Source organism: Sphingomonas sp. ERG5 (assembly GCF_000803065.1).
Lineage (GTDB): Bacteria > Pseudomonadota > Alphaproteobacteria > Sphingomonadales > Sphingomonadaceae > Sphingomonas.
In genome coordinates this window covers 57,672-115,342 of sequence record NZ_JSXI01000012.1, presented here as the reverse complement: position 1 = coordinate 115,342, position 57,671 = coordinate 57,672, and the positions used below count along the sequence as shown (strand labels likewise).

Annotated in this window: 45 protein-coding genes and 1 tRNA gene (2 of these 46 cut by a window edge); 19 read left to right on the top strand and 27 right to left on the bottom strand. The window is 63.3% G+C overall.

What is annotated here, in order from left to right:
- The 4 genes from OO12_RS02980 to OO12_RS02965 all read left to right on the top strand — a co-directional run.
- Window positions 1–923, top strand: the 3' portion of a protein-coding gene (locus tag OO12_RS02980) for a potassium channel family protein (protein ID WP_034157133.1). Its footprint begins 136 nt before the window's first position; 923 of the gene's 1,059 nt are visible here — the last part of the coding sequence; its start codon lies off the left edge, out of view; it ends in the stop codon at window positions 921–923.
- Window positions 924–1,013: 90 nt separating this feature from the next.
- Window positions 1,014–1,742: a 4-hydroxy-tetrahydrodipicolinate reductase gene (gene dapB / locus OO12_RS02975; protein WP_034157132.1), complete on the top strand. Its 729-nt coding sequence runs from the start codon at window positions 1,014–1,016 to the stop codon at window positions 1,740–1,742.
- Window positions 1,739–2,404 carry an endonuclease III gene (gene nth, locus OO12_RS02970; protein ID WP_034157131.1) on the top strand — a complete coding sequence of 222 codons (666 nt, stop codon included), beginning with the start codon at window positions 1,739–1,741 and terminating at the stop codon, window positions 2,402–2,404. Before dapB ends, nth begins: the two co-directional genes overlap by 4 nt.
- A gap of 25 nt (window positions 2,405–2,429) precedes the next feature.
- On the top strand, window positions 2,430–2,825 hold the full coding sequence (locus OO12_RS02965) for a hypothetical protein (RefSeq protein WP_034157130.1): 396 nt from the start codon (window positions 2,430–2,432) through the stop codon (window positions 2,823–2,825).
- Between the two features lie 285 nt (window positions 2,826–3,110).
- Here the strand turns inward: OO12_RS02965 and OO12_RS02960 are convergent, their stop codons facing one another.
- Genes OO12_RS02960 through OO12_RS02935 form a run of 6 tightly spaced genes read right to left on the bottom strand, consistent with a single transcriptional unit; the run spans window position 3,111 to window position 13,365 of the window.
- Entirely contained in the window at window positions 3,111–3,938 is an 828-nt protein-coding gene (locus tag OO12_RS02960; RefSeq protein ID WP_034157129.1) for a rhamnogalacturonan acetylesterase, read from the bottom strand.
- The gene (locus OO12_RS02955; protein WP_034157128.1) at window positions 3,935–4,687 is read right to left on the bottom strand and encodes an SDR family NAD(P)-dependent oxidoreductase; all 753 of its coding nucleotides are present in this window, start codon (window positions 4,685–4,687) and stop codon (window positions 3,935–3,937) included. The genes OO12_RS02960 and OO12_RS02955 overlap by 4 nt, the downstream gene beginning before the upstream one ends.
- Window positions 4,684–5,961: an MFS transporter gene (locus OO12_RS02950; RefSeq protein ID WP_034157127.1), complete on the bottom strand. Its 1,278-nt coding sequence runs from the start codon at window positions 5,959–5,961 to the stop codon at window positions 4,684–4,686. Before OO12_RS02950 ends, OO12_RS02955 begins: the two co-directional genes overlap by 4 nt.
- The gene (locus OO12_RS02945; RefSeq protein WP_034157126.1) at window positions 5,958–8,147 is read right to left on the bottom strand and encodes an alginate lyase family protein; all 2,190 of its coding nucleotides are present in this window, start codon (window positions 8,145–8,147) and stop codon (window positions 5,958–5,960) included. Before OO12_RS02945 ends, OO12_RS02950 begins: the two co-directional genes overlap by 4 nt.
- Window positions 8,147–10,342, bottom strand: a complete 2,196-nt coding sequence (locus tag OO12_RS02940) for a polysaccharide lyase 6 family protein (RefSeq protein WP_034157125.1) — start codon at window positions 10,340–10,342, stop codon at window positions 8,147–8,149. Before OO12_RS02940 ends, OO12_RS02945 begins: the two co-directional genes overlap by 1 nt.
- A gap of 53 nt (window positions 10,343–10,395) precedes the next feature.
- Entirely contained in the window at window positions 10,396–13,365 is a 2,970-nt protein-coding gene (locus tag OO12_RS02935; protein WP_160296725.1) for a TonB-dependent receptor, read from the bottom strand.
- 279 nt (window positions 13,366–13,644) lie between these two features.
- On the opposite strand from OO12_RS02935, the gene OO12_RS02930 reads away from it, so the two are divergent.
- Complete coding sequence (locus OO12_RS02930; RefSeq protein WP_034157124.1) at window positions 13,645–14,397, top strand: FadR/GntR family transcriptional regulator; 753 nt, start codon at window positions 13,645–13,647, stop codon at window positions 14,395–14,397.
- Between the two features lie 5 nt (window positions 14,398–14,402).
- Here OO12_RS02930 and pdxR read toward each other — a convergent pair whose 3' ends face one another.
- From pdxR to OO12_RS02900, 6 genes are all read right to left on the bottom strand, one after another.
- Window positions 14,403–15,881, bottom strand: a complete 1,479-nt coding sequence (gene pdxR / locus OO12_RS02925; RefSeq protein ID WP_034157123.1) for a MocR-like pyridoxine biosynthesis transcription factor PdxR — start codon at window positions 15,879–15,881, stop codon at window positions 14,403–14,405.
- A 70-nt stretch (window positions 15,882–15,951) separates the two neighbouring features.
- Window positions 15,952–16,878 carry an alpha/beta hydrolase gene (locus tag OO12_RS02920; protein WP_034157122.1) on the bottom strand — a complete coding sequence of 309 codons (927 nt, stop codon included), beginning with the start codon at window positions 16,876–16,878 and terminating at the stop codon, window positions 15,952–15,954.
- Window positions 16,875–17,471, bottom strand: coding sequence for an FMN-binding negative transcriptional regulator (locus OO12_RS26670; RefSeq protein WP_235364665.1), 597 nt, complete (start codon window positions 17,469–17,471; stop codon window positions 16,875–16,877). The genes OO12_RS02920 and OO12_RS26670 overlap by 4 nt, the downstream gene beginning before the upstream one ends.
- Window positions 17,468–19,654 (bottom strand): prolyl oligopeptidase family serine peptidase, encoded by a 2,187-nt coding sequence (locus tag OO12_RS02910; protein ID WP_052215487.1) that lies wholly within the window; start codon window positions 19,652–19,654, stop codon window positions 17,468–17,470. Before OO12_RS02910 ends, OO12_RS26670 begins: the two co-directional genes overlap by 4 nt.
- Before the next feature lie 56 nt (window positions 19,655–19,710).
- Window positions 19,711–21,903 carry a TonB-dependent receptor gene (locus OO12_RS02905; protein WP_034157121.1) on the bottom strand — a complete coding sequence of 731 codons (2,193 nt, stop codon included), beginning with the start codon at window positions 21,901–21,903 and terminating at the stop codon, window positions 19,711–19,713.
- Between the two features lie 77 nt (window positions 21,904–21,980).
- Complete coding sequence (locus OO12_RS02900; protein WP_034157120.1) at window positions 21,981–23,648, bottom strand: amidohydrolase; 1,668 nt, start codon at window positions 23,646–23,648, stop codon at window positions 21,981–21,983.
- Between the two features lie 370 nt (window positions 23,649–24,018).
- Between OO12_RS02900 and OO12_RS02895 the strand changes: the two genes are divergently transcribed.
- The 10 genes from OO12_RS02895 (at window position 24,019) to OO12_RS02845 (ending at window position 35,879) form a co-directional block, all read left to right on the top strand.
- Complete coding sequence (locus OO12_RS02895; protein WP_082006310.1) at window positions 24,019–24,507, top strand: RNA polymerase sigma factor; 489 nt, start codon at window positions 24,019–24,021, stop codon at window positions 24,505–24,507.
- Window positions 24,504–25,532, top strand: coding sequence for a FecR family protein (locus OO12_RS02890; protein ID WP_052215485.1), 1,029 nt, complete (start codon window positions 24,504–24,506; stop codon window positions 25,530–25,532). Before OO12_RS02895 ends, OO12_RS02890 begins: the two co-directional genes overlap by 4 nt.
- A 303-nt stretch (window positions 25,533–25,835) precedes the next feature.
- The gene (locus OO12_RS02885) at window positions 25,836–29,084 is read left to right on the top strand and encodes a TonB-dependent receptor domain-containing protein (RefSeq protein WP_235364664.1); all 3,249 of its coding nucleotides are present in this window, start codon (window positions 25,836–25,838) and stop codon (window positions 29,082–29,084) included.
- Window positions 29,085–29,351: 267 nt separating this feature from the next.
- On the top strand, window positions 29,352–29,855 hold the full coding sequence (locus OO12_RS02880; protein ID WP_152616242.1) for a hypothetical protein: 504 nt from the start codon (window positions 29,352–29,354) through the stop codon (window positions 29,853–29,855).
- Window positions 29,856–30,192: 337 nt separating this feature from the next.
- Complete coding sequence (locus tag OO12_RS27855; RefSeq protein ID WP_152616241.1) at window positions 30,193–30,639, top strand: hypothetical protein; 447 nt, start codon at window positions 30,193–30,195, stop codon at window positions 30,637–30,639.
- Between the two features lie 224 nt (window positions 30,640–30,863).
- The gene (locus OO12_RS02865; protein ID WP_034157116.1) at window positions 30,864–31,556 is read left to right on the top strand and encodes an ABC transporter ATP-binding protein; all 693 of its coding nucleotides are present in this window, start codon (window positions 30,864–30,866) and stop codon (window positions 31,554–31,556) included.
- On the top strand, window positions 31,553–32,755 hold the full coding sequence (locus OO12_RS02860) for an ABC transporter permease (protein WP_052215484.1): 1,203 nt from the start codon (window positions 31,553–31,555) through the stop codon (window positions 32,753–32,755). Before OO12_RS02865 ends, OO12_RS02860 begins: the two co-directional genes overlap by 4 nt.
- 220 nt (window positions 32,756–32,975) lie before the next feature.
- Window positions 32,976–34,418: a TolC family protein gene (locus OO12_RS02855; protein ID WP_034157155.1), complete on the top strand. Its 1,443-nt coding sequence runs from the start codon at window positions 32,976–32,978 to the stop codon at window positions 34,416–34,418.
- Window positions 34,394–35,716 carry an efflux RND transporter periplasmic adaptor subunit gene (locus OO12_RS02850; RefSeq protein WP_082006305.1) on the top strand — a complete coding sequence of 441 codons (1,323 nt, stop codon included), beginning with the start codon at window positions 34,394–34,396 and terminating at the stop codon, window positions 35,714–35,716. Before OO12_RS02855 ends, OO12_RS02850 begins: the two co-directional genes overlap by 25 nt.
- An 86-nt stretch (window positions 35,717–35,802) precedes the next feature.
- Window positions 35,803–35,879 (top strand) — tRNA-Arg (locus OO12_RS02845).
- Between the two features lie 291 nt (window positions 35,880–36,170).
- Here OO12_RS02845 and OO12_RS29395 read toward each other — a convergent pair.
- The 3 genes from OO12_RS29395 to OO12_RS02830 form a co-directional block, all read right to left on the bottom strand.
- Complete coding sequence (locus OO12_RS29395) at window positions 36,171–36,302, bottom strand: hypothetical protein (RefSeq protein WP_160296724.1); 132 nt, start codon at window positions 36,300–36,302, stop codon at window positions 36,171–36,173.
- Window positions 36,303–36,316: 14 nt separating this feature from the next.
- On the bottom strand, window positions 36,317–36,619 hold the full coding sequence (locus OO12_RS29260; protein WP_034157114.1) for a hypothetical protein: 303 nt from the start codon (window positions 36,617–36,619) through the stop codon (window positions 36,317–36,319).
- Between the two features lie 90 nt (window positions 36,620–36,709).
- Window positions 36,710–38,053, bottom strand: a complete 1,344-nt coding sequence (locus OO12_RS02830) for an acyltransferase family protein (RefSeq protein WP_152616240.1) — start codon at window positions 38,051–38,053, stop codon at window positions 36,710–36,712.
- A gap of 315 nt (window positions 38,054–38,368) precedes the next feature.
- Between OO12_RS02830 and OO12_RS02825 the strand changes: the two genes are divergently transcribed.
- On the top strand, window positions 38,369–39,658 hold the full coding sequence (locus OO12_RS02825; RefSeq protein WP_152616239.1) for a hypothetical protein: 1,290 nt from the start codon (window positions 38,369–38,371) through the stop codon (window positions 39,656–39,658).
- Window positions 39,659–40,014: 356 nt separating this feature from the next.
- Here OO12_RS02825 and OO12_RS26665 read toward each other — a convergent pair whose 3' ends face one another.
- Window positions 40,015–40,656 carry a hypothetical protein gene (locus OO12_RS26665; protein ID WP_052215482.1) on the bottom strand — a complete coding sequence of 214 codons (642 nt, stop codon included), beginning with the start codon at window positions 40,654–40,656 and terminating at the stop codon, window positions 40,015–40,017.
- 347 nt (window positions 40,657–41,003) lie between these two features.
- Between OO12_RS26665 and OO12_RS02815 the strand changes: the two genes are divergently transcribed.
- Window positions 41,004–41,366 (top strand): hypothetical protein, encoded by a 363-nt coding sequence (locus tag OO12_RS02815; RefSeq protein WP_052215481.1) that lies wholly within the window; start codon window positions 41,004–41,006, stop codon window positions 41,364–41,366.
- Window positions 41,367–41,485: 119 nt separating this feature from the next.
- On the opposite strand, the gene OO12_RS02810 is transcribed toward OO12_RS02815, so the two are convergent.
- From OO12_RS02810 to OO12_RS02775, 8 genes are all read right to left on the bottom strand, one after another.
- The gene (locus OO12_RS02810) at window positions 41,486–44,338 is read right to left on the bottom strand and encodes a TonB-dependent receptor domain-containing protein (RefSeq protein WP_052215479.1); all 2,853 of its coding nucleotides are present in this window, start codon (window positions 44,336–44,338) and stop codon (window positions 41,486–41,488) included.
- A gap of 936 nt (window positions 44,339–45,274) precedes the next feature.
- A complete protein-coding gene (locus OO12_RS26660) occupies window positions 45,275–47,458 on the bottom strand; it encodes a cadherin repeat domain-containing protein (protein ID WP_152616238.1) in 2,184 nt (727 codons plus the stop codon).
- Window positions 47,459–47,858: 400 nt separating this feature from the next.
- Window positions 47,859–48,656 carry a MetQ/NlpA family ABC transporter substrate-binding protein gene (locus OO12_RS02800; RefSeq protein WP_034157112.1) on the bottom strand — a complete coding sequence of 266 codons (798 nt, stop codon included), beginning with the start codon at window positions 48,654–48,656 and terminating at the stop codon, window positions 47,859–47,861.
- A 15-nt stretch (window positions 48,657–48,671) separates the two neighbouring features.
- Complete coding sequence (locus tag OO12_RS02795; RefSeq protein WP_034157111.1) at window positions 48,672–49,337, bottom strand: methionine ABC transporter permease; 666 nt, start codon at window positions 49,335–49,337, stop codon at window positions 48,672–48,674.
- Entirely contained in the window at window positions 49,334–50,068 is a 735-nt protein-coding gene (locus tag OO12_RS02790; RefSeq protein ID WP_082006304.1) for a methionine ABC transporter ATP-binding protein, read from the bottom strand. The genes OO12_RS02795 and OO12_RS02790 overlap by 4 nt, the downstream gene beginning before the upstream one ends.
- Window positions 50,065–51,081: an LLM class flavin-dependent oxidoreductase gene (locus tag OO12_RS02785; protein ID WP_034157110.1), complete on the bottom strand. Its 1,017-nt coding sequence runs from the start codon at window positions 51,079–51,081 to the stop codon at window positions 50,065–50,067. Before OO12_RS02785 ends, OO12_RS02790 begins: the two co-directional genes overlap by 4 nt.
- Complete coding sequence (locus OO12_RS02780) at window positions 51,081–51,989, bottom strand: ATP-grasp domain-containing protein (RefSeq protein WP_034157109.1); 909 nt, start codon at window positions 51,987–51,989, stop codon at window positions 51,081–51,083. The genes OO12_RS02785 and OO12_RS02780 overlap by 1 nt, the downstream gene beginning before the upstream one ends.
- A 206-nt stretch (window positions 51,990–52,195) precedes the next feature.
- A complete protein-coding gene (locus OO12_RS02775) occupies window positions 52,196–52,657 on the bottom strand; it encodes a DinB family protein (RefSeq protein ID WP_160296723.1) in 462 nt (153 codons plus the stop codon).
- 128 nt (window positions 52,658–52,785) lie between these two features.
- On the opposite strand from OO12_RS02775, the gene OO12_RS02770 reads away from it, so the two are divergent.
- Both OO12_RS02770 and OO12_RS27370 read left to right on the top strand, forming a co-directional pair.
- Window positions 52,786–53,412 carry a TetR/AcrR family transcriptional regulator gene (locus OO12_RS02770; RefSeq protein ID WP_034157107.1) on the top strand — a complete coding sequence of 209 codons (627 nt, stop codon included), beginning with the start codon at window positions 52,786–52,788 and terminating at the stop codon, window positions 53,410–53,412.
- Window positions 53,413–53,542: 130 nt separating this feature from the next.
- Window positions 53,543–54,214 (top strand): hypothetical protein, encoded by a 672-nt coding sequence (locus OO12_RS27370; RefSeq protein ID WP_082006302.1) that lies wholly within the window; start codon window positions 53,543–53,545, stop codon window positions 54,212–54,214.
- 43 nt (window positions 54,215–54,257) lie between these two features.
- Here the strand turns inward: OO12_RS27370 and OO12_RS02765 are convergent, their stop codons facing one another.
- From OO12_RS02765 to prpB, 3 genes are all read right to left on the bottom strand, one after another.
- Complete coding sequence (locus tag OO12_RS02765; protein WP_034157106.1) at window positions 54,258–56,066, bottom strand: DUF885 domain-containing protein; 1,809 nt, start codon at window positions 56,064–56,066, stop codon at window positions 54,258–54,260.
- A gap of 264 nt (window positions 56,067–56,330) precedes the next feature.
- Window positions 56,331–56,990, bottom strand: coding sequence for an epoxyqueuosine reductase QueH (locus OO12_RS02760; protein WP_034157105.1), 660 nt, complete (start codon window positions 56,988–56,990; stop codon window positions 56,331–56,333).
- 3 nt (window positions 56,991–56,993) lie between these two features.
- A protein-coding gene (gene prpB, locus OO12_RS02755; RefSeq protein ID WP_034157104.1) for a methylisocitrate lyase crosses the window boundary here: on the bottom strand, window positions 56,994–57,671 show its 3' portion. It continues 243 nt past the right edge of the window; 678 of the gene's 921 nt are visible here — the last part of the coding sequence; its start codon lies off the right edge, out of view — the gene reads right to left on this strand; its stop codon occupies window positions 56,994–56,996.

Genomic DNA, 57,671 nt, shown 5'->3' with positions numbered 1-57,671 from the left:
GGTTCGACCGTGACGGCCTGCGCGACAATGCCGACGGGTCGATCAGCTTCACTGACGTGCTCTATTTCACCATGATCACCATCACTTCGGTCGGTTATGGCGATATCGTGCCGGTGTCGGATCAGGCGCGGATGTTCGACAGCTTCCTGGTCACGCCGATCCGGTTGTTCGTCTGGCTGATCTTCCTTGGCACGGCGTATGATTTCCTGCTCAAGGGCGTGTGGGAGCGATGGCGGATGAAAGTGATCCAGCGAAAGCTGCATGACCATATCGTGGTGGTCGGATACGGCACCAGCGGCGCGGAGGCGGTCAGCGAGCTGATCCGGCGCGGCGCCGACCCCTCGACTCTGGTGGTGATCGACGAACGCGCGCCCGCGCTGGAGGTCGCCGAGGATTGCGGCGCGACCGTGATCAACGCCGATGGCACGCGCAACGCGACGCTGGAGGCGGTGCAGGTCGGCCGCGCCCGCGCGATCATCGTCGCGGCGGGGCGGGACGACACCTCGATCCTGATCGTGCTGACCGCGCGCCGGCTCGCGCCCGACGTGCCGATCAGCGTCATCATCCGGTCGGAGGACAATGAAGCGCTCGCGCGTCAGGCCGGCGCCGACACGGTGATCAACCCGGCGAGCTTTGCCGGATTGCTGCTCGCCGGATCGACTCACGGCCCGCACATCGCCGATTACATGGCCGATCTTGCCGCGTCGGACGGCCGCGTCGCGCTGCACGAACGCGCCGTCACCGCCGCCGAGATCGGCACGCCGCTCGCCAAGCTCGCAACGGGGCTCGGCTTGCGCATCTATCGCGGCGATGATTGTTTCGGCTTCTGGCAGCCCGAGGCGGGCACGCTGCAGGCGGGCGACCTGATCGTCGAGATCGTGCCGAAAAGCGAAGCGCAGCCGGGGTCGCGCGCACCGGCCTGAAATGCCCGGAGGCTTGAGAAAATACTGTCCACCAGGCCCCCTGCTGTGGCAGCAGCCTGTATCCCGATCCTTCAGCTTACGGATAACCTCATGACCGCCATCGGCATCATCGGCAGCGCTGGGCGCATGGGTCAGGCGCTCGCCGCGGCGATCCCCGATCTTGGCGCGACTCTGGTCGGCGGAATCGACGCGGGCGGCGACCCCGCCGTCCTGACGCGCGAGGCCGATGTGCTGATCGACTTCTCGGTTCCCGGCGCGCTTGAGGCGACGCTCGCCGCCGCCCGCGCCTCGGGCACGCCGATCCTGATCGGCACCACCGGCCTTGGCCTTGCGCATCATGCGCTGATCGATGCGGCCGCAGCGGAGATCGCCGTGCTGCAGACCGGCAATGTCTCGCTCGGCGTCACCCTGCTCGCCCGGCTGGTACGCGAGGCGGCGGCGCGGCTCGGCCCCGACTGGGACATTGAGATCGCCGAGATGCATCACCGCCACAAGGTCGATGCGCCCTCGGGCACCGCCTTGCTGCTCGGCGAAGCCGCCGCCGAGGGGCGCGGCATCACGCTGGCCGAAGCCAAGGTCACGGACCGCGCCGGGCTGACCGGCGCCCGTTCCGAAGGCACGATCGGCTTTGCCAGCCTGCGCGGCGGATCGGTCGCGGGCGACCATCTGGTGGTGTTCGCCGGCGAAGGCGAGCGGATCGAGATCGGCCACCGGGCGGAGAATCGCGCGATCTTCGCGCGCGGCGCGATCACCGCCGCGCTGTGGCTCGCCGGACAGCCGGCGGGGCGCTATGGCATGGCGGAGGTGCTCGGGCTGTGAAGCGCGCCGACGTCGTCGACTTCTACGCCCGTCTCGCCGCCGACAATCCGCACCCCGAAACCGAGCTGGCCTATGGCAATCCCTATCAGCTGCTCGTCGCCGTCGCCCTGTCCGCGCAATCGACCGATGTCGGCGTCAACAAGGCGACCCGGCGCCTGTTCGAGACGGTGGACACGCCCGCGAAGATGGTCGCGCTGGGCGAGGCCGAACTGAAGCAGCACATCAAGACGATCGGCCTGTTCAACACCAAGGCGAAGAATGTCATCGCCCTGTCCGAAGCCTTGATCCGCGACCATGACGGCCAGGTCCCGGACGATCGCGACGCGCTGGAAAAGCTCCCCGGGGTCGGGCGCAAGACCGCCAATGTCGTGCTCAACACCGCGTTCGGGCATGAGACTTTCGCGGTCGACACGCACATCTTCCGCGTCGGCAACCGCACCGGCCTGGCGCGCGGCAAGACCCCGCTGGCGGTCGAACTGGCGCTCGACAAGGCGACGCCGCAGCCCTTCCGGCTCCATGCTCATCACTGGTTAATCCTGCAAGGGCGATATACCTGCAAGGCGCGCACACCCGAATGCTGGCGCTGCATCGTTCGCGACTTGTGTGCGTTCAAGCCCAAGACGCCCGCCCCCAAGGGCGCGGCGCCGCAGCCCGCCCCATAAGGGGGCCCGACAGGAAGGTCTGATCATGCGCACCTTGCTCTTCGCTCTGGCGGTGACCGCCCCCATCGCTCTCTCGGTCGCCACCCCCGGCACGGCCCGCGACCGCAACCAGGTTCCCGAAGCGACGCCCGCCGGCAAATCGGAAAGCTGCATCCCGCTCGTCCGCATCCGCCAGAGCCATGTGCGCAGCGACCAGGTGATCGATTTCGAGATGAATGGCGGCAAGGTCTATCGCAACACGTTGCCGCAAAGCTGCCCCGGCCTGGGGTTCCAGGAAAGCTTCAGCTACAAGACCTCGCTCAGCCAGCTTTGCTCGAGCGACATCATCACCGTGCTTCAATCGCCGCCCTCGATACCGGGCCCAAGCTGCGGCCTGGGCCAGTTCCAGCCGGTGACGCTGGCGAAGAAGGCCAAGCGCTGACCGGCTCGGCGCGGGGTTGATCCCCCCTCCCCCGTTCGGGCTGAGCCTGTCAAAGCCCATGCGCTGTGCATGCCGGGGCGAACGATGGGTGTGATTCAAGTCGCCTCCACCTAGCCTTAGAGCGGTTTCAAGCTGAGTTGATCCACCCCCTTCCGTTCGCCCTGAGCCTGTCGAAGGGCCGTTCTTCTCCTGCTGCCTTTGCCGCAATAAAGAACGGGGCTTCGACAGGCTCAGCCCGAACGGGAAGGATGATTCAACGCAAGCCGACGGTGCTCTAAGCCCCATTCATGGCAGCAACGAGCTTCGCAGATCGGGGATGGCAACCGCCAGGCCATTGGCGACCTGCGCCGCAAAAACACGCGCGCCAGCATCGCCGACATGGGTATAATCGAACTTGCGCACGATCTGCCCGCTCGGCCCCGTCGGCGTGGTCGGCACATCGGGCAGGCGCGCGGTCTCGGCCGGACGCGGCGGCAAGGTCGTCCCGGCTTGCGCGGCGGCGCGTTCTTCCGGCAGCGGCGCGGTCATCGCCAGGCTGGTCGCTTCGACCGCGCCCATTTTCTGGATCAGCGCCGCGCTGTCGGCATTGAGATCGACCAGTGGCACGTTCACCGCCGTCGCGACCTGGCGCACCGCCGCCGCCCAGGGCTCGAGCGTGTTGAGCAGCATGCCGTCCTTGAACTGGCGGCGCGCGAGTGGCGTGACCAGCACCGGGATGCCCCCCGCCGCGCGCACGTCCCCGATATAGCGGCGCAGGTTGGCGGGGAACTCGGTGGCAAGGTCGGTCCAGCGTTCCGGCGCGCTCGACTGGTCGTTATGGCCGAACTGGATCAGGACGTAACTCTTGCGATAGCCCTTCACCGCCAGCTCGCTCAGGATGATCGCCCAGGATCCCTCCTGCCGATAGCTGCGCGTGCTGCGCCCGCCGCGCCCCATGTTGAGGCAGGCGATGGTCGACTTCACATGCTCGGCACAGAAGAGCGACGCCCAGCCGCTGCCCGGCGCCATGGTCGAATCCCCGACCAGGATGATGCGGTCGGCGACGATCGGCGGCGCATCGATACGCGCCGGCTTGTCCGCCGCCAGGGCGAGGAGAAGGGCGAGCGAGATCATGAGAAGGCAAGCCCGCCATTCACGTCCATGTTGAGCCCGGTCAGGAACGCGGCGTCGTCGGATGCGAGGAAGGCGACCGCGGCGGCGACTTCGTCGGGATGGCCTTCGCGGCGCAGCGAGGTGTTGCCGGCGGTCGCGGCGCGCCCTTCGGGCTTGGAGAAGCTGTCATGAAAGCTGGTGCCGATCAGCCCCGGGCACAGCGCGTTGACGCGGATCCCCTGCGGCCCGAGTTCCTTGGCCAGCCCGCGCGTGAAGCTCATCATCGCGCCTTTCGCGGTGGCATAGATCGTCGCGCCCGGTCCGCCGCCGTCGCGCCCGGCGAGCGAGGCGATGTTGATGATCGACCCGCCCCTGGGGATATGCGGCAGCACCGCCTTGGTGACGAGGAAGGCGGACTTCATGTTCAGCGTCATCACCGTGTCGAAGAATGCTTCGTCCATATCGGCCAGCGTCTTGCGCGCGACCATCCCGCCCGCCAGGTTGACCAGCACGTCGATGCGATCGCCGAACTGCGCGGTGGCCGCCGCGACCATCTCGGCGACGGCACCCGCATCGGTCACATCGGCCCGGTGCAGCACCGCGGTGCCGCCGGCCGCGATGACCTGCGCGCGCGTCTCCTTCGCGGAGGCTTCGTCGCGGTGATAGTTGATCACCACTTTCGCCCCCTCCGCCGCGAGCCGCAGCGAGACCGACCGGCCGATATCGCGCCCGCCGCCAGTGACGATCGCGACCTTGTTATTCAACGTCATGCCTTGTTCCCTTTCATGGAGTCGGATGCGGCGACCGGCGCGGTGCGGCCCCCAAGCATCCAGATGGCGAGTACCGAGAGCGGCACGATTGCCGCCGCCAGCACGAAGATCGGGGCGTAGCCATGGCGCGTCATCACGGGCACCAGCCAGGTGGTGATCAGCGTGCCGGCGACCGCCGCGCTGCCGCTGATCCCGGCGAGCGAGCCGACCGCGCCGCCGCCGAAATAGTCGCTGGGCAGCGTCTGGATATTGTTGATGGCGACCTGGAACCCGAACAGGATCACCGCGATCAGCAGGACCGCATAAAGCGGCGTGGCCGCGCCGACCGTCAGCAGCAATGCCGGCAGCATGATCGCACCGCCCAGCGTGATGACCGCCTTGCGCGCCGCCAGCACCGGCCAGCCGCGCCGGATCAATTGCCCGGCGAGCCAGCCGCCGCCCAGGCTGCCGAGCATCGCGCCGACGAACGGCACCCAGGCGAACAGCCCGATCTTCTGCACGTCGAAATCGAACGTCTCGGCAAGGTAGATCGGCAGCCACGACACGAACAGCCACCACACCGGGTCGAGGAAGAAGCGCGCGGCGATGATCGCCCAGCTTTGCCGGTGGCGCAGCAGGGTGCGGACTGGCGGGGCATAGTTGGCTGGCGCATCCTCGGCTGGTCCCCCGGCGATATGCTTGCGCTCGGCCTCACTCAGCCAGGGATGCGCACCGGGATCGCCGCGATAGAGCCACAGCCAGGGCAGCAGCCACAATCCGCCGAGCAGGCCGACGAGCAGGAAGGTCGCGCGCCAGCCGACCTGGCCGAACAGCAGTGCGACAAGCGGCGCGGCGATGATCGCGCCGATCGCGGCGCCCGAATTGAAGATGCCCTGCGCCAGCGCGCGTTCCTGCGACGGAAACCACAAGGCGTTGACCTTGACCGCGCCCGGCCAGTTGCCCGCCTCGCTGATCCCCAACGCGGCGCGCAGCACGCCGAACGTCCCCAGCCCGCGCGCGACCGAATGCAGCGCGATCGACACCGACCAGCCAAGGATCGACAGGGTGAAGCCAAGCCGCGTGCCGATCACGTCGAACAACCGCCCGAAGATCGTCTGGCCACAGGCATAGGCCAGCATGAAGAAGGTCACGAGCAGCGCGTAATCGGACTTGTCCGCGCCGATCTCCTTCGAGATCGCCGGCCACATCACGGCAAGCGCATTGCGATCGATATAGTTGATCACCGTCGCGACCGCGACCAGCCCGATGATCCACCAGCGCAGGCCCTGCTTCACTTCGCCGTTCCGCTGTCGATGCGGGCAAAATGACCCTTCCAGTCGATCGACCGCCCCTCGACCGTCAGGTGATGGCTGGCGGCGGCGTCAGCGCTGTCGGCGATCGCCAGCACGACACTGCGCCCCTTGGTCAGCGCGATCGTCACCAGGTCGGCATCGCTGCCGCGAACATGCGTCAGGCCAGTGATGCGGCTGTTGCTGCCGGTGGTGGTCTCCGCTGCGGGATCGTAGCTGCCATGCGGTTCCAGCACATTGACGAAGGTCGCATCCTTGGCGCCCCTCGCCCGCTCGATCAGCATCGGCTCGCGACGCAGGTTGAAGCGCGGGTCATTGGCGCCGCTTTCGCCCAGGATCACTTGTGCCCCCGGCGGCGTCAGCATGCGATAGGTGTAGAAGCGCCCGCCGAGCAGCCAGGTCAGCGTCGCCCCGCCTGGAGCGGGCGTGCCGGTCGCATCGACCCAGATATGCTGATAGCCATTCGCCTTGCCCAGCACCGGGCGCTCGGCGGTGTTCGACGTCACGGCAAAGCCGATATCGGTGATCTGGCCATCATAATGCAGCGGCAGATCATAGGTTGCGGGCTTGTCCCCCACGACGCGGAGCAGGTCGACCACCAGCGGCTGTTTGGCGCCCTCGATCGGCAGCATCACCAGGGTGCGGCGGTAACGCACCCCCGGCCACGCCCCGGCCATCTCCGCCGTACTCACCTTGGTCGGCTGGTCACCGGAGAAGTAGAGCTGTTTCGGCGCAAGGGTCTGGCCGACCTTCCACTTGCCGCCGAAATTGCTGGTCTCATCCACCACCAGCGTGTTGTGCGCGACCGTTTGCTTGGCCCAGCTCTCATTCTCCTTGAGATAGCGCCCGCCGTCCTTGCTCTCGACATTGAGGAAGCGCGCCGCGCCATAATCGGTGACCACGGCATTGCCATTGTCGTAGAAAATCCAGTGCAGCTTGTCGAAATGGCCATGCCCCATGCCCATCGCGCTGTTCTTGGCGACCAGCACCGAGGCATCGTCATCGGCAGTGCTGCGCATCACCGAGAGCCCGCCCTGATCGCCATCGGGGCCATCGCGGAACAGCGCCGAGCCATAGGGAAACGGCTTGGCCTTGCCCGCCGCAAGGTCGCGCGCGAGCAGCAATCCTTCCGGGGTCAGCGTGGTGCGCTTCTGCCGTTCGGCGATCGACAGGAATCCCGGGTCGCTGGTCGCGGCATAGCCGATCGCGACCGCCGAATAGAGTTCATCGGTGTTCAGGCTCTTGTCCCGCATCGCATCGTTGAGCGGAAAGAAATACCCGTCATAGCTAAGCTGGATGGTGGTGCGCACTGCCTTCAACAGCACATTGTCGCGATACTGGAAGATGTGGCGGGCGGGCTCATTGGCCTGGATCGCCTGCGCGAACACGACGAACGGCTGCAGCGCATAGCGCTGGTAATAAGGCCCCTCGGTATAATAGCCGTCGGGCGAGAAGAGCAGGCCGATCTGGCGCAGGAAACCGGTCTTGCCGCTGCCGTCGCGGCCCTTCAGCGCCATGTCGATCAGCGCGCGGTCGCGCAGCACATAACCGGTCATGCCGACACCGGCACAGGCCCAGGTCGCATGGTTATGGATCAGGTCGAAGACTTGCGGACTGCCGGTCGACAGGAAGGCCGCCATGCGGCGAAACACATTGTCGTCGATCGTCTGCCGGTCCTGCGGCGACAGCGTGGCGCGGATCGCGTCATAGCCCTGCACGGCATAGACCAGCCACACACTGTCGTTGAGGCTTTGCCAGAACAGCCGCCCCGCCGCTTCGTTCGACGCCGCGGGATGGGGCCCAAGCGTCGGGTAAAGCCTGGCATATTCAAGCAGCATGCGCCGCGCATAATCGGCATAGGCCTTGTCGCCGGTGATCCGGTAGAGCAGCCCCGCGCCGTACAGCGCCATATAGTTGCGCTTGTGCTGCTCATGGGTGCGGCCGCCGCCCGGGTCCCTCGGCACCGGCACGTCGATCCCGGCCTTCATCGCCGCATCGACCGACTTGCGCATCTTGGCGAGTTCTCCGGCGAACAGGGGATAGCGCGTTGCGTCATGCGCCATGCTCGCCACACCGGCGGGATCGGACAGGACCGGGCCAGCGTCCTGGGCCTGGGCAGGGATCGCGGCGAACAGCGCCAGCGCGGCAGCACCGGTGAACAGGATACGCATCAGCTGGTGCTCCGATTGTCGGCGATCAGCGCACGCGCCGGGCCAGTGTAATAAAGTTCGCGCATTTCAGGGGGCGGGGTTCGGGCGAAGAGATTGCCGGTGATCACCGTATGCGGCGATCCCACGCTATGCGTGACGGCGACGCCGCGGCTGCCGGTGAAGCGGTTGGCGGAAATGGTCGTTTCCTGCACGCCCGACAACAGCACCGGACCGCTGTCTGTCACGGTGGCTCCGGTCATCACGAATTGCGGACCATAAGTGCTTTCGTCAGTGCCGCCGCGAAACAGATCGACGATCACGCCGACCCGGTTGAAGGCGGTGCGATCGATCGTGACGCGCTCGGTGCCATAATAGCCCTCCTTGCCCGTCTCGGCATGGCCGGCAACGACCGCGCCCGAGACGTCGGTGATGCTGCCGCCGGCAATGACGATCGCGCCGGCAAGCGTTGCCGGGGTCGTCGCGATCACATCGAAGGCGGTACCACCCGCCATGTCGCGGAAATGGCAGTCGATCAGTTCGACGCCGTAGTTCGTCAACATTGGCCGCGCGCTGGTGCGGATCGCCGCATTGCCGGGCTGGTGCGGGGCGGCAGCGCCGCTGATCGTGACGCCGCGCAATTGCAGGCGTCCGCCATCCTCGAGCTGGAACAAGGTCGGGACGGTGAAGCTCAGGATGGCGTCGGAACCGCGCAGCGTCAGCGCATGATCGATGACCAGGGGCGCCGCGAGACGATAGGTTCCGGCGCGAAGGTCGATGACATCGCCGGGGCGGGCATCGCCGACCGCGCGCAGCAAGGCGGCGTCCGACGCGACCGGGATCGTTGCGCCGCTGCCAAAGGCGATGGGGGTGCTCGCGGGTTTCGGATACCAGTCGACCCCCGTTGCCGATCGCGCGATCGGTGCAAGAGCGTGCGACGCGCCGACTGCGGCAAGCGCCGGATCCATGGGGTAGAGCAAGCCATTGGCGGCACGCGCCAGCGTCACCGCGCGCGGCCTGGCAACGATTCCCGGTACGCCGGGCGCGTTAGTCGCGACATTGCCCGAAAAGACGATGCCCGCGACTGACGCCTCGGCGCGAAACGGATCGGCACGGCCAGTGATCAGATTGCCCGTGAACCGCGTCGTTGACGGCGGCTGCGACCGCTCCGCGCTCGCCCCGGCACCAAGCGTGATCCGTGCCGCATCGATCACGCTGTTGCGTTCGATCAGCGCGCCCTGGACCGGCAGATAGCGGTTGATCGGCGAATTGGGCACGCCGTTCATCACCGTGATCGCGCTGGTGAAATCGGTCCCGGCCAGCCCTTCCATATAATTGCCGCGCACCGTCTGGCGCTCGTTGATCACGCGCACGCCACCGGTGTGCGGCACGCCATGCCCGAGAAACACATTGTCCTCGACCAGATTGCCGTTGCCATGACGCAGCACCACTGACCCCTGGGAGTCGACCACGACGTTGCGGCGGACGATATTGGCACCCGATTTGACCGAGACGATCTCGACCTCGCCGTCGCAGCGCTCGAAGTAGTTATCCTCGACGATGGTGTGCGAGTCGCTCTGGGATTCGGTACTGGTGCCGATCCGGATCGTCTCACCGCCATTCGAGCCCAAGGGCGGGCGCGGGCCGAAATAGACATGATCGATGCGGATGCGGTTATCGAGCGGCCAGCCCTTGTCGCGCACGACGATCAGCATTGCGCCATTGTTGGCTTTGCCCTCGAAATGCGCATGATCGACGCGGATATCGCGACCATAAAGCGCGACCCAATGATCCTCGAACCGGCGATCGGGATTGTTGAAGCGATCGATGACGATACCGGTCAGCCGCACATTCTCGGCCCATTGCTTGCCGATGCGGGTAGCGATCACGTCCTCGCCCGGCGCATGGCCGTCGCGAAAGACGAGGTTCGACACGACCAGATATTTTCCCGCAACGGCCAGGCTGGAGCGACCGGTGAGGATCGCCTTGCCGGGATGCTGTGCGGTGAGCGTGATCGGCTTCGCCGCGCTGCCCTCCCCCGCCAGCCTGACCACGAAATCGCGCCATTCGCCATCGGCGAGCAGGATCGTGTCACCCGGCTGCACGCGCGCCGCGGCGACGGCATAGGCTTGCTGATCGCTGACGACGAAGTCGCGCGCGTCGGCGGACGTTGCCACGACCAAAGCCAGAAATCCCACCGTCACCGCTAACCGAACCATGACACCTCACACGCACATGAAAAAGGAGAGCGGCCGCCCGGGCGACACGCCGGTCAGAATTTATACGTCGCGCCGAAGAAATAGGTCGGCCCATAATAGCTCGCTTCCTTGAAGCTGCCGGGAACCGGCATGTCCTGATAGCGCGGCGTATCGGTGATGTTGGTGCCCTGGATTTCGAGGCTCAGATTCTTGTTCACGCGATAACGCAGCGCGATATCCACCGTCCCTTCGGCGCGGACGACGCGGTTTTGCGCGGGGTCGCCGACGAACTGCTGATAATAGGCCGAGCGGAATTTGTAGATCGCGGACGCCTCGAAGCCCTTGTACTGAAAATAGGGCGCGGCGGTCACGACGTTCTTCGACAGGCCGAAAATCCCGACCGGGTCGGCAAGCCGGGAATAGACCGTGCCGGTCGTCGGATCGACCTGTTCACCCAAGCGTAAATCCTCCTGCTTGAAATTGCTCGCCGAATGCGACCAACTGCCGCGGAAGCCCAGGCCGTTGAACGGCGCGGGCAGGAACGACGCACGATAGCTTGCCGAAACCTCGAACCCGTTGATCCAGTTCGACTTATTAGTCGATTGCAGGACATTGACCGGCACGGTGAAAGTCTCGCCACCGATCGTGTAGGTCTCGTTCTGGATCGTGTTGACGAACCCGCCCTGAAAATCCTTGTGGAACAGACGCAGCGAGAAGACCGAATCCTTGTTGAGATAATATTCGAGCGACAGGTCGTAATTCCACGACATCAGCGGATTGGTCCGCGGATTGCCCGACGCGGTGATCGACGAAATCGCCGAGCGGACGTCCGGGAACGACGTCTGGGACGCATCGAGCGAGAAGGTCCGGCCATTGGCGAGTGATGCCGGATCCGGCTTGGTCATCGACCGCGAGAAAGCGCCACGCACCTTGAACGCATCGGTGACGTCGAACGACAGATTGAGGCTGGGGAGCCAGCGGTCGTAATGATAGCGGTCGACCAGCGGGTTGAACTGGCCATTCGACACCAATCGGATCGTGCCATTGCCATTGTCGACCACGTCGAACCCGCCGCGCAAGCCGTTCGACGTGACGTCGGTTGAAACGAAGCGCAGCCCGATATTGCCGCTGAACGGCAAAGTGCCCAGATCGCCGCCGAACGCCGCGGTGACATAGCCCGCCTTGGTGATTTCCTTCACATTGCGATTGGCGATGCTGCGCGTGTCGGCGTTCAGGCCAGGTTCGTCGGTACCGATGAAATTCTGGAACAGGCAGCGGGCATCGAAGCTCGCCCAGGAGTTGATCGTGTTGGTCGAATCCGACGACAGGAAATCCTTTTGCGGGAAGGATTCGCGGCACGCGCGATTGGCGGCCGCCATCGTCGCGAGCAGGACGTTATAGGTCCCCGGCGCGCCGCTGAACGGCGTCGCCGTGCTGCCGACGTTGAAATTATATTCGCGGCGATCGGATTCCACGCTGCGGAAGCGCATGCTTGACCAGCGCCCGCCGACGGCGATCGACCTGATAAAGGCGATATCGGGTGTCCAGGTGGCATCGAGCCGTGCCGCATCATTATCATGCCAGCGAATCTGCGCATCGCGGCGCAGGCGTGCGGCGGCGCTGTAATTGTCCGCATTGTCGGGATCGAAGGCGGAGTTGAGCACGAGCGACTGAGTGCCGTCGGGGAAATTCTCGAACGTATAAGGGATGCGACCGCCGGTCGATCCGGTGGTCACGCCGGGCACCACATTACCGGATATATCGGTGGCATTGGTACGCAGACGAACCGACCGGTCGGCGCGTTCGCGCCGCGTCCGTGACAAGGACGCGTCAGCCGCAATGGTGAAGCGATCGGTCACCGGTATCTTGATGTTGAGACCGCCGCCGCGATATTTCTCGTCCTGGATGCGATAGGTCGATGTGGACTCGCCATAGCTGTTGCCGCTGTACGACTGGAGCACATGATCCGGCCCGAAGACGATATTGCTCATCCCGCGGGTCGTCTCCGACAGACTGAAGCTCTGCCGTTCCTCATTGAAGCGATAGTCGGAGATCTGGGCATCGAGATTGACCTCGATCCCGCCCGGTGACTTCCATTGCAGATCGCCGATCCAGGCAAGCCGCTTGTCGCGCGTGGTGAACTGGATGTTGTTCCGGCTGGTCGTCGCGAAATAATAAGGCGTGCCCGCCGGAACCGCCGTGGTGCCGTAATTTTGCGGCGTGACGGGCGTGCAGGTCTGCGACGCGGTGTAATTGACGTCGCCGCGGCAAGCGTTCCAGGTCGAACCGCCGCCGAGCAATTCCTCGGGCGAATTGCCGCGCTGATACTGCACGCCGACCAGGACACCTAGTTCGCCCGCCGAACCGAGATCGAACTGATCGACATAGCTGCCGGTGAACCGATGACCGAGCCCGGCCGGATCGTTGAGCTTGTGATTATATCCGGTCAGGATGCCGCGCGCGCTCACCTGAACCTGGCGCTTCTTGCGGTCGAGCGGCTTCAGCGTGCGTGAATCGATCGTTCCCGACGTGCCGCCTTCGATCAGGTCGGCGCGCTGAGTCTTGTTGACCGCGACGGCGTTGATCAGCTCCGACGGGAAGAGATAGAAATTGACCGAGCGCTTGCCATTGCCGGTCGTCGTCTCGCGGCCATTGACGTTGACGCTGGCGAGGAACGGGCCAAGCCCGCCGATCGCGATTTCCGACGCAGCACCCTTTTCGCGGTGCGTGGTCGCGCCCGGAATGGTGGCGATCGCATCACCGAGGTTGGTTGCGGGCAAGCCGTCAATATCCGAGGCGGACAGCGAATCGGAAATGATCGTCTCGTCGCGCTTCTTGGCGATCGACGACTGGATCGATGCGCGGACGCCCACCACCACGATATCCTTGCTCGCATCGTCCTGCCCCGGTGCCGGAACCGGGGCTTCCGCGGGAGCGACAGTCTGCGCCTGGACGACCGCCAGCGGCGATACCGTCGCCAGCAGCGCCAAGCCGCGAATGCCGGTCGTGACCCAGTTCTTTCTTCCCGTGGCTAATCCGCTCACCGCAATCCTCCCCGATCTATGGACCTATTGGCCTGTCCACTTATCATTTATCGGACTGGACATTGTGTCAACCCTATATCCTGACCAATTTTCAAACTGGTCAGGCAATCTCTAGGCATATTGGCCCGGAAACAAGGGAAAATCGTCAAGTGCTGAGGGTAATTCCGACCTTCCGGCGCACCATCAGCGGCAAATTTGCCAGCCAAATTGGTTGACAAATTGGTCATGTCGGGTTGACCTATCAATCCAAATGGTTTGTGGTTTGCGCAGAGGTGGCGAATGGAAACCGGGAAGAAGCGCCTGTATCAAGGTGTGGCGCAGGCGATTGTCGACGGAATCAAAAGCGGTGAGTTCCCCCCCGGGACGCGCTTGCCCGGCGAACGGGAACTGGCCGAACGCTTCGACGTCAGCCGGGTCACCATTCGCGAGGCCGAGATCGCGCTCGAGGCGCAGGGCTATATCACGATCAAGACCGGATCGGGCGTCTATGTCCGCAAGGATAACGCCAGCACCGATCGCGCCTTGCCCGACGTCTCCGCCTTCGAACTGACCACCGCGCGTTCGGTGATCGAAGCCGAGGGCGCCGCGTTGGCCGCAGGCAATATCTCCGATGCGGAACTGGGCGAACTGCAGCGCCTGATCGACGGTATGGCCGCGTCCGACCGGGATGGTTTGACAGGCGCCGAGGATCTCGACGAACGCTTCCACCTCGTCATTGCCAAAGCGACAGGCAATCTGGCGATCGAACATCTGATCGGTCAGCTCTGGCGGATGCGCAGCGAATTGCCGCGGGTGCGCGAAGTCTATGCGGGCGTATGCGCCGCCAATGCGCAGCGGCGCGCGCATGAGCATCAGGCAATCTTCGAAGCGTTGCAGCGCCGCGATTCCGCCGGCGCGCGCGTAGCGATGCGCGAACACTTTCATCGCCTGTTCGAGACGATGCTCGCCGCACGGGAGGACGCCGCACTGGCGGAACTCAAACGGTCAATGGGTGAGGATCGCCAGCGCTTCCTTCAAGCCACGTTACTCTGACGCAATCAGACCAGCGTTTCGATCGGCAAGTCGGCGGCGGCGCGCAAGCGGCGTAGCGCATCGTTCGCCTCGGCTTCGTCGAGGCTGGCAAAACCTAGGCGCAGGCCCCGCTCAACCGAAGGCGCCGTCGCATAGGATGTGGACGGCGCGAAGCGCAGACCCACCGCCGCACCATTGCGGTCGATCCGGTCGAGCAGCGCCGGATCGGCGAAGCGCAACCAGAAGGCCAACCCGCCATCGGGCACGTCGAATTCGGCCAGCCCGCCTAGGTGGCGATCGAGCGCCGCAGCGAACGCGTCGCGCCGCGCGGCATAGACGACGTTCATCTTGCGCGCGTGGCGGCGCAGTTCGCCCGCGTCGATCAGCTCGGCGACCGCATCCTCGGTCAGCGTGTTACCTTGTCGGTCGAGCGACATCACCTGATGCGCGATCGCATCGATCACCCGCGTCGGCGCGACGATATAACCGATACGCAGACTGGGCAGCGTCAGCTTCGATAGCGACCCGATATAGATGATCCGCCCCGGCGCGTAGCTGGCCAGCGGCAGCAACGGCTGCGATTCGAAATGATATTCATAGTCGTAATCGTCCTCGATGATCGCAAAGGCGAATTGCCGTGCGAGTTCGAGCAGCCGCAAGCGCCGCTCGGGCCGCAGCGCCACGGTGGTGGGGAACTGATGATGCGGCGTGAGGAAGATCGCGCGGACACGGTGCAGCCGGCACATCCGCTCAACCATTTCGACATCGATCCCGTCGCGGTCGAGCGGCACGCCGACCACTCTCGCGCCCATCGCCTGAAAAGCGGTGGCGGCAGGCGCGTAGCTCAGCGATTCCATCAGCACCGTATCGCCCGGCGCAAGCAGGATCCGCGCTGCCAGCGAGACCCCGTTCTGGCTGCCGCGCGTGATGCAGATATTATCGATCCCGGCGACCAATCCGCGCTGCGCGTTGAGCATATCGGCGATACACTGCCGCAGCACAGCCGACCCGCGCGGATCGCCATAGCGCAGCCGGTTGCCGCGCCGCGCCCGGGTGATCGCATCGCGATAGGCGCGGGCAAGCAAGTCGGTCGGAAACAACCGGCAATCGGGCGTGCCTTCATCGAAGGTCAGCCAGTCGCTGCCCGACAGCACAAAGGGCGCGGTTGCGGTCATCGCGAAAGGGAATTCGGCGGTATCGGCAGGCGCGCTCACGCCATGCGGCTCGAGCGGCTGTTCGGGCAGATTGGCCGCGACCATCGTGCCGCGCGTGCCCCTGGATTCGAGCCAGCCCTGCGCGGTCAGATCGTCATAGGCAAGCACGATCGTCTTGCGATTGACTTCGAGCGTCGCCGCCAACTCGCGGCTGCTCGGCAGATAGGTGCCGGGCGCAAGCCGTCCGCGCTGAATCTCATGGATCAACGCGTGAACGATCTGAAGGTAAAGCGGCATCGACCGCGTGGCGCTGATCCGCTCGGACAGCATCACTTTCCATGGCCGGAGCATTGGACCCCCATTCAGTCGGCTATTCGGATCATCCTATGGGCCAGGCCGTGACACACGACAAGCGACCGGCTCAGCGCTCCAGCTGCTTCGCCAGCCAATTCGCGCCATCCTCGATCGCCCGCGCCGCGAGCCGCGAGATGCCGGCCGCCTCGATGAAGCTGTGCGTGGCGCCAGGATAGACCTGCGCCTCGACCGCCACGCCCGCCGCCGCGAGCTGCGCCGCCATCGCGCGATTTTCGTCGGCCAGTATATCGCACTCGGCGATGCACAGGAACGCCGGCGGCAGGCCGGTCAGGTCAGCAAGCAGCGGCCGGACATAGGGGTCGTCGCGCTCCGCGTCGCCGAGGTAATCGTCCCAGAACGCATCCATCTCATCCGGGTTGAGGATATAATCGTCGCTGTGAAACCGCTCGTGCGACACACGCCGCCGGGTGTCGAACGCACCATAATTGAGCAGCATGGCGCTGAGCCAGTCGCGACCGGTATCGCGCAGCCGCAGCGCTGTGGCGACCGACAGGTTGCCGCCAGCGGAATCCCCGCCGATCGCAATCCGTTGTGGATCGAGCCCGAGCGCGGGGCCCTCCGCCCGCAGCCAGCCGAGTACCGCCACGACATCATTCAGCGCCTGCGGATAACGTGCCTCGGGACTGAGGCTGTAGTTCACGCCAAGCACCGCGCAGCCGCTGCGCGCGGCATAGTCGCGCATCAGCCGGTCATGCGTGTCGATGCTGAACAGCACCCAGCCGCCGCCATGCAGATAGACCAGCACAGGTAAATCCACCGCCGCGCTTGGACGATGAAGGCGGAGAGTCACGCCGGCGGCCCGCAGGTCGGTGGTCGAGGCCATGACCGGGCCGCCGATATTCCAGGGCTCGCGTACCAGTTCCGCGATGCGGCGGCGATCCGCCACATCGACCGCCACGCCGTGCCGTGCATAATCGGCCGCCACGCGGCGCTGGAAAATCCGGATATCGGGATCGAGATCATCGCTCGTCATGGCTGCCGCGCGGCGCGCATCATCCGCGACAGCGGTGTATCGCCAAGCGCCACGACGATCTCCTCGAACGCCGTGGCGGACTCGTCCTGGCCGAGTTTGAACTTGACCTGGGCGCGGACCACCGTGGCGCGGAACGCGACGATATGCGGGAGCATGCTGGCATAACGATCGCCCATCGCCTCCACGGTCCAGCCGTCCGGCTCGCGGCCCTCCAGCGCGCTCACCAGTTCGGCAATCGCACGATCATTCTCTTCAGGAAGCAAGCGGATGTCGACCTCGAACTGCGCCACGGCATAGTTCCAGGTCGGCGCCCAGCCAGGCGTCGAGACCCAGGCGGGCGGGACATAGGCATGCGGTCCCTGAAACAGGATCAGCGCACGCGGCCGGTCGCGCACCATCGCCACCTGCGGATTGGCGCGTGCGAAATGGCCGAAGAATTCGACCACTTCACCTGCCGGGCCGACCTGTGGCAGAAATGGCAGCGGCGTCATCGCATAGCCGCCAGGGCCGTCCGATACGACAAGCCCCAGCATCTGCGCGCGCACAAAGTCGGTGACATCGGCCGGCGATTTCGGCGAGAATTTGCCTGTCATCGCTGCGGCACGACGCCCCATTTGCGTTCCGCCGCCCAGATCGCGAAGGCGTGGAACAATGCCTCCTGCGCCAGCGCCGCCGACGCGCCCGATGCGCCCATATGTCCACCGGTGGTCGCGATCCGCGCCATCACCGGATTGCCGGCAATGGTCAGCGCCCGCGCCCGCACCGCGAACTTGAGCGGCTCGTAAAAGGCGACGCGTTCATCGGCGACGCTGCCCGTCGCGAGCAGGGCGGGATAGGCCGCCGGCTTCAGCTGATCATAGGGCGAATAGCTCGCGATATAGGCATATTCGGCCGGCACGCGCGGGTCGCCCCAGATCGGCAGCGCGGTCAGGCCGAGCGGATGGCTCTCGAAATAGTCCATCGTGTTGAGCGGATCGACGAACGGCACCTGCGCGATCACGCCCGCCCAAAGATCGGGCCGCATCGTATAGACCGCGCCCATCAGCAGCCCGCCGGCGGAATAGCCGTGCGCGACGATCCGGCCCTTGGCGGCATAGCCCCCAGAGATGAGATGCTCGGCACAGGCGATGAAGTCGGTGAAGCTCTTCTTTTTGCCGGTCTTGAGCACCGACCGCCACCAGTCGTTGCCGCGCTCCGCGCCGCCGCGGACATGCGCGATGGCATAGGTCCAGCCCTGATCGACAAGAGCGATCTTGCCCGCCTCAAACGCCGCATCGACGGTCGCGCCGTACGAGCCATAGCCGTAGAGGAACAGCGGCGCCTTGCCGTCCTTCGCCATGCCCTTGCGGCGCAGGATGGTGATCGGCACGCGTACGCCATCGTCGGTCTGCGCCTCGATCCGCTCGAGATCATACTTGCCCGGATCGTAAGCCGGATTGGCGACTGCCGGTCTTGCCGGAGCCGATACGCCATCCTTCAGCGTCAGGCGATAAGGGTGCGGCGCGAGGCGCGGCGATTGATAGGTGAAGGACAGTGCGGACGCCGCCCAGCCCTGCCCGTGCGGCACCGACAGGGCATAGGCTGGCTCGTCGAACGCGACCTGGCGTTCCGCACCGTCCTTGCCCATCATCACCAGCCGGGGCAGCGCGTCGCGCCACTCCTCGCGCACCATCACGTCCCTGAACGGGTGGATCGCGGCGATGAAGCGCCCCGCCTCGTGCGGCACCCAGTCCTGCCAATGTGCGCGGTCCGGCGTCGCGACCTGCGCGGTCATGATCTTCATATCGATCGCACCGTCGACATCGGTCAGGATCACTAGCCGACCGTTCCAGTGATCAACGTCGTAGCGCAGATCGGGCGCGCGCTTCTCGACCAGGACAGGCTTTGCCGTCGGATCGCTCGCCGGGATCAGCCAGGCCTCGGTCTGGGCGCTGTTGGCCATGCGGATCACGACAAAGCCGCCCGAGGCGGTGGTCTTCAGTTCGATGAAGAAAGCCGGGTCGCTCTCGGCATGGATCTGCACGTCCTCGCCGCTCGACATGTCGCGCCGCCACACCGAATTGGGATGGCCATTGCTGTCGCGGCCGACCCAGAAGAGATAGCGGCCGCCAGCGTCGAAGGCGAAGCTGCCATGGCTTTCATTGATGTCGGTCACGACCATCTTGCCGGTCGCGATGTCGCGCACCCGGATGCCGAAGATGCCGGAGCCAGTCAGGTCCTGCGACCAGCCGAACAGCTTCTGGTCGGGGCTGTGGAAAGTGCCGCCCCAATGCAGCGCGAAGAATGGCTTGCCCGTCGCTTCCGCACCGACATCCAGCAGCATTTGCTCCGCCCCGCCGCCGACCGGACGGCGCGCGAAGACCGGATACTGGCTGCCGGCCGGTTGGCGCTGATAGTAGAAATAACCGCCATCCTCGACTTCGATCGGTGCAGCCGCTCCGGCTTCAACCGCATGAGTGCGCGCGAGCAACGCCGCCTGCAGCGGCTTCGAGGGCGCAAGCATCGCATCGGTATAATCGTTCTCGGCCTTCACCGCGGCGGCGATGGGCGCGTCGAGCGTCGCGGGATCGCGCAGCACGGCATGCCAGTCCTTCGGCCGCATCCAGGCATAATCGTCATTACGCTGATGGCCGAACTTGCCAACGATCGTCGGCACGCGCGCTGGCTGTGGCGGCGACGGCCAGCGCGGCCTGACGGCCAGCGCCAGGCCCGGCCGGGCTGCGGCCCCGACCACCAGGGTCAGCATCGATACGCAAAGATGTCGCCGGTCGATCATGTCTTCCCATCCAGAGTGCGCGGGGCGACCGCCTTATCGGCCGCCCCGCCTGCGGATCACATCGCCCAATTGGCCTGCACGCCAAAGGTGCGCGGCTTGACGATGAACCGGCTCGCGCCCGATCCGAAGTCCTGATAGCCGAAGGTGATGGCGCGCTTGTCGCCGATATTCTCCGCGAATGCGGCGATGGTGATATCGCCGATCTTCGCCGACACCCGCGCGTCGAAGATATGATAGGGTGCGAAGGTCGTATTCTCGTTGAGGAAACCCGGTGAACGCGACACGTAGCGATGAAGCAGTGTCACCGTCGGCGCCGCCCTGCCGCCGAAATTATACGAGGCGGTGTTGGAGATGCGCCACTTCGCCGCCGAGGGCAGGCGCTTGCCCGAGGCCAAGGGCGGCACCGCGGTCGGAATATCCTCGGTCAGCTTCGCGTCGAGGTACGTAAGGTTGGACACAAGCGACAGGCCGCCCAAATTGAGCGTGGCGGCTGCCTCGGCGCCGTAGATTTCCGCCGCACCGGCATTCGCGCCATAGGTCAGGCCGTCGCCGACCCGGCGCAACCGGACCTGCAAATTGGTCCAGTCGATATAGAAGCCCGTGATGCTGACGAACAGCTTGCGATCGATCAGGCTGAAGCGCGTGCCGACTTCGTAATTCCACAAACTGTCCGACGTCGTGCCGGCGGGGATCGGCGATCCGGCGAGCTGCGGCAAGGTGTTGGGCGATCCGAAGCGATAGCCTTTCGACGCCAGCGCATAGAACATCAGGTCGGGGGTTGGCTGAAACTTGATCGACGCCTTGGGCGCGAAGCCCGAATCCTTGACCCTGTATGGCGGGTTGATCACCGTCCCGCCGAAGAAGATGCCGAACTGGTCGGTACGGGTGTCGGTCTGCGTCCGGAACAGCCGGCCACCGCCAGTGACGGTGACCGGGCCGAAATGCAGATTGGCCTCGCCGAACAGCGCATTCTCGTCGCCCTTGGTGTGCGATGCGCCATAATAATATTCATCGCCCCGCGTCAGCCCCGCCGCGACTTGGCCCGGATGCGCCGCGGCATAGCCGGGCGAGGACAGATGCTCCTGGAAGCCCTTGGTCGTGTCGATATGCGTCGCGCCGATCAGCCAGTCGAACCGCTCGCCCTTGGGCGAGGCAAAGCGGACTTCATAGGAGAAAGTGTCGCTCTGCCCGGCCTGCAGGAAATAGTGATTGCCCGGGTTGAGGCCGGCGTAGAACGGGATCGAGGTGAAGTCGTCATAGATATCGCCGGTCTTGCGGTTGTACGTGCCAATCATCGTCGCGGTGGCGAAACCGAAATCATGATCGAGCCGCAGGCTATGCAGCTGCGTCTTGAAGATCATCGGCACTTCGAAATTGCTCGAGCGCTTCAGCAGGCCGAGCCCAAGATTGCTGACGCTCGGATCGTCGGTCCTGGTCTTCTGATACAGGCCGAGATAGCTGATCCTGGTATCGGCATCGGGGGTGAAGACGATCGATCCACGCATGCCGAAGGTGTGGACGTCGTTCGATCCGTCGATATGCGTCCCGATATTATCGATATAGCCGGCATCGACCCGCTGCGTCGCGACCAGCCGCACCGCCAGCTTGTCGGTGACCAACGGCACGTTGATCATGCCCTTGGCGCGGTAATTCACCTCGCCCGCCGAAAAGCGCGTGGTGCCGATCGCCCCTTCCGCTGCGGCATGGAAACCGTTCGGATCGGCGAGGTTGGAGATGAAGTTGATCGCCCCGCCGAGCGACGCCGACCCGAACAATGTCCCTTGCGGACCGCGCAGCACTTCGACCCGCGACACATCGAACGCGTCGATATCGGGGATGACGATGGTGTAGCCCGGCTCGTTCATTGGAATGTCGTTGATGAAATAGCCGGTGCTGCCCTGACCCTGATCGAGTCCCGCCGTGGTGCCGATGCCGCGGATCACTGCGGCGGAATTGTTCGACGGCCCTTCGTTGAACGCGACACCCGAGGTGCGCGTGAGATAGTCCTTGAAGTCCTGCGCGCCGATCGCCTCGAGCTGTGCGCCGGTCATGGCGGAGACGCCGCCGGCCACGTCGCTCAGCTTCTCGGCGCGTTTACTGGCGGTGACGATGATGTCACCGCCGCTTGCGGCGCTTTCCACCACAGGGTCCGCCCGGTCGGCGGTCTGGGCCCAGCTGGGCGCGACAGCGCCGACAAACAGGCCGAGCGCCGAAACGGCGGACAGATAGCGCGATACAGCTCGAGTCATGGTCCCTTACCCCCTTATGATTGAGGCTGCGGCCATTGCCGCTTGCCCTTGCCTTGGCCTCGTTGGGCCCGTTCGATTCAGCCGCTTTGCGGCCCGAAATGCTGAGTCCCGCCGACAAAGGTGCGCAGCACCCTGATGCGGGCGATGTCCGCCGCCGGCACACTGCGCGGATCGGCATCGAGAATGGTGAGGTCGGCGAGATAACCCGGCGCGATCAGCCCGAGCCGGTCGTCCTGGAAACCGGCAAAGGCATTGGCACTGGTATAGGCAGTCAGCGCCTGCTCGACTGCGATCTTCTGATCGGGCAGCCAGCCGTTCGGATTGAGCCCATCGATCGTCGCGCGGGTCACCGCGGCATGGATGCCGGTAATCGGATCGAACGGCGCCACCGGCCAGTCCGACCCGAAGGTCACCCGCGCCCCGGCGTCGAGCAGCGACTTGAATGCATAGGTCCCACGCAACCGCGCTTCGCCGATACGCTTCACCGCCCAGCGGCCATCGTCGATCGCATGATAGGGCTGGACCGACGCGATCACCTCCTGCTTCGCGAAACGCGGAATCGCCGCCGGGCTGAGATGCTGGGCATGTTCAATGCGGAAACGCCGGTCGCGCTTGCCGTTGACCCGCGCGACATCGGCATAGATATCGAGCAGTTCGTCATTCGCTTCATCGCCGATCGCATGGACCGTGACCGGCATGCGGTGCGCATCGGCGGCGGCAACCCATTTCGCGATATCGGCGCGCGGCGTCACCCGCACGCCGCGCGTGTCCGGCGCATCGCTATAGGGATCACGGAACAGCGCCGTGCGCGATCCGAGCGATCCGTCCATCAATCCCTTGACCCCGCCCCAGCGGATCCAGTCGTCGCCCTTGCCCTCCGCGGCGACGATCGCCGCCATCTTTTCCCAATCGGCGATCGGCACGAAGGAGTAGAAACGCATGTCGGGCCGGCCCTTCGCACCAAGCCTCCGCAACGCCTCATACATCGACCAGTCGATCTCGGGCGAATGCGCCTGGGCGATGCCCTTGGAGAGCCCTTCGGCGATGCCGCCGCGCAGGATATCCTCGATCCCGGCATGGTCGAGCTTGGGGATGGCACGCTCGGCGAGCCAGGCGGCATTGTCCTTGAGGATCCCGGTCGGTTCGCCCGCCGTGTCGCGCACGATCACCCCGCCCTCGGGCGGGACGGTGTTGCGATCGATCCCGGCGATCTTCAGCGCGACCGAATTGAGCAGGATCATGTGCAGGTCGAGCCGCGACACCGCCACCGGATGGTCCGGCGTAACCGCGTCGATCCACGCGCGGGTCGGCAGTTCGCCGCCCCAAAGCTGTTCGTCCCAATAACCGCCCTCGACCCATTGCCCCGGCTTGAGCAGGCGCCCGGCAGCGGCCACGCGCTCGGCGAAGGCCGCCGGCGTTTTCGCGTCGCGCAAGCTCGGCTGGCGCAGCATCGCGGCGCCGCGCAGGAAATGCGTGTGGTTATCGATAAAGGCAGGCGACAGGAACGCGCCGTCCAAATCGATCACCCGCGTCGCCCTGGTCGTCGCCGCGCGAACCGGCCCGGCACCAACCGCCGCGATGCGCTCGCCGATAATGCCGACCGCCGTGACCGCCGCATGCTCGCGCCGACCAGTCCACACCCGGGCGTTGACCAGGGCGATGTCCAGCCCGGGCGCCGCCGCCAGCAATGGCGAGGCCAGCATCATCGCGGCGCTCGCGCCGATAAACTGGCGGCGATCGATCATGGGTGCCTCGCAAGAATAATGCCGGTTCGCTTCACGCCCACCATAGGGGACCGACTCGGCGGATCACGAAACATCCAATTTTCGCACAGTGAACGGGTCCAGTGCCCGGCGCGTACGCCGCAGCCTCTTTTGAGACACCCGTCAGGCAGGAATATCGATGCCCGGCATGGTGTCGAACGATTTCCGCCTTTCCCGGGGCGGCAAGCAGTCGCCGGCGACAATCGATCCGCCGCGATCCCCCCGAATTCATGACATCGGCATCTTACGACATGATGATGAAATACTGTGGTGTTTACGATCTCATGCGTATTAGCTGTTGAAGAGCCCTGACTCCGAGGAAAATGCGCTGTTAACCGATCAGCAATCCGACATGGCCGCCCATATCCGCCACTGGCGGCCGGCGCTGATGTCGTTCTTCCTCAAGCGCGTGCACAATCACGCCGAGGCAGAGGATCTGACTCAGGAAACCTTTGCGCGGGTATTCGGCGGGTCGGGCGCCGAAGCCGGCCTCCATGCAGGTTATATCTTCAAGATCGCGGCCAATCTGCTGCGCGATCGGTCGCGACGCTCGCGCGTGCGGACCGAACAATATGACACCGTGTGCCTGCTTTACGGCCAGGGCGTCGACTGGATCGATCCGGAGAAGATCGCCGCCGGCCGGAGCCTCGTCGCGCAGATCATGCGGTCGCTCCGCGACCTGCCCGAACGCACGCGGACGATTTTCGTCCTTTATCGCATCGAAGCCATCGACAAGCGCGTCATCGCGGAAAGCTTCGGCATTTCGCCCAGCGCGGTCGAAAAACATGTGGCGCGCGCAACCTCGCACCTGATGGCGCGCGCCCGGGAAGTTTCAAAATGACCGCTCCGGCACATCAGGATCGCACCCAGATCGACGAACAAGCGGCGTTGTGGTGCCTGCGCCTCAGCGAAGGGCGGCTCGACGCCGACGAGCGGTGCGAGTTCGATGCGTGGATCGCCACGGACGACGCGCACGCCATGGCGTTCGAGGAAGCGGTCGCGATCTGGCACGGGGTGGATGACGTCGCCGACACGCCGGAGATGATCCGCTACCGCGCGGAAGCGGTGGAATCGCTGCGCCGCGCCAATGCGCGCCGCTGGGCGCGCACGCATTGGAGCATGGGCGGATGGGCCAGGGCAGCCGCGGCCTTCGCGGCGGTGCTGCTGGTCGCGATGGTGTATCTTTTGCACGATCCGATGACGTCCTATTCGACGGGAACGGGTGAACGCCGGGTCGTCATGCTCGACGACGGGACACGGCTCACGCTCGATGCCGCGACACAGGTCAATGTCCGGATGGACCGCAACAGCCGGCGCCTCGAACTGATTTCCGGCCGCGCCAAATTCGATGTCGCGCACGACGCGCTGCGTCCGCTGAGCGTGCTCGCGCGCAACCGGCTGACGCTCGCGACGGGCACGTCGTTCAGCGTTGAACTGCTGGCCGAACAGATGCGCGTCGTGCTGTATGAGGGCCGGGTCGAGGTCATGGCTCAGGCACCCGATGGCACGCGGCACACGATTCTGCCGCCGCCCGGCGCGCCCGGGCTCGTTCCCGGCAGCGAACTGGTCGCTTCGACACAAGCTGCCGCCACACGCATCGCGCCGACCGATGTCTCGCGGTCGTTATCCTGGGAAAATGGTCAGTTGACCTTTGACGCCGAACCGCTCGCGGTGGCGGTTGATCGGATGAACCGCGACGCGCGCGAGAAGCTGGTCATCGCCGACCCGCGGATCGGAGCCTATATTGTCAACGGTGTCTTCCTGGGCGCCGATGCCGACGCCTTTGTCGAGGGGGTGTGCGCGCTCCATCCGGTACAAGCCACGCGTGAACCCGGACGGATCGTCCTGACCTACCGGGCGAGCTGAAAGATCTGACGAGGTCCCCGCCTGCCCGGGGCGCATTCCCTTGCGCTCCGGGCATTTTTACCCCGCGACAGGCAATTGTTCCGAGCGAGGTCCACAAAGGCGCGGGGCTCTCGGCGTCCGTTCGTGCGGCTTCACCAAAATCCCGGACGGTCTTTTGTCTTGTCGTCTTCGTTTCACCATGCGCCGTTCAAACAGATTCAAAAAAATGCCGCAGACAAGTGAGTGAATGCAACAGGCGTGCGTATTACCCCCCTGAGCGACCGTTAAAAATGAACGGCGACTCCATAGGGGAGGTGTTACGAAATGCGGGATTCCTTGCGCGGCTATCTTTACTCGGCAACAGCGGTGATCGCGATCATGGCGCAGCCATCAACGGCCGCCGCGCGCAGCCAGACGTACCGATTCAACATTCCCGCGCAGGCTCTGGGTAACGCGCTGAAGGCGTTCGGAGAAACCTCGCGGCAGCAAATCATCTTCGATGCCGCTTCGGTCAACGGCAAGACCAGCCCGGCACTGGTCGGCAACTTCAGCAAGGATGAGGCGCTGTCGCGCCTGCTCGTCAATTCCGGACTGACAGTGCAGACCGGACGCTCCGGTGTGCTGATCGTCCGGGCGGCGGTATCGTCCGTCGAGCCGACTCAAACGCGCCCCGTATCAAGTGAAACGGGGGTCGGCGCGGCCACCGCCGTTCAGGAAGATACCAGCGACATCATCGTGACGGCGCAGAAAAAGGAAGAATCGCTGAAGGACGTGCCGATCGCGATTTCGGCCTTTTCCAAACAGTCGCTCGACGATCACAAGATCGAAAGCGGATCGGAATTGCTGCGGGCGGTGCCCAACGTGAATTTCTCCAAGGGCAATTTCAGCATGTATAATTTCTCGATCCGCGGGATCGGGACCAAGGCGATTTCGGCGTCGAGCGATCCGGCGGTCGCGGTCAGCTTCAACAACACGCCGCTGATCCGCAACCGCCTGTTCGAATCCGAATTCTTCGATCTGCAGCGCGTCGAAGTGCTGCGCGGACCGCAGGGCACACTCTATGGCCGCAACGCGACCGGCGGCGTGGTCAACATCATTCCGGCACTCCCGACCAGCCGGTTCGAAGGCGAAGCCAAGGCAGAAGTCGGCAGCTATGATACAAGGCGCTTGAGCGGCATGCTCAACGTCCCGCTCGGCGACACGCTCGCCGTCCGTGTCGCCGGCTCGATGACCAAGCGCGACGGCTTCGATTACAACACATTCACCCAAAAGCGCGTCAATGGCCGCGACCTTTGGTCGACCCGCGCCACGGTGCAATGGAAACCAAGCGACCGTTTCAAAGCCAATCTCATCTGGCAGCATTTCCAGGAAGACGACAACCGGTCGCGCACCGGCAAACAGCTTTGCGCACGCGATCCGGGGCCGACCATGGTTGGAGAAACCCCAGTCCCGCCAGGGCTCTCAGCGCGCCTGAGCCAGGGGTGCCTGCCGGTATCGCTCTATGACGACAGGTCGTACGGCGCCCCCAATGGCGACAGCCTGGGTTATGTCTATATCCCGCGGTATAACGTTGCACTGGGCGCTCGCCCCGACGACCCGTTCGGCGACCCCGTCCGCGCCCTTCTCCCGGGCGATCCCTATGCCAATGTCGTCCAGTCGCGCAATCTGCGCGAGATCTCGACCAGCTATGATCCCGTGTTTCGGGCCAAGAACGATGTCTTTCAGCTCAATCTCGAATTTGCGCTCAGCGATTCGCTCAAACTCGTTTCGCAAACCGCCTATGCCCGCGACCGCTACTATTCGACGCAGGACTATGGACGCTTCGTATCAAACCCCATTTTCAACGATTCGCAGGGATTGGTAGACGCTCTCGGAAACCCCCTGGGGCCGGGGCCAACGCCGGGAGGGATTTACACCGATCCACAACTCGGCCCGTCCAATCGGATGCTCTCGGTCGACATAAGCCGCTCTCGCAACGATCAATGGACGCAGGAACTACGCCTGCAGTCCTCATTTGCCGGTCCGATCAATTTCAATTTCGGCGGCAATTATCTCAACTTCAAATCTCAAGACGATTATTATGTATTCAATAACCTATTCACCTTCTTGGCGGAAAATTTCTACAATAACGCGCCCAACAGCCCCCCTTTCGCGGATTGTCCGCAAAACACGACAACCCGGGAATGCGTTTACATTGACCCCAATCCGCTGAACGCGCTGAATGATAAGGGGCATAATTACTTCCTCAGCCGCAACAAGGTACGGACCGAATCCTGGGCCCTGTTCGGCGAAACCTATTGGAACGTCGCGGATCGGGTGAAGATCACCGCCGGGTTGCGCTACACCAATGACGACAAGACGACGACGCCCATTCCGAGCCAGCTGCTGCTCGGCGGGGGCGGCGGAGCTTCGACTGGCGGCAACGTCAACAGCGGCTATCCGGCGCTCAATAACATCGATCAGAAATGGGGTCGGTTCACCGGGCGACTGGTGGTCGATTGGAAGCCGGACCTGTCGTTCACGGATGATACGCTGATCTACGCCTCGGCGTCGCACGGCTACAAGGGCGGGGGCTCCAACCCGCCGCGCGTCGATATCAACCCCAAGGTGGTTCAATATCAGCCGCTGGCGACGACCTTCAAACCGGAATATGTCAATGCGCTGGAGATCGGCACCAAGAATAGTTTTGCCGGTGGCAAACTGAGCCTCAATGCAACCGCCTTTTTCTATGACTATAAAGATTATCAGGTTTCCCAGATTGTCGATCGCATCTCGCTCAACGAGAATTTCAATGCACAAAGCTGGGGTCTGGAGTTTGAGGCGGCGTGGCGTCCGTCGCGCGCGTTCCGGGTTGACGCCAATCTGGGCTATCTCAGGACACGGCTGAAAAAGGGTGCGCAGTCGATCGACGTGATGAATCGCACCCAGGGCAATTCCGACTGGATGGTGCTTCGTCCCTGGGTCCAGGTACCGTCGAATTGCATCGCGCCGCGTAAATATGTCGAGGCCATTCTCAAGTCACCCTTTGCCTCCGGCCCTGGCGACCTTGCCGACTTCATGCTTGCCGCGCTCTGCGGCGGCTCCAATCGCATCGGCAGTTTCAATCCCGATGTGGAAACCACTCTCCATTGGTCGGACCCTCTATGGGGCCTGAACTTCACTTATAATCCCTTGACTGACGCACCCAATGGCGGGCGGGGTTTCAATGCCAATCTCGAAGGCAATGAACTCCCCAATTCACCGCGCCTGACCTTCAACATCGGTGCGCAATATACTTTTTTCCTCGACGACTGGAATCTTACCTTCCGCGGCGATTATTATCGCCAGTCCGCAAGCTGGGCGAGAGTCTATAATACTGAATATGATCGCCTGAAGGGCTGGGATAACACCAATCTGGCCGTTACCTTCGCCCGTCCGGAGTCAGACTTGGCTTTTCAGTTCTACGTCAAGAACGTTTTCAACAATACGCCAATCTCAGACTTCTTCACCAACAGCGATGACACCGGACTTTCAACCAATGTCTTCACATTGGACCCCCGCATCATTGGATTCAGCGTCAGCAAGAAGTTTTAGGATCTATAAAATGTTATAGCAGCGGAGTAAATTTAGATATTCCGTCACTTAAAGCGGCACAAAGCCGTCAAATGTACTCAATACTTACCAAGCAGTTAAGTATTGCTTCGGTATGATATTGTCGATTCTGCAATATTGTTACGTAGTCGATCAGAAAATTTCTTGCAGCAACTTGTTTTAATATTGACACTGATGTGAAAATGCTCATCTTTGTTTTTGTGCTCAGTGTTGAGTACGAATCACAATATCATCAACAGGAGAGTTGAGATGAAGTTGATTTCTGCAATTTGCGCATCTGCATTGGCGCTGGCTGGCGCAGGCACCGCGAACGCGACGACCTACACGCCGTCGGGTACCTATGTCCTGCAAGGGTCCGGCGTGACGGTGAAGAAGGGTCTTACCCTGACCTGCACCCTCAAGATCACCGCCGTGATCCCCAACGCATCGGGCGACGTTCATGGCGCCGTCAATCATGGCCACACCGCGACGGCGACTCCTCTCCTGAGCGGTGGCCTGTGCGGTACGGTGACCTTCAACAGCACGCCCTATCCCGTCACTTATGTCGGAACGACCCTGTCGCTGACCGGCGTTTCGGTGAACACCATTACCTCGGGCGGCTGCAGCGGCACCATTGGTGGTACCTGGAACGATACCGCCAAGACGCTGACCATCGATGCGGTCCTGCCCGCCACCACCGCCGGAACCGGCGATTGCACGGTCAAGGGCGTCCTCACCCTGGTCGGTGGTGTGGGCAGCATCACCAATCCCTGATCAGGGATGATGTAAAACACACAATCCTCCCGACCTGCCTGGGCGCGCTCCTCCGCGCCCAGGCATTTTTTTGCGACTCGGCACTCGGATCAACGATTTTGAATCACTGCGGCGACAACGGGAGTGTTGAGATAAAAGCGATTTCAAGCCTCTCGCCATAACCCAGCCGCTCAATGGCGGCCCGGTTCCGTGCTCGGTCAGTGCCGTCCTCCATCTGGTTTCGGACACGAAGAGCATTACCCCCTGACGGGCGGACAAGATTCGTATTTTTCAATATTTGATAATAATCACTACCATAGTACGATGTAGACAATCGACTATACGCAGGAGAGCGATGATGAAGAGAGTTGTTGCGCTATGTGCCGCCACGATGCTGTTCGGCGCGTCGCCGGCCAGCGCACAGACCTTCACGCCGATGGGAACATATCTGATTACGGGCACGGTTACCGTAAGCAGGGGAATTTCCATGTCCTGCGTTCTGAACGTTACGCTCACCGTGCCATCGACGCCATCAAGTACGGCATTGGCGACCCCACAGTTCCTCGCAGGAGCGTCGCCGTGCCCGGCCCTGACTTTCACCGGCACGCCCTACACCGTCACCTATGACCCCGTGGCCGCGAAGATATCGATGAGCGGCATCATGGTCGGCGGGTGCAGCGGCACGATCACCGGGACATGGAACAACACCACCAAGATATTGCTCCTCAACTCGGCGCTGACGGGCACGCCCGTCTGCACCGTCAACGGGCAGTTGACGGCACCCGGTTCGCTGAACATTTTCTAGCGCCCGCACGTCGCTCCAGCGCGTCCGTCCACCTGACTCATCAGCAAATCCACCGATTTTTGGATAGGGTCATGTTGGCGCAGATAGTGCTGGATCGGAAAGAACGGGTCATACATTGTCGCTCGCCGGGGGTTGGTATCTCGACATGAACACGCAGCGACGGGACCGATATTGATCGTCATGAAGATTTCGGGGCCCTTCTTTTCCGGCGCGTGGAAACATAGATGCTGCAACTGACGAATGTCGGAAAGGCCTATGGCACGCCGACGCAGCCGATCCCTGTGCTGAAGGACGTGTCGTTTTCGATTCCGCGCGGCGCTTTCTGTGCTGTCATTGGCCCGTCGGGTTCGGGCAAGAGCACATTGCTCAATATCGTCGGTCTGCTCGACAAGCCCGATAGTGGCCAGGTCATGCTCAACGACGTGGTGGTGGATTATTCGTCCGCGCACCAGGCCGCGCGGCTCCGCAATGCGATGCTTGGCTTCGTCTTCCAATCGTTTCAGTTGCTGCCACGCATGCCCGCCTGGCAGAATGTCGCACTGCCCCTGCTCTATCGCGGCATTCCGCGCGAACGGCGCAAGGCGGCGGCGCTGAACATGCTTGAACGGGTCGGACTCGCCGATCGCAGCCATCACCGCCCGACCGAGCTTTCCGGCGGCCAGCGGCAGCGCGTGGCGCTGGCGCGCGCACTGATCGGCGAGCCGAGCCTGATCCTTGCCGACGAACCGACCGGCAGCCTCGACAGCGTGACCGCGGTCGAAGTCATGGCATTGCTGCGGCACCTCAACCGCAGCCTGGATGTCACAATCCTGATGGTGACGCACGACCGCGATCTGGCCGCGCAGTGCGATCGTCAGATCGAGTTTCTCGATGGCCGCATCATCTCCGACCGGCAATCACCGGCGGCCAGCGCATGACCGCTGCCTCGATCATGGCGGCCAGTGCGCCGCCCGGGGAGATTTTCGCCGAGGCCTTCGCCAATCTCTACAGCCAAGGCATTCGTTCGGTACTGGCGCTGCTCGGCATCACCATCGGCACGGGGTCGATCATCGCCATGCTGAGCGTTGGCCATATGGCGCAATTGGAAGCACTCAGAAGCTTCCAGAGCATGGGCATCGACATGTTGCAGGTTCGCGCTACGCCCGCCGGCGTCGGCGCGGCCGGTTTCGCTCGCCGTCTGGTTGATACCCTGCCCGGCTACGACCCGGACATACTGAGCGCAATGCCCTTGTCGGTCGGTCGCGAAACCGTTGCGGCGGGGGGAAGGACGGCCGATATATCGACGATCGCCGCCCCGCCCGCATTCGCGGCGCTCGCCGGACTGCAACTGCGTACCGGGCGGCTCATCGGCGATACGGACGAGTGTGGGCTGGTGACCGTCGCCGGCGATGCCGCGGCAACGAAGTTATCGGCGCCGGGAGCACAACTCCTGCCCGGTGCCAAGCTCGCGATCGGCAACTATGTCTATACGGTGATCGGTATTCTGGCGCCGGCAGCGAATGGATCGATGAACCCGACCGATTATAATGACACGGTGTTCGTGCCATTCGGATGCAGCCGACGCGTCATGCCCAGCGGCAATCCCAATACGGCCGTGCTCAAGCTCAAACCTGAAACCGATTCGGCGGCGATCGGCGAACGGGTGAAGGCCCGCCTTGCCAATCCAGCGTCCGCGTTGACTCTGCTCGATGCGCGCTCGCTGGCGAAACTGATGGAAACGCAGATGGGGGTCTATACCCGTCTGCTCGCCGCGATTGGCGGCGTTTCATTGCTCGTCGGCGGGATCGGTGTGATGAATGTGATGCTGATGAGCGTCATGGAGCGGCGCCGCGAAATCGGCCTGCGCGCCGCCATTGGCGCGACGCCGCGCGACTTGCAGTTGATGTTCCTGATCGAGGCTGCCGTGCTCGCCCTGATCGGGGGCCTGATTGGTGTCGCCCTCGGTGTCGGCGCCTCCTATTTCATGGCCAGGGCGTTGGGCTGGGGCTTCGCGGTAGCGCTCTATGTGTTGCCGCTCGGCACGGGCATGGCCAGCATTGTCGGCATGATATTCGGCCTGTATCCGGCGATCACGGCGTCGCGGGTTGATCCGATTGAGGCGCTGCGTGCGGAATAGGCGCCTGATAGGGTTTGAGATCGGGCAGGGGAACCGATTGCGCCATGGTCGGCTGGGCCAGCGGACGCTTGACTCCGCTTGGAGTAGCGCACCCGGCAAGCAGCGCCGCGAGCGCGATTGCGACCATACCGGTTTTCACCATCTCCACCGCCTCCTCAGCCTCACCGTCGCGGCAAGCTGCATCCTTTCCCTGGTTAGCCCCATGGCGGCCGGGGCGCAAATGATCCAACCCCTGCCCTCCCCTCATTCCCAATCCTATCCGTCACCAACCTATGCGCCGCCGGTACCGCCGCCGCCATCGCGCCCCAAGCCAGGCGGCGCACCGGTCACGATCAGCCTGATTGAAGCCGTGGCGCTCGGGCTGCGTGACAATCGCTCGATCAAATTGGCTTATCTCACGCGGATCGTGCAGAAGTTCGATCTGTTCGTCGCCAACACCCAGTTCCGGCCGCGGATCAGCGTCGCCGGCAATATCGACGGCATACGGACGCGCGGGGAATCAAGCGCGGCATCCACCGTCGTCCCGAAAGTGACATGGAGCACGCCCTTCGGGACCGCCGCGCAATTCTCCTGGACGCGAACGGACCGCTTCCAGGGCGGTAAACGCTATAGCAACGAAACCAGCGCACTTGATATCTCGCAGCCCTTGCTGCGCGGCGCGGGGCTGGACGTCGGCCTTGCCCCGATCCGGCGCGCGCGTCTGCAGGAACGGATCAATCAACTCAGCCTGCGGGATAATGTTTCGAACGCCGTGACCGGCATCGTCACCGCCTATCGCGCATTGATCCAGACGCAGGAGCAGGTCCGTCTGGCCGAACTGGCTCTGCAACGAACCAGGGATCTGCTCGAAACCAACCGCGCACTGATTGCTGCCGGGCGCATGGCCGCGGCGGATATCGTGCAAACCGAATCCGGCGTCGCCAACCAGGAAGTGGCGGTTCTGCAGGCCGGCCAGGCCCGGGCGTCGGCACAACTGGCGCTGCTCCAGTTGCTGGCGGTCGACTTGCGCACCAACATCGTCGCCGGCGACGGGATCGACACCGAACATGTCACGATCGATCTCGACAAAGCACTTGAACTCGGGCGTGCCGCGCGGATGGATGTGCTTTCCGCGGAGCTGGCGGTGGAGCAGAACCAGATCGCGCTGCGACTGGCGAAAAATGCCCGCCTTTGGGATATTCGGGCACACGGCGGGGTATCGCGTGTCCGGGGCGATCAGGTGCTGCAATCGCCGCTCGACGGCAAACTCAGCGGCCAGGTCGGCCTGACGCTCAGCATTCCGATCTGGGGCGACAATGACGGGCGCCAGGGCGAGATCGGCGCGACGATCGCGCTCCGTCAGGCTGAACTTATCTATCAGGACACCAGCCAGGCTGCGGAATCGCAAATCCGCGACGCGGTGCAAAGCGTGGAGGCGAGCTGGCTCCAGCTTGAGGCCGCGCGGCGCGCGCGATCATTGGCGGCGAGGGCGCTCGATCTGCAACGCGATAAACTCAAATTCGGGCGCGCGTCCAATTTCGAGGTATTGTCGTTCGAAGCCGATTTGCGCGCCGCCGATGCGCAGGAATTATCCGCCAGGATCGGCTATCTCAATCAATTGACCTCACTTGACCAGCAAATCGGAAGTACGCTCGATACATGGAAGATCGATCTCAACGACTGAAGCGGTTTCTGCCGAAAACGCGCCGCGGCAGGATTGCCGCGACGCTGGCGATCCTGTGCGGCGGCCTGGCGATCTGGTGGTGGGGTCCCGGCTCCGGCGGCACGCCATCGGCCACGGCGCCCGTGGAAAAAAGCCAGGTGGTGAAGCGCGAACCCTTCACCTCGACACTCAACGTGGTGGGGACGATCGCCCCGGGCTCCGGGATTGACATCACCGCGCCCTTCGACGGCACCGTCAAATCGATCAGTTTTTCCTATGGCGACCTGGTCAATCAGGGTCAGGTCCTGGCCGAACTAGACCTTTCCGAGCTGCTGCAAAGCCGCAACGAAGCGGAAAGCGCGTATCTGAAGGCGGTGCAGGCATCCGAGGATATGGCGTCCTGGACCAGCGGCCCCGAAGTTTCCCGCGCGCGGCGCGGCGTGTCGACGGCGATGGCCGAGCTCAGCGACACCGAGAACAAGATGCGCGAGACCAAAGCGTTGCTTGACCGCGGCCTTGTCGCGCGATCCGAATATGATGGTGTGATACAAACACAAAGATCGCAGCGGACGTCACTTGTTTCGGCGCAGGAGGATTTGGCGACCGTGCTGCGCCGCGGCCTGGGGCCGAACCGCCGCCTGGCTGAGCTCGACCTGAAGAATGCGCAACTCCGCCTGGAAAAACTGACCGCGCAGTTTGGCGGCGCGACCCTGCATGCGCCGGACGACGGGATCATCGTCCGCCCGCCCACCGGCCCGGCCGACGGCGCGGCCAATGACGCGCTGCATGTCGGGTCCAGGGTATCCAAGGGCCAGTTGCTCGGCACGATCGCCCGGGCCGGCGGCCTCGGCGTGTCCTTCCGGCTGGACGAAGCCGATATCAACCGGATCAAGACCGGGATGCAGGTGATGGTGACCGGACCCGGCTTCAGCGATCTGTCGCTCGCCGGGCAAATCTCCAGCGTTGCCGGCGAAGCGGGCAAGGAATCGGCCGGCGCGGGAAAGGCAAGCTTCACCGCCACCGCCCGCCTCAACGCGCTGACCCCGGAACAGGCCCGGCGGGTCAAGATCGGCATGACGGCGACGATCATCGTGATCGCTTACAGCAATCCGAACGCGATCGTCGTTCCCCCGGAAGCAGTGCAGGGCGCCGCCCCAACGGCAACGGTCATGGTGCGGGATCGCAAGACCGGAAAAGGCGTACCGAAAACCGTGCAGCTCGGCCTGGTCTCGCCAACCGGCGCCGAGATATTGTCAGGCCTGAAGCCGGGCGAGGAGGTCATGTGGTCGGTGGCACCGCCGCCCCCTGCCGCACCATAATCCCCCGGCGCCGATCGCTTTCGACCGCAGCATGTCGAAACGGCTGGCGCGCCGCCACAGGCTTTGCTAGTCGCTCGACACTCCAGGCACCCGTAGCTCAGCTGGATAGAGCGCTGCCCTCCGAAGGCAGAGGCCACAGGTTCGAATCCTGTCGGGTGCGCCAGTCTTCTGGCAGGATTTCAATGCACTTAGCGCGCAATATGCCCGGATAGCCTCGTTCATCCCTGCAGGTTTTTACGCGAGCGAACCACGAATCTCAGACGGGTTTCGTACAAATCCCGTACAGGCCGATTCTCTTCCCGCCCCCTCCAGTCTCTCCCGCCTATCGGAGAGCGAGGAGATATGAGCGTGGCCCATCTCCCCGGCGCGCAGCACGTTCCGGTCCTGATCGGCTGCGAGGAAAGCGGGGCCGTTCACGATGTATTCCTGGCGCGCGACACCGAACTCGCTGCGCTTACCGTCGATTGGAACCACCTTTCTGCTGGCGCTCGACCTCACGCGGTCCTGCGACCCGCAACATCACCGCACCATGCCCAGGCACGCGATATTTGACGGTGCTGGAGCCGCTCGTCTTTCCACGCCACAAATCACGTACCCGCGTTACCCGTGAAGCTTTGCATCCGCCGATAGAAATCCAACCCGTGCTTCAGTTTCTCCTCGGTTGAACAGGGCGATTGCAACTGAACCGTCAGCCAAAGGCTTCGACCAGATGTCCACAGCGCCATCACGCCGAACAAGGCGGCCCTGGAGGCCTAGTCGATCCTGATCGACGGCGATGACGTCGCGATTCTCCAGTAATTTGAGCGCGTGGGGTGCTGTCTTTCGCAGGTCGTGCCCCATCAGCAGCGGCGCCGCCGACATCGCCCAGAGCGTCATGTGCGTGGTATATTCATCGTGCGACATGCCGCCAAGAATGCCCAGTTTGTGGCTGAGATCGCACTGGGATCGCAAGTGTCAGGCTCGAGGCGATTTCAATAAGCATTTGAAATCATGTCAGACGCTGGCCGCCGTCACCGCCAGAATACGACGCTGCTCCCACCGGAGGAACGGCCGCGCAATCGTAGCTCTGGCAAGACTGCGCCACATTGCGCGCATCCGGAATTCGACGATATCATCCAGCACGATTGAGACCAGGATCATGCCTAGCGACAAGGCCAGTACCAACCACCATTTGTTCGCGTCGGTTGCCCACCAAATCAGCATGATGGTGCCGATTTTGAAATGAAGAAGGTAGAGCGGATAGGTGAAGGAGCCGATCCGGTGCGCCCAGGGCAGGCGGACATCGCGGCCCCGCATCACCAGAAAAAGGGCGAAAATCCCCATCATAACGGCGATGCCGATCCACGGATTAAACGGCATGCCCTGGGCGGCGATGAAAATGGTCCGCGTGCCGAGCAGGGCGGTAACCGCGAGCAACACCAGGTTCAGCTTTTCGTTGCGGCGCTGATACAGCAATCCCATCACGCAACCCGCCGCCAGGAAATAATAGTCGGCGCCCAGCAACGGCGCGCGTGGGAAAAAGGGCGCCGCGACTACCTGTAGCGCGATCCACACCGCCACGACGATCTGGATATGCTTGATCCACCCCAGCATCGCGACCGCAACGATCATGACATAGAAGGTGATCTCGACCGTCAGGGTCCAGTAAGATGAATCCGCCGGACGATATCCGAATGCGTCGGCATTGATCGTCAAATTGGCGAGATATTGCCAGAAAGTGACGTGCATATGGCCCGATTCCCCAATCCCCACCAAGGTGGTGATCGTCAGGCAAAGGACGAAGGTCGGATAGACGCGCGTCACGCGGTGCGTAACGAAGGTGGACACTGTCTGCCGCTGCACGATCTGCGTGATCATCATGCCGCTGATAATGAACAGAACGAACAGTCCGATATGTCCATAGTTCGCTATATCGGAGATCAGACCAAGATCGGCATTCGCCGGGCCCAGAACGTTGGGCACGACGACGACAACATAGTGAGCCATCATGACCATGAGCGCGCACAACAGGCGAACATAGTCGAGCCAGTCGATTCTACGTTCGGCAGGTGCTAATAAATCGGCCACTTTGCTCTTCTTACTGAACGAGAGCTTCGACGATACGCGTTGCCTGCGCACGGCGCCAGCCGCGCGGCAATCGCGCTGGACCAATGTCGGGAACAGGACCGGGAAGATCGCGGAGACCTTCCCGGAGCCGGTGCGCTTGGAAAGTACGCGCCAATGTGATGCCCAATGCTGGCAGAAGCCAAAGTTTAGTATTGTGTCCCCGAAATAAGCCCTCTTCCGAAAGACATGAGATCTCTCCGCCGCACAGATCGAGAAGGAGGCAAAGCGCACCGACGCGATAGTGTCGGTTGCTGACCAGATGATCCGTAACGCCGATCTGCACTTGAAGGCTGTGGCGCTGCTGGCGAACCACGGTGGCCACTTCGCGCCATATCTCGACCCGATAGCACCCTCTCCACATCTCGGACATTATTGAGAAAGTCGTGACCATCTACTCAAGCTATACTGATTTCCAACAGCGGCAACAGATTGAACCACTGTGGCTATATTGGATGGCCATTGCTCCATCATCGCGATAATCTGGATACAGGGCCCGATCCTTTTTTTGCGACGGGTAATCAGTATCTGAACTCGGGGGAGGACGCGATGATGCTTCGAAATCGGCTGGCGATCATTTCCGGCTGCTCGCTCGCAGCGCTGGGGGCCATGGCGGCATGGCAGTTCGGCGGGGCCGCCGAGGCCCGGCAGGCTGTTGCCACCTGCGATACGGCGACCACGCCGTTCTGCAATTCGACCGTGCCATTGCCCGCCGGATGGACCGGGCGTCGCTTCCAATTGAGTCAGAATTACCCGACCGCCATTCCCTCGGACGCGATGCCGTGGAAGGCCTTCGACCCGACAACCCAGTCGCAGCCCTATATCCAGGCCGTGCTCGGCTATTTCTACGAGGGCAATCTGCGCCCCGATATCGACGCGAGCTTCGATCCCACGCTCAACACGGTACGGCACTGGTACAATGCGCCGTGGCAGGACACCGGCACCAATGGCCGCGAACCGATCCACGGACTGACCCGCGAGCGCACCTCGAAACCCCAGGAGCTCGCGCCGAGCCAGGGCCGGCAATGGAATAATTATGCGGTCGGCTTCTACAATGCGCCAGGGGGCGCGGTGATCGGACGCATGTGGGCCAATCGCGGCAAACCCAATGCCAGCGCAGCCTCGGACATGCCCGAAGGCACGGTCGCGGCAAAGCTGCTCTTCACCACCGCGCCAGTGAGCGAAGTCCCGTATCTGCAAGGGTCGCCGGAATGGGACGCCTATGTCTATGCCGACGTCAACAACCCGTTTCCCAAGCCGACCAGTCCGCGCGCCGTGGTCAAGGTGCGGCTGTTGCAGATCGACATCGCGGTCAAGGATGCGCGGGTCGCCTCGAAGACCGGCTGGGTGTTCGGGACGTTCGTCTATGGCGGCGGCCCTGGTGGCCCGGCCGGGAATGGCTGGACCAATGTCGCACCGATCGGCCTGATGTGGGGCAATGACCCGGGCTATAGCGGGACCGGTCCGCTGACTGAGTCCTGGATCAATCCCGCCGTGACCATGCCGCATCTCGGCTATCAGGGCAGGCTCAACGGTCCGGTCGACAACAAGCTCTCTTCCTGCCTGTCCTGTCACTCGACTGCGGAGACACCGGCCGGAAGCATGATGCCGACCGGTACGAGTACCGCGCCCTGGTTCCGCAATATCCCCTCGGGAACCGCATTCGATGCCGGGCGCACGTCGCTCGACTATTCGCTGCAGCTGTCGGTCGGCCTTGGCGCGTTCCTCGACGCGCAAAAGGTCATGAACACCCGCAACCCAACGGCGCGGCGCCTGCTGGTCAAGCGGCTCGAGGCCGAGGATGCGCGCCCGGCACGCGACGGCGGCACCGGACGATAGCGGTTCGGAAACGCTCAGCCAGGTCGCCGGCTGGCGGCCTGGCGGGTTGTCCGGCTCGATCCGCGCAGGCAGCCCGCTCGGGACCGGAGCATCCCTAATATAGGGACACAATACTAAATAATCGGTGCCGCCGGACGATGGTTTCGTGAGCCATGGTGCGCTTCGCTCGCATCGCGATCCCGATGCCGCACATCACGCGGGCTGCGCATCGGCCACTAGGTGGGCAGGATTGGATCGAGCGGCAGGAAGCAGACGGCCGAGTATTGAGCCTGCGGAAACGCAGGCGGACGCCCGGAGTTTAGTATTGTGTCCCCAAAATATAGTGTCTCCAAAATACATGGACAGGCAACAACTGATTAGGCTTGTTTCTCCGCTAGGACAGCGGACAACTCTCTGAAGCCGGTGGGGGCATCCTCCCAGAACGTGGATAGCTGACCAGGGAAACGTTCCTTCAAGTTTTCCAGTACCGGTGCCGCGACAGGATCGAGCAAGCGCAGCAACCAATGCGAAAGTGGAAGGTCCGCTCGCGCGGCTCCGCATAGAACGCTTTCGGCACTTTCCCCGACCCAATCATCATCGGCTTCAGCTAAATCCTGCGACAACGCCAGTTCGAACCAGGCGTCCACGAACCATTCAATCGCCTGTCGTTCATGGATCGGCCAGCGATCCCAGTTCGCAAGGCGCAGCTTCCCAAGCACAATCTCGGGATCGTTGGCATTTCCCGGATCGTCTATCGAAACCTCCAGGATGCGGGGCAGCAAATAGCGAAAGTCGCTCTCGCCGCCTACCGTATAGAATGCCCCGGAAACGTAACGCCACAGCGCTTGACCGGACAGTTCTCGCAACGGTGTCGTCAACAAGACATCTACACCTCGGGTCGAGATGCAGCATGGACAACCCTCAATCGCGGAGGGCGTCGGATGCGCGAACTCCCGGTAGATCGCTTCCAGCGCCTCGTGGACGGCAATGTCGCCCCGTACAGAAGAATGGGAGGCCATGGCTTACTGAATGGCGGCGGCAGATGTCCGATGCAAGCCTACATCGCTTTTCAATCGACCAGGCCCATCAATCGAAGCCAAAACCTTCGCCCCGTGATCCTCGTCAAGTCGATAACGGTCGACCGTGAAGCCTCCGGGATGGGCGCGAAAGCCCGGCAAGGTTTCAATTCTCGCAACCGCCGCCTCGGTAGACGACTACGGTGACAGCTTATTCTCCCAAAACTCACCCTTTCTCATCGAGCTAAATGGCTGGACCGCATGCCAGGAGCGGGCCATTGGCCTGTGGCAGCGAAGTGAGTTGTCACCATATTCCCGTTTCCCCGGGAGCGCTGACCGGGTCTGAAGGCATGGCGGAAGAAAATTCAATGGAATGGAATGGCGAGACGGTCCGCAAATGGCTGGAAAGCCGGGTCATCTCCGCGCGATCCGATCAGGTCGTAGCGGAGCGCGGCGGCAGGGAGCTGCAGGACGATTGCGACAAGGCGACCGCTGAAGAACTGGTCTGCACATTCATGAAAAGCCGGGAATCGACGACTGTCCAAAAGGCGTTTGCCGATGATTTGCGCACGTTGCTGGACCGCGACGAATATGTGGGGCGCGGCGTATACGATGATACGCGCTTCGACCGGCACGTCCGGTCCTACATCCGAAAGCTGATCAAGATGACCAAGGCAAATGACGGATTCGAGAAGACCGCGCGCTATCAATGAGGCGCCGACGCCCTTCCCCGCCATCGCACCAGGCCTCGACCGAAGCCCGGATACGATGACGGGTCGCAATCGACCCGATCCGCCCGCCGCTCCCGCTCAGGAAGCGGCGGAACCGCGCTTCAGAATTTGAAGCGCACGCCGGCGGTGTATTGCCGGCCGATCACGTCATAGAGTTGCCGGGCGGTCTGGAACTGATAGCCCGTGAAGGGCGGGTCGGTGTCCAGCGCGTTGGCGATCACGCCGAACAGCGACACCTTACCGCCATTGGCGTTCTTGTAGAGCGCGACCTCGCCCGAGATGTCGAGATAGACGCGGCCCTTCACGCTGTCATAATCGAACGTCACCCCCGGATCGCGGGTCAGCACACCACCGCTGACATACCGTCCGGTCAGGCTCAGCCGATAGGCATCGGTCGAGTAGGTCGCGCTGCTCGTGACCTTCCAGCGCGCCGTGCCGCCGACGCCGTCCAGCAATGGCTGGTCGGTGTTCCCGGCGAAGCGCGTGACTTCGCCATTGTCGCCGACCAGGTCGAGCTTGTCGGTGTAATTGATCAGCGCGTGCAGATCGAACGATCCGCCGCCAACCCGCATCCGGTATGCCGCTTCGACATCGACGCCGCGCGTGGTGATCTGCTGGAAATTGACCGGCGCGATCAGCAGTGCCGAGATGCGGCCATCGCTGCCCCGTGGCGCAAGCAGGCAGAAGGCCGTCTGGCCGGCATTGCAGCGGTCCACCAGCGATTGCGCGCCGAGCGAACCGATCGCGCCCTTGATCTTGATATCGTAATAATCGATCGACAGGCTGAATCGCGGCATGAAGCTGGGCGTGAACACCACGCCGGCCGTCAGCGTATCGGCGCGCTCGGGCTTCAGGAACGGATTGCCGCCGGACACCGCATTCACATTATAGCGCTGGCCGATCGAGACATCGTTGATCGAGAAGATCAGCGTCTGTCCGACCTGGAACAGTTCGTTGATATTGGGCGCGCGAATATCCCGCGATCGCGTCACGCGGAAGCGCAGCGAGTTGTTGACCGCGTAGTTCAGGCCGGCTTTCCAGGTTTCGACCGTGCCCGAGGTGCTATAGTCGGTGACGCGGCCAGCGATATCGAGATCGATATTCTGCGCCCAGCTCTCATCCTTCGCCAACGGCACGACCAGTTCGCCAAACGCTTCCTTGACCGTGATCTCGCCGGTGAAGGGCTGGGTATTGCCGACACGGAAAGCGCGGGCGATCGACAGCGGATCCGAGGTGACGTCCACCCGCTGCTGCCGCCATTGCCCGCCGACCGCGAGCGACACGGGGCCGGCCCAGGTCGAGAAGGGTTCGCCGCGGATCGCGAGGTCGGCGGTCTGCTGTTTGATCTGCCAATCGCGCACCGATGTGCCGGTGATGTAATCGATCGCCTGTTGCGACGGCGATCCCGTACCGAAGAGATTGAGCGGGGCGCAGCCATTGGTCGGATTGGTCAGGGTCGAGCGGCAGACGATGCCGCCGGTCACCGGATTCGTCACCGCATCGATCGCCAGCAGCCGGTTGGCCTTGATGACATTGCCCGTGAACAGCGTCCTGTTGTGCGTCCGGCCATAGGAATAGGATGCATCGAACGTCCACGACCCGCCAAGCTTGCCGCGCACGCCGCCGACTGCCTGCCAGGTTTCCGCCTTCTGCTCGATCTTGCCGACGCCATAGTCGAGATTGCCGCGGCCAAGAGTGAAGCTGCTGATTCCCTGGTTCGCCATGGCGGTCCGGACCGACCCCGGCAGAAACGCATTGTCCGCCAATATGGTGAAATTGTCGTAGCTCGGAATCGACGTCTCCGAGAAGCTCGATTTCCCATAATCGACACTGGCATAGGCAGTGATGCCGTCGGTCACGTCGAACCGCACGCCGCCATAAGCGCTGCGGCGCTTCAATGGCGTTTCCAGCACATAGGGCGAGGCAAGCGGATCGCCGTCACCGCCGTTCATCGAATTGTCGGGCGTGACCAGCGTGCCGAAGCGGAAGGGCATGGTCGTGCCGTTCGGTCCGAAAGCGAGGCCGCTCAGCGGGCCGGAGAAGATCGCGCCGCCCGGTGACGAATTGGAGGTGCGCGCATCGTTGACGTGCACATACATCGGCTTGCCATTGGTGCTGGTATAGTCCGGGTTGAGCACCACACCCCGGTTGCCGGCCCAGCCACGCGAATAGCCGTCCGCGATGCCGCCATTCTCCGCCATTTCGCCGCCAAGCAGGATATGGCCCCTGCCCCCTGCGAAGTTTGCGCCAAAGGCGAGCGATGCCAGATAATTGCGGTGATCGTTATGATCGGTGATCCCGCCCTGGATGCTGCCGCGAATCCCCACCAGCTTGTCGTCGAGCTTGAGGTTCACCACGCCGGCGACCGCATCGGACCCATAAGCGGCCGACGCGCCGCCGGTCACCACATCGACTCCGCCGATCAGCGCCTGCGGGATCAAATTGGTATTGACGACGCCCTCCGGCGTGGCCGGGACGTAGCGCTTGCCGTCGATCAGGGTCAGCGTGCGCAGATAGGTCAGGCCGCGAAGGTCGAGGAAATTGCCCCCCGCCAGCTTGGAAAGATTGCCGACCGACGATGGCGTGACGCTTGGTTTCAGCGCGGGAAGCTGGTTCAGGGCATCGGCGAGGTTGGAGGCCGAGACGCGGTTCAGATCCGCCGAATCGAGGCTGGTGACTGGGGTCGGCGAGACGAAGCCGGGCCGCGCCACCAGGGTACCGGTGACGATGATGTCGTCGGTTGTAGCGGCCGCATCCTGACTGTCTTCAACCGGAGCCGGGGCGGGAGTATCGGGCGCGGCCTGCGCCAAAGCGGGCTGCGCCGAAACCAGCGCCAGGCCGGCGGTTGCGAAGAGTAGCGCCCTGAGGCGTCGGCGCGCCGACTCTCCGGCGAGACCGCCCGATGCGTCGATGAAAAGCCCGGCCGTTTCTTTCGAGATAACCCCGTGTGACATAATACCCCTTCCCGTGATTGGCTCTGGCCCTGCGCGACATTCTTCTTGCCGGACTCGCTCCGGCAGGAATGCTCTGTGCCGATGATTATTCTCCGAAGAGAAATTTATGTCAATTAAATGTATAAATTTCTCTGATCAGGATTTTTGTGGCGATTCTGAAACAGATACACCTGAAAATGCCGCATTGCTCGCCGGCGTCCCACTTACGGGAAGGCGTCCCCTGGTCCGCGCGGGACCGGAAAGACGTGTGCGGCAGGAAATGAGAATCGGCGTTGCGGAGGTTAACGGGCGCGTCGATGAGAGCGGGATCGCTGGCGGCAGGATTGCTGCAGCCGCCTTCACCCGCACCCAACTGGCTCGACTAGATCAACGGTTCGGTTCGGTTCGGTTCGATTCAAGCCAGGCCTCGGGACTGTCATATCTGCGCTCCGGCGCACCGTTGCGCGTCGTCGGCACAAGCCCATCCGAGCGACGATTTGAATCAGGCACAGCAAGAATGACTCCCGCCACCGCCATTTCCCGATATTCCCGCAAGGACTCGATAAAACTCCCGTGCGGATCCATCAAAACTCCCGCAGCTTTTCCCGCAGATTCCCGCAGAACCCTCAAAAAGCATTTTCCCCCAGAAACTCCCGCAACAACTCCCGCAGCTGCGGGAAATCGGCGGTGCGGCGACGGGCAAGTCATCGTCAGCGCAGGCATGCCCATGATTCAACGCCGCCCGCGTCCATGACATTGTCGCACCTGACGAGTCGCCGCCGGGCGCCCGCCTTGCTCTTTGACATGACGAATATTGCAACAGCCCGTCTTCACGGCGGTGCGGAGCGGAGCGAAGAAAGTCTCACGGCTTTCTCCTCGCCACTCCCCGTTTCCGCGTTCGGACTCGCGGTTATTCAATAAAAGGAGACACCGCGACCGCCACGTCCGGCCATGTCTTCAGAGAGAAGCATAGCGACTGGCGACGCCCGCTTCGTTCGGCGCAAAAACATCGGCCACGGAAATGCGGGACGTTCCGTTGTCGCGGTCGGCAAGGATGCCAGGGCTGGAAATATCGAAGCGCGCATAGCTTTCCGCCAGCATCGCGGCGGCGGCGATTGGCGCCGCGACTGGCGTTGATGGCGATGCGGTCCCTTGCGCTGCCACCCTGTCGGGGCGGGTAGCCAGGATCGATCGGTCGAGCAGGTCCGCATAAGACCAGCCCATGTCATTAGCCAGGATGGCCTGCCCGCCCCGCATGTCGCTGCGCGATATGGCATTGGGCACCGTGATGCCGTTGCCGCCGGCATTGTCCTGCCGCTTGTTCGCCTGCGTGATCATGCCTTCCTGACCGGAAAAGGCCGTCGGTTCGTTCACGTCCGCAACCATGACCGTGATGGCCTGCGTATCGGTCAGCGCCCCATCGCTTGCCTGCACGATCACATCATAAGCATTGTCGCCATCGGTGTCGCCGGGCGCTTCGAAATCGGGCGCGGCGAGGAAGCTGAGCGCGCCTGTCGTGGCGTTGATGACGAAAGATGCCGCATCGGCGCCGCCGGCAATGGCATAGGCACGGGCGGCATTTTCGGGGTCAGTCGATATGACCGTCGTGACCGCCGTGCTGTTTTCGTTGACGGCGATGCTTGCGGTGGCGCCGCCGCCATTGGAGGTGATGATGGGCGCTTCGTCGACATTGGTCACCGTGATCGCCAGGTTTTTTGTCGCACTGGATGTCCCGTCACTGGCCGCAACGACGATGTTATAGATGCGGTTGGCGCCGGAATCGTTCGGCGCCTCATAATTGGGGGCGGCGACAAAGCTCAGCGCCCCGCTGGCGGCATCGATCGTGAAACGCGCGGCATCGAGTCCGCCGGAGATCGAGTATGTCCGCGTCTGGTTTTCCTGATCCGTCGATGTGATTGTCGTCACCGCCGTCATATTTTCCTGAACAGAAAAGGCCGCTGCGGACGTGATGACCGGCGCTTCGTTCACGTTCAGCACCGTGATCGCGATGGCTTGCGTGTCGGCCAGGCTCCCGTCGCTCACCTGTACGATCACATCATAGACATTATCGGCTCCGGCATCCGTCGGCGCCTCGAAATTGGGGCTGCCGACGAAGCTCAGGCCACCCGATGTCGCGTTGATCGAAAAGCGCGCAGCGTCGGCGCCGCCGATAATGGAATAGGTTCGGGTCGTATTCTCCGGATCGGTCGCAAAGACGGTCGTGACCGAACTGACGACATTCTCGTTGACCGAAATGGCCGCGGTGGCCCCGCCGCCATTGGAGGTGATGACGGGCGCCTCGTTGACATTGGTGATTGAAATGGCAAGCGCCTGCGTATCCGCCAACAGGCCATCGCTCGCCTTGACGATGACATCATAAACCCTGTTGGCGCCAAAATCGTTCGGCGCTTCATAATTCGGCGCGGTGATGAAGGTGAGCACGCCGGTCGTCGCGTCGATGGCGAATTTGGCGGCGTCATAGCCGCCGGAAATCGAATAAGTAACCGACGGGCCGACATTGTCCCGCGCAATCACCGTCGTTGCGAAAACCTGGTTCTCACTGACCGAGAATGCCGCGGTGGCGCCGCCGCCGTTGGAGGCGATGACTGTCCCTTCATTGATATTGCCGATGGTGATCGTAATCGCCTGAATCGCCGAAGCGGCGCCATTGGCATCGGTGGCGCGGACGAGAAGATTGTAGACATTGTCGCTGCCGTAATCCGCCGGCGCCTCATAATTGGGCGCCGTGTTGAATGTCAGCACGCCGGTGGTCGGATTCAGGTAGAATTTCCCCGAATCATAATAAGCCGCGATGGAATAGGTCAGGGCTTCGGCGCCACTGACGATTGTGTAGATGATCGCGTCGCCCTCGCTGTCGACTGCGGTGATCGTGCCCGCGACAAGGCCGTTTTCTGATACCGCAAAAGTCGAGCCGGAGGTGATCTCCGGTGCTTCGTTCAGGTCGGCAAGTGCTGCGAAGGCGGGAGAGGCAATAAGGTAGGGATTTGACTTGAAATCCGCATCGGTGCCGGTGGTAACAAAATTGTCATCTGCCAGAATTGCACCATAGGCTTGGACCGGCGATCCCCGTCTTGTGGCATCGACGATGAATTCGGATCCCGAACGAACATGACTGGTCATCGACTGCCCCCCGAATGCTTTTCGATTCGCGGCCATATTTGGCGCCGATCGATTATTGCAGAGTAAACGGCACACCGCAGCAACTATTCGTGCCGATCCTGTGACAGATCGTCATTTTCTTTATCGGTCGGAACGGCTTGGACTGCTGCACTGACAACTCCGCAACAGCGACGACAGGCGGTGTGGCGCCACTGGCGCAGACGTCTTTGATCATCATCCCCGACGCCACCGATGATTCAACGCCAATCCCACGCACGACATTGTTGCAGCGAACGGCCCGTCCGTCCCTCTCTTTGACATGACGACGATCGCAACAGCCGGCCCAATGGTGACGGAGAGCGGAAATTGGGGCGCGGTAATACCGGCCGTGCGCCGGGCCGGCCAGGATCCGCCCGCGCGGTCAGAATGCGGGCAGCACCGCCCCCTTGTACCGGGTTTCGATGAACGTTCGCGTCGCGGGGCTGCGCAGCGCGGCGATCAGCTTCACCACGCGCGGGTCCTTGTCCTCGCCCGCCCGGCCGACGACGAAGTTCACATAAGGCGATTTCGCGTCCTCGATCAGCAGCGCGTCGCGTACCGGATTGAGCTTCGCATCGAGCGCGTAATTGGTGTTGATCAGCGCCAGGTCGAGCTGGTCGAGCACACGCGGCAATGTCGCCGCCTCGAGCTCCTTGAACTGCAGCTTTTTCGGATTGTCGACGATGTCGCGCAAGGTCGACAGCGGATTGGTCGGGTTCTTCAATCGAATGAGCCCGGCGCGCTGGAGCAGCAGCAGCGCGCGCCCTTCATTGCTCGCTTCGTTCGGAATCGCAACGGTCGCGCCGACCGGCAGCGCCGCGAGCGACTTCCATTTGTGCGAATAGCCGCCAAGCGGTTCGACATGCACCCCGGCATAAGCGACCAGCTTGGTGCCCCGCGCCGCGTTGAACTCGTCGAGATACGGCCCGGTCTGGAAATAATTCACGTCGATCTGGCGTTGGTCGACTTGCAGATTGGGTTGGACATAATCGTTGAACACCCGGATCTGCAGGTCGACGCCCTGCTTCGCCAGTGCCGGCTTGACCGATTCCAATATCTCGGCATGCGGCACCGCGGTGGCGGCGACGGTCAGGGTCTTCCCGTCCTTCCTGGCCCCGCTCCCCGAACAGGCGGCGATCGCGAACAAAGGCAAAGCGGCAAGCAGCAAGCGGCGGTTCATGGGGTTTTTCCTGATCTAGCGGTGTGTGAAATGCCGCGTCAGACGGTCGCCGGCCAGCTGGATCGCCTGGACGAGCAGGACCAGCAAGGTGACGGTGACGACCATGACGTCGGTCTGAAAACGTTGATAGCCAAAGCGGATCGCCAGATCGCCCAGCCCTCCGGCGCCAACCACCCCGGCCATCGCGGTGAACGAGACCAGCGCCACCGCGGTGACGGTCGCGCCGGACACGATGCCGGGCATGGCTTCGGGGATCAAAGCGCCGGTCACGATCTGGCGCGTGGTCGCGCCCATCGCCTGCGCCGCCTCGATCGTGGTGCGGTCGACTTCGCGCAGCGCGGCCTCGACCAGCCGGGCGTAGAAGGGCGCCGCGCCGATCACCAGCGGCGGGATCGCCCCGACCACGCCAAGCGAGGTGCCGACCAGCGCCACCGTCAGCGGGATCATCACGATCAGCAGGATGATGAACGGCACCGAACGCAGGATATTGACGATGATGCCGATCACCGCATTGGCGACGCGGTTCTGCGCGATCTGGCGTTCGGCGGTGAGATACAGCAGCACGCCGAGCGGCAGGCCCAGCACGATGGTCAGCACCAGCGACCCGCCAAGCATCGCCAGCGTATCGAGGCAGGCCCGGCCGATATCCGCCCAGTCGACATTGGCGAACCAGCCGCTCATGCGCCGAGCGCCGCGAGCATGCGCCGGGTGGCGGGATGGGTCGCCCCGGCGAAGATTTCCGCCACGCTGCCGGTCTCGGCCACCCTGCCCTGCTCGAGCACCGCGACCCGGTCGCACACCGCGCGCACGACTTCCATTTCATGCGTGATCAGCACGATCGTCAGCCCCAGTTCCTGGTTCAGTTCGCGCAGCAAGGCGAGCACGCTGCGCGTCGTTTCGGGGTCAAGCGCACTCGTCGCTTCGTCGCACAACAGGATGTCGGGGCCGGTCGCAAGCGCGCGGGCGATACCGACGCGTTGCTTCTGGCCGCCGGAAAGCTGGGCGGGATATTTGTCGGCATGGTCGCTCAGCCCAACGCGCTGGAGCAGAGCCGCAACCTTTATGTCGCGCTCGCCACGCGGCATGCCGGCGAGCTTCAGTGGGAAAGCGACATTGGCGGCGACCGTCCGCGATGTGAGCAGGCCGAAATTCTGGAAGATCATCCCGATCCGCCGCCGCAGCGCGCGCAATTGCGCCGGCGGGAGCGCCGCGACATCGGTGCCCTCGATCTCGACCTGGCCGTCGCTCGGCTTTTCCAGCGCGTTGATCAGCCGGATCAGCGTCGACTTGCCCGCACCCGACGGACCGATCACCCCGAACACTTCGCCGCGCGCGATCGACAGCGTCACGCCATCCAGCGCCGCGCCGCCCGCGCCCGCAAAGCGCTTCCGGACATCCTTCAGCTCGATCATGCCGTACCCATCACTTGCGCTGCAAACCGCTCCATTTCCTCGGCCTGCGGGCTCATCTGCAACAAAAGCAGGCCGAGTCCCGCCGCTTCATATTCCTCGATCCGCTCGCGCACTTGCTCCGGCGTGCCGACGAGATTGGGGCGCAGCCCGCGATTGGATACCGAATATTCCTGGATCTTCAGCTCACGCTCGAGCTGCGTGCCCGACAGCCATTGATCGAAATTGGCGTATCCGGCGGGCAGGTCGGTGACGTCGGTGATCCGCGCCAGCTCGCGCTGCGCTTCCGCTTCGCTGTCGCGAACGATCGCATAGGCGGCCATGCCATACTGCATCGGCGCGCCACCGGCTGCGGCACGGCGGTCGGCCATCTCGGCGATCTTCGGCGCGATCGCCTCGACCGGATCGCCATGCATGACATAGGCATCGCACTGCGCGACGATCATCGCCTTGGCCTTGTCGCTCTCGCCCCCGGCATAGACTGTCGGCCGCTTGACCGGCTTGGGCGCGCAGATCGCCTCTTCGGTGCGGTAGAATCGGCCTTCGAAGCTGAATCTCTCCTCGCTCCACAGGCCATCGACGACGCGCAGCCATTCCTCGGTGCGGGCATAACGGTCGTCATGCTGGTCGAATTGCAGGCCATATTGCCGCGCCTCGTCCGCCCACCAGGACGACACGACATTGAGCGCAAGCCGCCCGCCGGCGATGCGGTCGATATTGGCGGCGGCCTTGGCGAACAATGCCGGGTGATGGAAATTGGGCCGCACCGCGACCATCAGCTCGATCGTCTCGGTCACCGCGGCCAGCGCCGCCGCGGTGGACCAGGCATCGAGCGCGGGCTGCTCGACGCCCTTGATGTCGTTGAGGTTGAGCTCGGCGATCAGGGTCAGATCATAGCCAAGCCGCTCCGACCGCTGCGCCAGCCGCTTCGCATAGTCCCAGCTCGCCGCCATGCCCTCATCGGGTACGTTGCGCAGCCAGCCGCCGAACACCGGCATCCAATATCCATAGCGCATCAGCCGCGCGCCTCCTGGATCACCTGTATCAGATAATCGACCAGCCGGTCATGCGGATCCCAGCCCAGCACATCGATCGGCTTGGCCACGAAATTGGACAGCGCATTGATGTCGTAGAAACGGGCGATCCCGTCGCGATCATCGATCATCACTTCGATCCCGCCAACGTCGAGACCCGCCGCACGCGCGATCGCCTCGGCGGCGTGCGTCAGAACCGGGCCGGGATCGCTCGCGATCATCGGGATCGGCGCGCCCGGAACCTGGCACGCATCGGCCGGGCAGAGATCGAACGCGCCGCCACCCGCAATGTCGAGCGCATAGAGATAGTGACGGTCAAGCGTCTCGATCCGGGTGATCGTGCCGTCCCGCGCCGGAACATAGTCCTGGACGAGCAGCACGCCATCGACACTGGTCGGCAGTCGCCGGTCGGCGATCGCCGCGCGGAGTTCATCCATCGAGTCATAGCGCGTGATGCCCGCGCCCGACCCGCCGATATTGGCCTTGATCACCAGCGGAAAGGCAAGCGTCGCGGCGGCCGCTTCGACATCGGCGACACGGTGCACCACCCGCGTCGCGGGGACGGCAAGGCCGAGGCCGGCGATCAGCGACAATTGCCGCGCCTTGGAGGAATCGATCGCCAACACCTCGGGACCGTTGATCACCCGCGCACCGCCACGGCGCCAATGATCGAGCAGCGCGATCGCATGGAAGATCGGATGCTCATCGGCGCGCAGGAAGCTCGACATGGCGATGCGATTGAACACCACCGGGGCGGGCGTCCGCCGATCGGCCGGATCGAAATGCCCGTCGGGACGCAGCGCGACATGGCCGATGCCGCGCCGATCGAGCGCGTCGAACAGCGGCACGAACCATGCGGGATGCTCGAACAGGACGGCCAGGTCGATCACAGGGTCTCGCATGTCATACCGACCGCGCCTGCCACGCCCTGCGCATCAACGCCACCGAAGGCGGCTTGGGTGTCGGCAAGTTTTGGTTTTCGCACCGGAATCCATTCTCGAACGTGGCGGCACCCTGTTCCATGCCAATATCCCATCAACAAAGTCGGCATTCAAGCCTTATCCCGAAAAGCCGCCGATGCGATTGCCTGCGCCGATCAGGTGTCTCCAGCTTCGAGAAAATCGGTGATGCGATCGGGGTTGGGCTGGACGCCGTTCAGATGCAGGATCGCCCCGATATTGCCGCGGTGGCCGGCACCGTGTGTGGCGACATGCAGGATCATGTCGCCGCGTGTCATGCGTGCCGGCGCGCCGTTGGAGAAAGTGAAGGCGATCGTCTCATCCAGCTGCGCCGGCGTCAGGCGGTCGGTATAGTCGACATACCAGTCGCCGATCGATCGAGCCTTGCCCGCCACCGCTTCGAAGGAGGGAAGCTCGGCCGAACGTGGCGCGACATAGGGGCGATCGCGCGCTTCGAGATTATGGCTGAAGATCTCATCGACCGTCTGGATATGATCGAGCACTTGCAGGATCAGGCCCCGGTCCCGATCGCTGAACCGCTCCATGGTCTCCGCCAGAACCGCGTTCAGGCCATTGGTCGACCAACGCTTGTAACGCATCAATTTGCGATAGGGGCATATGAGCATCGCTGCATCCTTTCTTGCCAGGGCCCGTTTTCGGGCCGCGCTGGACATAATATGAGCAATCGCTCATATTGCCTACTCGCATGCCTGAGGGAGCACCGGACTTGGCGCGCAAGCCACTCATCAACCCCCGGAAACAGGCGTCTCAGGAGCGATCGCGCGCGACCGTCGATGCGCTGATCGAGGCGACCGCTCGCATTCTGGTCAGGGACGGATTCGACAAGGCGAGCACCAACCGGATCGCCGAGGAAGCCGGCGTCAGCATCGGCTCGCTCTACCAATATTACCCAAGCAAGGAGGCACTCGTCGCCGCCGTCATCGAGCGCCACAACCAGCAACTGATGCGCGTCGTACGCGGCGTGCTGGCCGAGGTGGTGACGCTACCGGTCGAACAAGCGGTGCGCAGCCTGGTCACCGTCGCGATCGAGGCGCATCGTATCGACCCAAGACTTCACCGCGTCATCGCCGAGCAAATCCCGCGCGTGGGGCAGCTGGAAAATGTCGAGACCTTCAGCCGCGACAATTATGCGCTGTTCCGCACCTATCTCGAAGCGCACCGCGATGAGCTGCGCATCGTCGATGCCGAGCTTGCGGCCTTTGTCTGCGTCACCTCAATCGAGGCGCTGACGCATATGGCGGTGCTGCACCGCCCCGACATCGCATCGGACGAAGCTTTTGCAACGCTCGTCGATGAAGCCACGCGCCTCATCGTCCGATACCTGCGGGAATGAGGAAAGGTGGCAGCGCGGTGCGGGCGCAACGTATTTGGCGCGTCACCATCCTTTCGCACTCCGAAGATCCGACAGCTACTTGCTGTTAACCCGGCACAGCTAGAACGGTTCTATTCCAGGGAGGATAGCGATGCGTCCATGGCATTATCTGTTGCTTTTGACAGCCCTCCCGTCTGCTTATGCCGCCGCATCGGAACCAGCCTATTATGGTCCGATGAAGGCGTGGCACGGCATCGGCTATCAGTTCGGTTACAAGGAGGATCCACAGAAGGACGGATCCTGGCGCGTGGTCGCGTCCACACAACGTGGCGAAGCGATCGATATGGCGATGTACCGCGCTGCTGAGCTCGCACGCGAACAGGGCTTTGCTTATGTCGAACTGCTGGGCGGATCGATGTCGCGCAGCCCCGGTTTCAACTCCGCAACTCTTTACGCCAGACCGAGCCACACTCCTTCCCCACCCGCAGCGTGCCGGACGAAGCGGCCTAGCACTTGCTACACTGCCGTCGCGGCAGACATATTACGAAGGCTTGGTGGCACGGGTGGCGCCCATCCGGGGGTGCCAGTCGTCGACCATCTGGATCAATATGGTCGGGCCGTCAGCTATTCAGGATATGGCATAGGTGCCGCGCCACCGATACCACCCCGACCGTTGCCGCCTGTTCCCTCGGTTGTAAGAAACCGTGCTCCGGTGAGCGGTACCGTGAAACCCGATGCCGCCGCCGAGTATGAGCGAGCGCTGAAGGCTGCTCAACCAGTTCGCGGGAGAGAGCCAAAGCAGGGTTGGACGGTGAGCGACTAATGTCGTGAGCCTGACGCTCACTTGATCAGATTGCACGAAAGCATCAGGCAATCCCCCAGCGCGCCCGCACGACACGGTCAAGCACGGCCAGCGGCATCGCACCCTGCAGCAGCACCGCATGGAACTCCTTCAGGTCGAAACCCGGACGCTTCTTCGCCGCGTCGCGAAGCCGCGTCCAGGCGGTATGCCCGATCTTGTAGCTGCATGCCTGACCCGGCCATACAGTGTAGCGATCGATCTCGCCCTGGCTGCGTCCCCGGGCGATGCCGGTGGTCGCAATCAGATGGTCGGTCGCCTGTTCGCGGCTCCAGCGCTTGGCATGCATGCCGCTGTCGACCACCAGCCGCGTCGCGCGGAACAGCAGGGATTGCAGATAACCGACCTGCCCCAGCGGATCGCCCTCATACATCCCCATCTCATCGGCGAGTTGCTCCGAATAAAGCGCCCACCCTTCCGAATAGCCGCTGAAGAAGCCGCGCCGGCGGATCAGCGGGATGTCATCGCTCTCGAGCGCGAGCGTGACCTGCAGATGATGGCCCGGCACCGCTTCGTGATGCGTCAGCGTCGCCAGCCCGAATTTGGGCCGGTCGAACGTGTCACGCAGATTGATGTAATAGATTGCCGGCCGCGACCCATCGAGCGAGGCATTCTCATAATAACCGCCCGGCGCACCGGCCTGGATCGTCGGCGGCACGCGGCGCACCTCGACCGGGGCCTTGGGAAAGCTCGCAAACACTTCGGGCAGGCGTGCCTGCATCGCGACAATCTGCCGGTTGAGCTGTGCGAGCAGCGCGTCGCGGCCGGAATCGGTGTTGGGATAAAGCTGGTCCGGCCGCTCGTTCAAAGCCACCAGCCTTTGGCCGACCGTCCCCTGCGTCATCCCCTGCGTCTTCAGAATGCCGTCGATCCGCGCCGTGATCTCCGCGACCTGGGCCAGGCCAACGCGATGGATCTCGTCGCCACTCATCGGCACGGTGGTCGCCGCTTCGGCCGCCGCCCCATAATAGGCGTCACCGTCGGGCAGCCGCCAGCACCCCGCGTCATGCACTGCCTTGGCGCGCAATTCGGTGACCAGCGCGCGCTGGCGCTCCAGTGCCGGGAACACGCTGTCGTGCACGATCGATGTCGCGCGAGCGACACGATCGGCCGGCAGGTTTGCCGCCTTCAGCTTTGCAGCGAAGCTCGCGACCATCACCGTCTGCTCGGCCGGCCGCTCCATCGCGCTGCCCAGCTGTTTCAGGGTCGTGTCGAGGATATAGTCCGGCGCAAAGATACCACGGCCCGCATCGGCGCGCTGGCGGTCGCTGCTGTCGTCGATGCTCTTGGGAAACGCTTCCAGCCGGGAGAGATAGGCATCCGCTTCCACAGCATCGCGAACCCGCGCCTGCGATTCAAGAAAGTCGGGAACATCGCGGTACGGCCCGGTGAGCTGGCTGAGGACATAAGGCGCGAACCGGCCAAGGCTGCTGCCATAAGGGAATTTCTCGGCACCGGCGATGGCTCGGGTCAGCTGATAGGTCACGATCTCGTGATCGAGCTTCGCCGCCGGGGACAAGCCGTTGGGGTCGAACGCGCGCAGCTCGGCAAGCTCCGCCCTGGCCAGGGCCAGTTCGCGTGCCTGGCCCGTAGCGGATTCATCGCTCAGTTTCGCTTTCAACGCGGCGCGCGCACCCGAATCCAGCCCCAACCGCGTCGCTTGTTCGGGCGAGTCATCGAGCCGGCCATAGAAAAAGCGATCGAGCATCGCGCGCAACGCCGCATCGCCTTTCGCCCGCGCCGCCACGGCACGCGCCGGAAGCCCTGCGGCAACGGTGGCAGCGGCAGCGCCGGCGATGAATTGACGACGCTGCATGCGACTTCTCCCTGACGATTGATCCGATCGACCATTTGAATGGCTCGCGGGCATTATGGAGATGTCTGTCGGTACAGCCACTTAAAAGCGACGGTCGACCCGCCCTTTTAGCGCATAACCGATTTGCCGGATCACGTCCGGCGGACGAACGGCGAAGGTGATTCCGCTCAAACCGAAAACGCTCTGGCTTTTCACATCGGCGACAGCGGAAATTCGGCACGTCGGAGGCCCAGTTCCGGGCACGCTGTAACGATCCCGCCAGCGCTACGAAGACTCGTCAGCGCCATAAAACAGCTCGCCGATCCGGATCTCGGCACGCCCGCTGGCCACGCGACGCGCATTGCTGTCGCGGAGCGAATAGATGCAGCCACAATATTCCTGCTGATAGAATTGCTCGCGCTTGGAAATCTCGATCATCCGCGATGAACCACCGCCCTTGCGCCAGTTGAAGGTCCAATAGGCCAGGCCCGGATAATGCGCCGCGGCGCGTTCCCCGCTGCCGTTGATTTGCGCCATGTCCTTCCAGCGCGAAATGCCGAGCGACGACGTGATCACCGGAAAGCCATGCTCATGCGCATGAAGCGCGGTGCGTTCGAAGCGCATGTCGAAACACATGGTGCAGCGCAGCCCGCGCTCGGGCGCCCATTCCATGCCCTTGGCGCGCTTGAACCAGTTCACCGTGTCGTAATCGGCATCGACGAACGGCACGCCATGCTGTTCGGCGAAGCGGATATTCTCGTCCTTGCGGAGGAGATATTCCTCCTTCGGATGGATGTTCGGATTATAGAAGAAGATCGTGTAATCGATGCCGCTCGCCGTCATCGCTTCCATCACTTCGCCCGAACAGGGTGCGCAGCAGCTGTGCAGCAGCACCTTTTTCTGCCCGTCGGGCGGCGTGAGAATGGGGCGGTCGAAATCGGTCATGACTCAGCTTTGCGGCATTGCTTCGGGAACGATGGTCTTCACGATCGAAGCGTCGAGCGCTTCATACTCATGCAGGCCGATCACATCATAGAGTTCGGCACGCGTCTGCATCTCATCGACTATCTTGTGCGCCCCGCCATCGCGGGCGATTGCCGCATAGAGCCTGGCCTGCGCCTTGTTGGCGACGCGCAACGAGGACACCGGCCAGATCACCATCCGGTAGCCCATTTCCGCGAACTCGGTCGCGGTGAAGAAGGGCGTCTTGCCGAATTCGGTCATGTTGGCGAGGAGCGGAACATCCGGCACGGCGCGCGCGAATTTCTCGAACATCTCACGCGTGTTGAGCGCTTCCGGAAAGATCGCATCGGCACCGGCATCGACATAGAGCTTCGCCCGCGCCACGGCGGCATCGAACCCCTCAACGCCTGCGGCGTCGGTACGCGCGACAATCACGAGATCGCGACTTGCCTTCTTGGCCGCCGCCACTTTTGCCGCCACATCCCGGGGCTCGGCCAGTTTCTTGCCGTTGAGGTGCCCGCATTTCTTGGGGAGAATCTGATCCTCCAGATGCACCGCGCCGGCACCCGCCTCCTCGAACGTGCGGACCATGTGCATGACGTTCAGGATTTCGCCATAGCCGGTGTCGCCATCGACCAGCAGCGGCAGGCCGGATGACCGGAC

Excerpts from the sequence above, each read along its gene's own strand:
- OO12_RS02885 (WP_235364664.1), top strand. The coding sequence starts at position 25,836 with ATGCGGGATTCCTTGCGCGGCTATCTTTACTCGGCAACAGCGGTGATC.
- OO12_RS02895 (WP_082006310.1), top strand. The coding sequence starts at position 24,019 with ATGGCCGCCCATATCCGCCACTGGCGGCCGGCGCTGATGTCGTTCTTC.
- OO12_RS02920 (WP_034157122.1), bottom strand. The coding sequence starts at position 16,878 with ATGACGAGCGATGATCTCGATCCCGATATCCGGATTTTCCAGCGCCGC.
- OO12_RS26670 (WP_235364665.1), bottom strand. The coding sequence starts at position 17,471 with ATGACAGGCAAATTCTCGCCGAAATCGCCGGCCGATGTCACCGACTTT.
- OO12_RS26665 (WP_052215482.1), bottom strand. The coding sequence starts at position 40,656 with ATGGCCTCCCATTCTTCTGTACGGGGCGACATTGCCGTCCACGAGGCG.
- OO12_RS02790 (WP_082006304.1), bottom strand. The coding sequence starts at position 50,068 with ATGATCGAGCTGAAGGATGTCCGGAAGCGCTTTGCGGGCGCGGGCGGC.
- OO12_RS02850 (WP_082006305.1), top strand. The coding sequence starts at position 34,394 with ATGGAAGATCGATCTCAACGACTGAAGCGGTTTCTGCCGAAAACGCGC.
- OO12_RS02775 (WP_160296723.1), bottom strand. The coding sequence starts at position 52,657 with ATGCGTTACAAGCGTTGGTCGACCAATGGCCTGAACGCGGTTCTGGCG.
- OO12_RS02760 (WP_034157105.1), bottom strand. The coding sequence starts at position 56,990 with ATGACCGATTTCGACCGCCCCATTCTCACGCCGCCCGACGGGCAGAAA.
- OO12_RS02930 (WP_034157124.1), top strand. The coding sequence starts at position 13,645 with ATGGAAACCGGGAAGAAGCGCCTGTATCAAGGTGTGGCGCAGGCGATT.
- OO12_RS02855 (WP_034157155.1), top strand. The coding sequence starts at position 32,976 with ATGATCCAACCCCTGCCCTCCCCTCATTCCCAATCCTATCCGTCACCA.
- OO12_RS02815 (WP_052215481.1), top strand. The coding sequence starts at position 41,004 with ATGGCGGAAGAAAATTCAATGGAATGGAATGGCGAGACGGTCCGCAAA.
- OO12_RS02860 (WP_052215484.1), top strand. The coding sequence starts at position 31,553 with ATGACCGCTGCCTCGATCATGGCGGCCAGTGCGCCGCCCGGGGAGATT.
- OO12_RS02965 (WP_034157130.1), top strand. The coding sequence starts at position 2,430 with ATGCGCACCTTGCTCTTCGCTCTGGCGGTGACCGCCCCCATCGCTCTC.
- OO12_RS29260 (WP_034157114.1), bottom strand. The coding sequence starts at position 36,619 with ATGTCGCACGATGAATATACCACGCACATGACGCTCTGGGCGATGTCG.
- OO12_RS02785 (WP_034157110.1), bottom strand. The coding sequence starts at position 51,081 with ATGCGCTATGGATATTGGATGCCGGTGTTCGGCGGCTGGCTGCGCAAC.
- OO12_RS02905 (WP_034157121.1), bottom strand. The coding sequence starts at position 21,903 with ATGACTCGAGCTGTATCGCGCTATCTGTCCGCCGTTTCGGCGCTCGGC.
- OO12_RS02825 (WP_152616239.1), top strand. The coding sequence starts at position 38,369 with ATGATGCTTCGAAATCGGCTGGCGATCATTTCCGGCTGCTCGCTCGCA.
- OO12_RS02795 (WP_034157111.1), bottom strand. The coding sequence starts at position 49,337 with ATGAGCGGCTGGTTCGCCAATGTCGACTGGGCGGATATCGGCCGGGCC.
- OO12_RS27855 (WP_152616241.1), top strand. The coding sequence starts at position 30,193 with ATGAAGAGAGTTGTTGCGCTATGTGCCGCCACGATGCTGTTCGGCGCG.
- OO12_RS02890 (WP_052215485.1), top strand. The coding sequence starts at position 24,504 with ATGACCGCTCCGGCACATCAGGATCGCACCCAGATCGACGAACAAGCG.
- OO12_RS27370 (WP_082006302.1), top strand. The coding sequence starts at position 53,543 with ATGCGTCCATGGCATTATCTGTTGCTTTTGACAGCCCTCCCGTCTGCT.
- OO12_RS02910 (WP_052215487.1), bottom strand. The coding sequence starts at position 19,654 with ATGATCGACCGGCGACATCTTTGCGTATCGATGCTGACCCTGGTGGTC.
- pdxR (WP_034157123.1), bottom strand. The coding sequence starts at position 15,881 with ATGCTCCGGCCATGGAAAGTGATGCTGTCCGAGCGGATCAGCGCCACG.
- OO12_RS02800 (WP_034157112.1), bottom strand. The coding sequence starts at position 48,656 with ATGAACCGCCGCTTGCTGCTTGCCGCTTTGCCTTTGTTCGCGATCGCC.
- OO12_RS02955 (WP_034157128.1), bottom strand. The coding sequence starts at position 4,687 with ATGACGTTGAATAACAAGGTCGCGATCGTCACTGGCGGCGGGCGCGAT.
- OO12_RS02765 (WP_034157106.1), bottom strand. The coding sequence starts at position 56,066 with ATGCAGCGTCGTCAATTCATCGCCGGCGCTGCCGCTGCCACCGTTGCC.
- dapB (WP_034157132.1), top strand. The coding sequence starts at position 1,014 with ATGACCGCCATCGGCATCATCGGCAGCGCTGGGCGCATGGGTCAGGCG.
- OO12_RS02865 (WP_034157116.1), top strand. The coding sequence starts at position 30,864 with ATGCTGCAACTGACGAATGTCGGAAAGGCCTATGGCACGCCGACGCAG.
- OO12_RS26660 (WP_152616238.1), bottom strand. The coding sequence starts at position 47,458 with ATGACCAGTCATGTTCGTTCGGGATCCGAATTCATCGTCGATGCCACA.
- OO12_RS02880 (WP_152616242.1), top strand. The coding sequence starts at position 29,352 with ATGAAGTTGATTTCTGCAATTTGCGCATCTGCATTGGCGCTGGCTGGC.
- OO12_RS02900 (WP_034157120.1), bottom strand. The coding sequence starts at position 23,648 with ATGATCGATCGCCGCCAGTTTATCGGCGCGAGCGCCGCGATGATGCTG.
- OO12_RS02945 (WP_034157126.1), bottom strand. The coding sequence starts at position 8,147 with ATGCGTATCCTGTTCACCGGTGCTGCCGCGCTGGCGCTGTTCGCCGCG.
- OO12_RS02940 (WP_034157125.1), bottom strand. The coding sequence starts at position 10,342 with ATGGTTCGGTTAGCGGTGACGGTGGGATTTCTGGCTTTGGTCGTGGCA.
- OO12_RS02960 (WP_034157129.1), bottom strand. The coding sequence starts at position 3,938 with ATGATCTCGCTCGCCCTTCTCCTCGCCCTGGCGGCGGACAAGCCGGCG.
- OO12_RS02810 (WP_052215479.1), bottom strand. The coding sequence starts at position 44,338 with ATGTCACACGGGGTTATCTCGAAAGAAACGGCCGGGCTTTTCATCGAC.